This is a genomic window from Streptomyces sp. NPDC085944, assembly GCF_040686295.1.
GTDB classification, from domain to species: Bacteria; Actinomycetota; Actinomycetes; order Streptomycetales; family Streptomycetaceae; genus Streptomyces; species Streptomyces salinarius.
In genome coordinates this window covers 55,744-111,360 of sequence record NZ_JBFBJX010000017.1, presented here as the reverse complement: position 1 = coordinate 111,360, position 55,617 = coordinate 55,744, and the positions used below count along the sequence as shown (strand labels likewise).

Annotated in this window: 54 protein-coding genes and 2 pseudogenes (2 of these 56 cut by a window edge); 28 read left to right on the top strand and 28 right to left on the bottom strand. The window is 72.5% G+C overall.

The genetic code is table 11. From position 1 onward, the window contains the following. Positions 1–221: the 3' portion of an NAD(P)-binding domain-containing protein gene (locus AB0P07_RS29220; RefSeq protein ID WP_365555790.1), read on the top strand. Its footprint begins 1,078 nt before the window's first position; only the last 221 of its 1,299 coding nucleotides appear in the window; its start codon lies off the left edge, out of view; the stop codon is at positions 219–221. 104 nt (positions 222–325) lie between these two features. Here the strand turns inward: AB0P07_RS29220 and AB0P07_RS29215 are convergent, their stop codons facing one another. From AB0P07_RS29215 to AB0P07_RS29190, 6 genes are all read right to left on the bottom strand, one after another. Beyond that, complete coding sequence (locus AB0P07_RS29215) at positions 326–1,453, bottom strand: tryptophan dimethylallyltransferase family protein (RefSeq protein WP_365555788.1); 1,128 nt, start codon at positions 1,451–1,453, stop codon at positions 326–328. A gap of 207 nt (positions 1,454–1,660) precedes the next feature. Further along, complete coding sequence (locus AB0P07_RS29210) at positions 1,661–3,010, bottom strand: cytochrome P450 (RefSeq protein WP_365555786.1); 1,350 nt, start codon at positions 3,008–3,010, stop codon at positions 1,661–1,663. A gap of 15 nt (positions 3,011–3,025) precedes the next feature. Next, positions 3,026–3,619: an ATP/GTP-binding protein gene (locus tag AB0P07_RS29205; RefSeq protein ID WP_061446450.1), complete on the bottom strand. Its 594-nt coding sequence runs from the start codon at positions 3,617–3,619 to the stop codon at positions 3,026–3,028. Next, the gene (locus AB0P07_RS29200) at positions 3,594–3,971 is read right to left on the bottom strand and encodes a DUF742 domain-containing protein (protein WP_365555784.1); all 378 of its coding nucleotides are present in this window, start codon (positions 3,969–3,971) and stop codon (positions 3,594–3,596) included. The genes AB0P07_RS29205 and AB0P07_RS29200 overlap by 26 nt, the downstream gene beginning before the upstream one ends. After that, positions 3,968–4,369, bottom strand: a complete 402-nt coding sequence (locus tag AB0P07_RS29195; protein WP_102929688.1) for a roadblock/LC7 domain-containing protein — start codon at positions 4,367–4,369, stop codon at positions 3,968–3,970. Before AB0P07_RS29195 ends, AB0P07_RS29200 begins: the two co-directional genes overlap by 4 nt. Continuing rightward, the gene (locus AB0P07_RS29190; protein ID WP_365555782.1) at positions 4,366–5,553 is read right to left on the bottom strand and encodes an ATP-binding protein; all 1,188 of its coding nucleotides are present in this window, start codon (positions 5,551–5,553) and stop codon (positions 4,366–4,368) included. Before AB0P07_RS29190 ends, AB0P07_RS29195 begins: the two co-directional genes overlap by 4 nt. 333 nt (positions 5,554–5,886) lie before the next feature. On the opposite strand from AB0P07_RS29190, the gene AB0P07_RS29185 reads away from it, so the two are divergent. Next, positions 5,887–6,639: a sulfite exporter TauE/SafE family protein gene (locus tag AB0P07_RS29185; RefSeq protein ID WP_365555780.1), complete on the top strand. Its 753-nt coding sequence runs from the start codon at positions 5,887–5,889 to the stop codon at positions 6,637–6,639. A gap of 157 nt (positions 6,640–6,796) precedes the next feature. Further along, positions 6,797–7,525, top strand: coding sequence for a trypsin-like serine protease (locus AB0P07_RS29180; protein ID WP_365555778.1), 729 nt, complete (start codon positions 6,797–6,799; stop codon positions 7,523–7,525). A 424-nt stretch (positions 7,526–7,949) separates the two neighbouring features. Here the strand turns inward: AB0P07_RS29180 and AB0P07_RS29175 are convergent, their stop codons facing one another. Then, positions 7,950–8,315, bottom strand: coding sequence for a transglycosylase family protein (locus tag AB0P07_RS29175; protein WP_365555776.1), 366 nt, complete (start codon positions 8,313–8,315; stop codon positions 7,950–7,952). A gap of 224 nt (positions 8,316–8,539) precedes the next feature. Between AB0P07_RS29175 and AB0P07_RS29170 the strand changes: the two genes are divergently transcribed. Then, on the top strand, positions 8,540–9,031 hold the full coding sequence (locus tag AB0P07_RS29170; RefSeq protein ID WP_365555774.1) for a DUF5949 family protein: 492 nt from the start codon (positions 8,540–8,542) through the stop codon (positions 9,029–9,031). 41 nt (positions 9,032–9,072) lie between these two features. On the opposite strand, the gene AB0P07_RS29165 is transcribed toward AB0P07_RS29170, so the two are convergent. Then, on the bottom strand, positions 9,073–9,609 hold the full coding sequence (locus AB0P07_RS29165; RefSeq protein WP_365555772.1) for an isochorismatase family cysteine hydrolase: 537 nt from the start codon (positions 9,607–9,609) through the stop codon (positions 9,073–9,075). 74 nt (positions 9,610–9,683) lie between these two features. Further along, positions 9,684–10,478, bottom strand: a complete 795-nt coding sequence (locus AB0P07_RS29160; RefSeq protein ID WP_365555770.1) for a restriction endonuclease — start codon at positions 10,476–10,478, stop codon at positions 9,684–9,686. Between the two features lie 144 nt (positions 10,479–10,622). Here AB0P07_RS29160 and AB0P07_RS29155 point away from each other — a divergent pair, with 144 nt between their 5' ends. After that, positions 10,623–11,693 (top strand): right-handed parallel beta-helix repeat-containing protein, encoded by a 1,071-nt coding sequence (locus tag AB0P07_RS29155; RefSeq protein ID WP_365555768.1) that lies wholly within the window; start codon positions 10,623–10,625, stop codon positions 11,691–11,693. 64 nt (positions 11,694–11,757) lie between these two features. Further along, positions 11,758–12,786: a methyltransferase gene (locus tag AB0P07_RS29150; protein ID WP_365555766.1), complete on the top strand. Its 1,029-nt coding sequence runs from the start codon at positions 11,758–11,760 to the stop codon at positions 12,784–12,786. A 78-nt stretch (positions 12,787–12,864) separates the two neighbouring features. Here AB0P07_RS29150 and AB0P07_RS29145 read toward each other — a convergent pair whose 3' ends face one another. The 4 genes from AB0P07_RS29145 to AB0P07_RS29130 all read right to left on the bottom strand — a co-directional run bounded on the left by AB0P07_RS29145 (position 12,865) and on the right by AB0P07_RS29130 (position 17,721). Continuing rightward, entirely contained in the window at positions 12,865–14,046 is a 1,182-nt protein-coding gene (locus AB0P07_RS29145; protein ID WP_365555764.1) for a SchA/CurD-like domain-containing protein, read from the bottom strand. 177 nt (positions 14,047–14,223) lie between these two features. Continuing rightward, the gene (locus tag AB0P07_RS29140; protein ID WP_365555762.1) at positions 14,224–14,904 is read right to left on the bottom strand and encodes a class F sortase; all 681 of its coding nucleotides are present in this window, start codon (positions 14,902–14,904) and stop codon (positions 14,224–14,226) included. 112 nt (positions 14,905–15,016) lie between these two features. Next, entirely contained in the window at positions 15,017–15,571 is a 555-nt protein-coding gene (locus AB0P07_RS29135) for a hypothetical protein (protein WP_365555760.1), read from the bottom strand. Positions 15,572–15,816: 245 nt separating this feature from the next. Further along, complete coding sequence (locus tag AB0P07_RS29130) at positions 15,817–17,721, bottom strand: SpoIIE family protein phosphatase (RefSeq protein WP_365555758.1); 1,905 nt, start codon at positions 17,719–17,721, stop codon at positions 15,817–15,819. Between the two features lie 143 nt (positions 17,722–17,864). Here AB0P07_RS29130 and AB0P07_RS29125 point away from each other — a divergent pair, with 143 nt between their 5' ends. Next, positions 17,865–18,416: a GNAT family N-acetyltransferase gene (locus tag AB0P07_RS29125; protein WP_365555756.1), complete on the top strand. Its 552-nt coding sequence runs from the start codon at positions 17,865–17,867 to the stop codon at positions 18,414–18,416. A gap of 425 nt (positions 18,417–18,841) precedes the next feature. On the opposite strand, the gene AB0P07_RS29120 is transcribed toward AB0P07_RS29125, so the two are convergent. Further along, on the bottom strand, positions 18,842–19,315 hold the full coding sequence (locus tag AB0P07_RS29120; RefSeq protein ID WP_365555754.1) for an ATP-binding protein: 474 nt from the start codon (positions 19,313–19,315) through the stop codon (positions 18,842–18,844). A 104-nt stretch (positions 19,316–19,419) separates the two neighbouring features. Beyond that, on the bottom strand, positions 19,420–20,157 hold the full coding sequence (locus AB0P07_RS29115; protein ID WP_365555752.1) for a class I SAM-dependent methyltransferase: 738 nt from the start codon (positions 20,155–20,157) through the stop codon (positions 19,420–19,422). A gap of 174 nt (positions 20,158–20,331) precedes the next feature. On the opposite strand from AB0P07_RS29115, the gene AB0P07_RS29110 reads away from it, so the two are divergent. Beyond that, positions 20,332–21,528 carry a cytochrome P450 gene (locus AB0P07_RS29110; RefSeq protein WP_365555750.1) on the top strand — a complete coding sequence of 399 codons (1,197 nt, stop codon included), beginning with the start codon at positions 20,332–20,334 and terminating at the stop codon, positions 21,526–21,528. Positions 21,529–21,567: 39 nt separating this feature from the next. Here the strand turns inward: AB0P07_RS29110 and pgm are convergent, their stop codons facing one another. The 4 genes and pseudogenes from pgm to AB0P07_RS29090 all read right to left on the bottom strand — a co-directional run bounded on the left by pgm (position 21,568) and on the right by AB0P07_RS29090 (position 25,526). Beyond that, positions 21,568–23,208, bottom strand: a complete 1,641-nt coding sequence (gene pgm / locus AB0P07_RS29105) for a phosphoglucomutase (alpha-D-glucose-1,6-bisphosphate-dependent) (RefSeq protein ID WP_365555748.1) — start codon at positions 23,206–23,208, stop codon at positions 21,568–21,570. Between the two features lie 100 nt (positions 23,209–23,308). After that, positions 23,309–23,743 (bottom strand): hypothetical protein, encoded by a 435-nt coding sequence (locus AB0P07_RS29100; protein ID WP_365555746.1) that lies wholly within the window; start codon positions 23,741–23,743, stop codon positions 23,309–23,311. A gap of 102 nt (positions 23,744–23,845) precedes the next feature. Beyond that, positions 23,846–24,517: pseudogene (locus AB0P07_RS29095) on the bottom strand (peptidase E). Positions 24,518–24,590: 73 nt separating this feature from the next. Next, positions 24,591–25,526 carry a LysR family transcriptional regulator gene (locus AB0P07_RS29090; protein WP_365555744.1) on the bottom strand — a complete coding sequence of 312 codons (936 nt, stop codon included), beginning with the start codon at positions 25,524–25,526 and terminating at the stop codon, positions 24,591–24,593. A 94-nt stretch (positions 25,527–25,620) separates the two neighbouring features. Here AB0P07_RS29090 and mdlC point away from each other — a divergent pair, with 94 nt between their 5' ends. The 3 genes from mdlC to AB0P07_RS29075 all read left to right on the top strand — a co-directional run bounded on the left by mdlC (position 25,621) and on the right by AB0P07_RS29075 (position 30,070). Then, the gene (gene mdlC / locus AB0P07_RS29085) at positions 25,621–27,201 is read left to right on the top strand and encodes a benzoylformate decarboxylase (RefSeq protein ID WP_365555743.1); all 1,581 of its coding nucleotides are present in this window, start codon (positions 25,621–25,623) and stop codon (positions 27,199–27,201) included. Between the two features lie 55 nt (positions 27,202–27,256). Further along, positions 27,257–28,711, top strand: coding sequence for a benzaldehyde dehydrogenase (locus AB0P07_RS29080; protein ID WP_365555742.1), 1,455 nt, complete (start codon positions 27,257–27,259; stop codon positions 28,709–28,711). A 90-nt stretch (positions 28,712–28,801) separates the two neighbouring features. Then, positions 28,802–30,070 (top strand): aromatic acid/H+ symport family MFS transporter, encoded by a 1,269-nt coding sequence (locus tag AB0P07_RS29075; protein ID WP_365555740.1) that lies wholly within the window; start codon positions 28,802–28,804, stop codon positions 30,068–30,070. An 85-nt stretch (positions 30,071–30,155) separates the two neighbouring features. Here the strand turns inward: AB0P07_RS29075 and AB0P07_RS29070 are convergent, their stop codons facing one another. Further along, on the bottom strand, positions 30,156–30,923 hold the full coding sequence (locus AB0P07_RS29070) for a PepSY domain-containing protein (protein WP_365555738.1): 768 nt from the start codon (positions 30,921–30,923) through the stop codon (positions 30,156–30,158). Positions 30,924–31,027: 104 nt separating this feature from the next. Then, entirely contained in the window at positions 31,028–32,014 is a 987-nt protein-coding gene (locus AB0P07_RS29065) for a LysR family transcriptional regulator (protein ID WP_365555735.1), read from the bottom strand. A 215-nt stretch (positions 32,015–32,229) separates the two neighbouring features. Between AB0P07_RS29065 and snpA the strand changes: the two genes are divergently transcribed. Further along, a complete protein-coding gene (gene snpA, locus AB0P07_RS29060) occupies positions 32,230–32,928 on the top strand; it encodes a snapalysin (RefSeq protein ID WP_365555733.1) in 699 nt (232 codons plus the stop codon). Between the two features lie 78 nt (positions 32,929–33,006). Here snpA and AB0P07_RS29055 read toward each other — a convergent pair whose 3' ends face one another. After that, on the bottom strand, positions 33,007–33,699 hold the full coding sequence (locus tag AB0P07_RS29055) for an adenosylcobinamide amidohydrolase (RefSeq protein ID WP_365555731.1): 693 nt from the start codon (positions 33,697–33,699) through the stop codon (positions 33,007–33,009). 175 nt (positions 33,700–33,874) lie between these two features. Here AB0P07_RS29055 and AB0P07_RS29050 point away from each other — a divergent pair, with 175 nt between their 5' ends. After that, on the top strand, positions 33,875–34,225 hold the full coding sequence (locus tag AB0P07_RS29050) for a hypothetical protein (protein WP_365555729.1): 351 nt from the start codon (positions 33,875–33,877) through the stop codon (positions 34,223–34,225). Between the two features lie 64 nt (positions 34,226–34,289). On the opposite strand, the gene AB0P07_RS29045 is transcribed toward AB0P07_RS29050, so the two are convergent. Further along, on the bottom strand, positions 34,290–35,486 hold the full coding sequence (locus AB0P07_RS29045) for a globin domain-containing protein (protein ID WP_365555727.1): 1,197 nt from the start codon (positions 35,484–35,486) through the stop codon (positions 34,290–34,292). A 73-nt stretch (positions 35,487–35,559) separates the two neighbouring features. Then, positions 35,560–36,006 (bottom strand): nitric oxide-sensing transcriptional repressor NsrR, encoded by a 447-nt coding sequence (nsrR, locus tag AB0P07_RS29040; RefSeq protein ID WP_365555725.1) that lies wholly within the window; start codon positions 36,004–36,006, stop codon positions 35,560–35,562. Between the two features lie 148 nt (positions 36,007–36,154). Here nsrR and AB0P07_RS29035 point away from each other — a divergent pair, with 148 nt between their 5' ends. The 4 genes and pseudogenes from AB0P07_RS29035 to AB0P07_RS29020 all read left to right on the top strand — a co-directional run bounded on the left by AB0P07_RS29035 (position 36,155) and on the right by AB0P07_RS29020 (position 38,631). Continuing rightward, positions 36,155–36,592, top strand: coding sequence for a hypothetical protein (locus AB0P07_RS29035; RefSeq protein WP_365555723.1), 438 nt, complete (start codon positions 36,155–36,157; stop codon positions 36,590–36,592). A gap of 123 nt (positions 36,593–36,715) precedes the next feature. Further along, positions 36,716–37,182, top strand: a pseudogene (locus tag AB0P07_RS29030) (GAF and ANTAR domain-containing protein); the annotation flags it as partial. 119 nt (positions 37,183–37,301) lie between these two features. Beyond that, on the top strand, positions 37,302–37,706 hold the full coding sequence (locus AB0P07_RS29025) for a hypothetical protein (RefSeq protein ID WP_165286633.1): 405 nt from the start codon (positions 37,302–37,304) through the stop codon (positions 37,704–37,706). 121 nt (positions 37,707–37,827) lie between these two features. Next, positions 37,828–38,631, top strand: a complete 804-nt coding sequence (locus AB0P07_RS29020) for a ribonuclease BN (RefSeq protein WP_365555720.1) — start codon at positions 37,828–37,830, stop codon at positions 38,629–38,631. Positions 38,632–38,738: 107 nt separating this feature from the next. On the opposite strand, the gene AB0P07_RS29015 is transcribed toward AB0P07_RS29020, so the two are convergent. From AB0P07_RS29015 to AB0P07_RS29005, 3 genes are all read right to left on the bottom strand, one after another. After that, positions 38,739–39,773 carry an SDR family oxidoreductase gene (locus AB0P07_RS29015; protein WP_365555718.1) on the bottom strand — a complete coding sequence of 345 codons (1,035 nt, stop codon included), beginning with the start codon at positions 39,771–39,773 and terminating at the stop codon, positions 38,739–38,741. Further along, positions 39,770–41,572 (bottom strand): thiamine pyrophosphate-requiring protein, encoded by a 1,803-nt coding sequence (locus AB0P07_RS29010; protein WP_365555716.1) that lies wholly within the window; start codon positions 41,570–41,572, stop codon positions 39,770–39,772. Before AB0P07_RS29010 ends, AB0P07_RS29015 begins: the two co-directional genes overlap by 4 nt. Before the next feature lie 113 nt (positions 41,573–41,685). Then, the gene (locus AB0P07_RS29005) at positions 41,686–42,672 is read right to left on the bottom strand and encodes a LacI family DNA-binding transcriptional regulator (RefSeq protein ID WP_365555863.1); all 987 of its coding nucleotides are present in this window, start codon (positions 42,670–42,672) and stop codon (positions 41,686–41,688) included. 292 nt (positions 42,673–42,964) lie between these two features. Between AB0P07_RS29005 and AB0P07_RS29000 the strand changes: the two genes are divergently transcribed. The 7 genes from AB0P07_RS29000 (at position 42,965) to AB0P07_RS28970 (ending at position 52,155) form a co-directional block, all read left to right on the top strand. Continuing rightward, positions 42,965–43,891, top strand: a complete 927-nt coding sequence (locus tag AB0P07_RS29000) for a sugar ABC transporter permease (RefSeq protein ID WP_365555713.1) — start codon at positions 42,965–42,967, stop codon at positions 43,889–43,891. Positions 43,892–43,898: 7 nt separating this feature from the next. Then, on the top strand, positions 43,899–44,849 hold the full coding sequence (locus AB0P07_RS28995; RefSeq protein ID WP_365555711.1) for a carbohydrate ABC transporter permease: 951 nt from the start codon (positions 43,899–43,901) through the stop codon (positions 44,847–44,849). Positions 44,850–44,940: 91 nt separating this feature from the next. Beyond that, the gene (locus AB0P07_RS28990) at positions 44,941–46,296 is read left to right on the top strand and encodes a sugar ABC transporter substrate-binding protein (protein WP_365555709.1); all 1,356 of its coding nucleotides are present in this window, start codon (positions 44,941–44,943) and stop codon (positions 46,294–46,296) included. 28 nt (positions 46,297–46,324) lie between these two features. Next, a complete protein-coding gene (locus tag AB0P07_RS28985) occupies positions 46,325–48,370 on the top strand; it encodes a beta-galactosidase (protein ID WP_365555707.1) in 2,046 nt (681 codons plus the stop codon). Positions 48,371–48,487: 117 nt separating this feature from the next. Further along, a complete protein-coding gene (locus AB0P07_RS28980) occupies positions 48,488–50,527 on the top strand; it encodes a glycoside hydrolase (RefSeq protein WP_365555705.1) in 2,040 nt (679 codons plus the stop codon). Positions 50,528–50,841: 314 nt separating this feature from the next. Next, positions 50,842–51,252 carry a DapH/DapD/GlmU-related protein gene (locus AB0P07_RS28975; RefSeq protein ID WP_365555703.1) on the top strand — a complete coding sequence of 137 codons (411 nt, stop codon included), beginning with the start codon at positions 50,842–50,844 and terminating at the stop codon, positions 51,250–51,252. A 111-nt stretch (positions 51,253–51,363) separates the two neighbouring features. Further along, the gene (locus tag AB0P07_RS28970; protein ID WP_365555701.1) at positions 51,364–52,155 is read left to right on the top strand and encodes an SAM-dependent methyltransferase; all 792 of its coding nucleotides are present in this window, start codon (positions 51,364–51,366) and stop codon (positions 52,153–52,155) included. Between the two features lie 28 nt (positions 52,156–52,183). Here AB0P07_RS28970 and AB0P07_RS28965 read toward each other — a convergent pair whose 3' ends face one another. Then, positions 52,184–52,369: a hypothetical protein gene (locus AB0P07_RS28965; RefSeq protein WP_102927844.1), complete on the bottom strand. Its 186-nt coding sequence runs from the start codon at positions 52,367–52,369 to the stop codon at positions 52,184–52,186. A gap of 158 nt (positions 52,370–52,527) precedes the next feature. On the opposite strand from AB0P07_RS28965, the gene AB0P07_RS28960 reads away from it, so the two are divergent. The 4 genes from AB0P07_RS28960 to cdtB form a co-directional block, all read left to right on the top strand. After that, positions 52,528–53,709, top strand: coding sequence for a spore photoproduct lyase family protein (locus AB0P07_RS28960; protein WP_365555699.1), 1,182 nt, complete (start codon positions 52,528–52,530; stop codon positions 53,707–53,709). A 75-nt stretch (positions 53,710–53,784) separates the two neighbouring features. After that, positions 53,785–54,333, top strand: coding sequence for an MSMEG_1061 family FMN-dependent PPOX-type flavoprotein (locus AB0P07_RS28955; RefSeq protein WP_365555697.1), 549 nt, complete (start codon positions 53,785–53,787; stop codon positions 54,331–54,333). A 115-nt stretch (positions 54,334–54,448) separates the two neighbouring features. Beyond that, on the top strand, positions 54,449–55,312 hold the full coding sequence (locus tag AB0P07_RS28950) for an ABC transporter ATP-binding protein (RefSeq protein WP_365555695.1): 864 nt from the start codon (positions 54,449–54,451) through the stop codon (positions 55,310–55,312). Next, positions 55,309–55,617 carry the 5' end (the start) of a siderophore ABC transporter substrate-binding protein CdtB gene (cdtB, locus tag AB0P07_RS28945; protein ID WP_365555693.1) on the top strand. It continues 675 nt past the right edge of the window, so 309 of the gene's 984 nt are visible here — the first part of the coding sequence; the start codon lies at positions 55,309–55,311; its stop codon lies beyond the right edge, outside the window. The genes AB0P07_RS28950 and cdtB overlap by 4 nt, the downstream gene beginning before the upstream one ends.

Sequence of the window (55,617 nt, the reverse complement as noted above, 5' to 3'; positions counted from 1 at the left end):
GGCCCGTGGGCGCGATCACCCGGCTGGTGGAGGCCCAGGCCGAGTGGGTGGCCCGCCTCGTCGACGGCGCCGCCGTCCTGCCCGCGGCCGAGGAGATGCGTGAGGAGATCGGCACGTACCTCACCGGCATCGTCCAGCGCTACGGCCGGACGCAGGGCGCCTCGATCCAGGTCGACGTGGGCCCGTACCTGGCCGAGTTCCGGGAGTCGCTGTCCGTGTGAGCGCCCCGCCGGGCGCCGGAGCACCCTCGCGGCACATCCGGCCGCGTCCGTGACGAGGGCCCCGCTGGATCGCACCGGGACCCTCGTCGTGTGCGGACGGCCGGTCAGGACACCGGCACCGGTTCGGGGGCGGTCTCCACGACCGGCGGCCGGACCGCGTACGCCTCCGAGGAGAGGTACGCCGTCACCCTCGGCGCCCGGTCCCGCTGGTGGGCCAGGGCCAGATAGGCGATCAGGCCCACCCCGTCCTCGGGCCGCCGCTCGGTGAGGGCCGCCAGGGCCCGGTCGAGCACGGAGGCGTCCATGCCGTGGTGGCGCAGCACCCGCGACGCCCGGGCCAGGGCCTCCCCGTCGTGCCGGACGTAGTCCCTGACGGGGATGTGCAGGGTGAAGCCGCTCGGCCGTGCGGTGCGGGTGTCGGTGAAGGAGTGGCAGGACAGTCCTGGCCTCCTGGCGAGACCCGTCGCGTCCGGGCCGAGGCCCGCGGCCGCCCGGAAGAACCCCTCGACCGCAGCGGGCCCGGGGCCCGAGTCCATCCGGGACAGGCGCCCGGCCTGGCCGGCCGTGAGGTTGTCGTGCCGCACATAGACCTTCACCCGGGGCTCCGCCCAGTCCCCGAGGTCCAGGGCGAGGAACGGATGTCCGGCGCCCCGGGGCAGGCCGTCGTACGCCTGCCGGTGCCCGAGCCGGTGCAGGGCCTCGCGCACCGTCGCGGCGGAACGTTCCTCCCCTCGCGCCGCCGGGTTCAGATAGACCTTGACCCCGGGTGTGCCACCGGGCCGCAGCTCCAGCGCGCACCACAGGGCGAGGGGGCCCCGCGGGTCGGCCGGCAGGAACAGGTCCTGGAGTTCGTCGAGGACGTCGGTGGCGAAGTGCCAGCGCCGCGCCATGGTCCGGATCGCCTCGAGTCCGACGCGGCCGTTGTGAGCCAGGCTGTCTGCGCCGCAGCCGGGTTCGACGAGGACCCGCATGGAGGGTGCCGCGTCCGGTCGGAAGGAGAGGGAGAATTCCACCGGGGTGTGGTCGTCGGACAGGAAGGTGCGGGTGGGCGGCGGCAGGCTCAGCGGCCGCTCGGCCACCGGGCCCAGTGAGTCGGCCAGGACCCGTGCGTAGGTCTCGACGTCGCAGCGGGACAGACCGGCGACCACCCCGAGTCTTCGCAGCTGACCGCCCGTGAGGGAACCGAGCGTCGGTGTGCTCCGCGGGACCGTGCCCGTCGGTGCGGCGGTCACCGGCCCGTCTCCGGTCGGAGCCGCACAAAGCGATACCCGCCTCGGGGGGCGGGTATCAGGGGGTCCGGCGCCGGGAAAGCGGCGTTCGTGGATATGTGGTCCACGACACCTCCTTTGACTCGTAAGCAACTTGAGTACCGCGTTGCTCACTACCCGTGCCGTTCGGTCATCATGCGAATGGGGCGGGTTGGGGAGGTGTTGCGCAGATCACCGCGTGAGCCAGGTGAGGAACTGGCTCCACATTCCCTTGTGTTCGGCCGGGCGCGCGGCGTTCGCCGCCTGCTCCCGCTCGGCCGCCGCGGCGGCCTGTCCCGGTTCGGCACGCCGGACGGGGCGGACGGGGGTGAAACGGGCCGGCAGCGTGGCCAGCGCCCGGTTGAAGGGCCCCGGACGCCACGTCAGGCTGTCCTCGGGGACGGCGAGTTCGACGTCGGGCAGCTCGTTGAGCAGATGCTCGACGGCCGTCACCGTGATGTGCCGGGCCGGTTCCTTGGACGGGCAGGCGTGCGGGCCCGCGCTCCAGGCGAGGTGCGCCCGGTTGCTGCCCGCCTGGCGGGACGCCGTGAGGGCCGGGCCGGTGTTGGCCGCGGCGAAGCTGACCAGGACGAGGTCGCCCGCCTGCAGCTGGTGTCCGGCCAGTTCGGTGTCGGTGGCCGGGTAGTGCGGGGCGTAGTTGGCCATGGGCGGGTTCTCCCACAGCGTGTCGTCCAGCGCCTCGTCGATCAGGCCGCCCTCTCGGGCGTACCGCTCGTGGGTGAGCAGCCGGTGCAGGGTGTTGCCGAGGAGGTTGCGCAGCGGCTCGGCGCCGGCCCCGAGGAGCAGGGCGATCTGGTGGACCATCTCCTCGTCGTCCAGGCCTGCCTCGTGCCGCATCAGCCAGGAGGTGACGTCGTCGCCCGGCTTGCGCCGCTTGAGCGCGACGAGCTCCCCGGCCGCCTGGAAGAGCACCGCGGTGGCCTTCTCGGCGTTGACGCCGTCGAACATCCCGGAGATGCCGAACAGCACCCGGTCGCCGATGTCGGCGGGGCAGCCGAAGAGTTCGTTGAACACGAACAGCGGCAACTGCTTGGCGTAGTCCCCGAGCAGGTCGGCCGAGCCGCGGGCGGCGAACTGGGAGATGAGGTAGCCCGAGATCTGCTCGGTGCTGCGGCTCAGGCGCCGGGTGTCCACCCGCGCCATGCTGTCGGTGACCGCCTGGCGCAGCCTGAGGTGGTCGGCTCCGTCGGCGAACATGCAGTTGGGCCGGTAGGCCAGGAGGGGCGCGACCGGGCTGTCCGGGCTGATCTTGCCCTCGTTGAACGCCCGCCAGCGGCGCGCGTCCTTGCGGAAGGTCCCGGAGTCCTGCAGCAGTTGGAGCGCCGCCGCGTAGTCCGTGACCAGGGTCGCCTCCACCCCCGGGGCCAGTTCGACGGGGGCCGCGGCCCCGTAGTGGCGCAGGTACTCGTAGTACGCCTGCGGATCGGCGGCGAACTCCGGCCCGTGCAGCGGCACCCGGGCGCCGGAGCCGTGGGCCGGGCAGCCGGGCGGCGGCACCGGTGCGGTGTCGTGGGGGTTCATGTCTGCTCCCAGCTCCTAGCGGGTGCGGTCCAGCAAGTAGCGGACGAGGGTGGTCAGTGCGGCGGCCGACGACTTCTCGTCGCGGGCGTCGCAGGTGACGACGGGGGTGTCGTCGAGCAGGTCGAGTGCCTCGCGCAGCGCCCGCTCGTCGCGCAGGGGCGTGCCGTCGAAGTGGTTGACGGCGATGGCGTAGTCGAGCCCGTAGTGCTCGATGAGGTCGATCACGGGGAACGAGTCGGCCAGGCGCTCGGGGTCGACCAGCACCAGGGCGCCGAGCGCGCCGCGGGCCATGTCCTCCCACATCTGCACGAAGCGCTGCTGGCCGGGGGTGCCGAAGAGGTAGAGCACGACGCGGTCGCTGATGGTCAGGCGGCCGAAGTCCATGGCGACCGTGGTGGTGGTCTTGCCCTGGACGCCCTTGAGGTCGTCGACCGGCTCGGCGGCCTGCGTCATCGTCTCCTCGGTGGACAGCGGCTCGATCTCGGAGATGGAGCCGATGAGGGTGGTCTTGCCCACCGCGAAGTGCCCGACGACGAGGATCTTGACCGCCGTCTGGGTCGCTCCCTCGCGTACGTAGTCCCGCTCACCCAAACTTGGCGCGGAGCCCATGGAGCACCTCCTCCAGGATCTCTCGGTCCGCGAGGCGGGCGCGGGCCACCGGCGGGCGGGTCGTGAGGTGTCCGCCCTCCATCAGGGAGGCCAGCAGGATCCGTACGACGCCCAGCGGGAAGTGGGAGTGTCCGGCGATCTCGGCGACCGAGAGATAGCCGGCGGAGCAGAGCTCGAGCAGACTCTGCTCCTCGGGGGACAGCCGGGCCGGCCGCTGCTGCTGTTCGGCGGAGGCCGTGACCAGGGTGATGAGGGAGAGGTCGCCGTCGTCGGGCAGGCCGCGTCCCTTGGTGATGACGTACGGCCGTACTAATTCGGGCGCCTCGGGCTGCCAGCCGTCCTGGCCGGTCACGAGCGGGTGCCCAGGTTCTCGCGCGGCGGTGTCGTCAGCCGCTTGCCCAGCTGGGCGACGAGTTGCTGCATCCGGAAGGTGATGTCCGCCATGTCGACCTCGGGGGAGGCGGACACACCGAGGTAGGCGCCCTCGCCGGCGGAGATCAGGAAGACCCAGCCGCCGTCGAACTCGACCAGGGTCTGCCGCCAGGACTGGCTGGGGTCCTCACAGAAGAAGGCGAGGGTGCGGCTGAGCGACTGCACGCCGCTCATCGCCGCGGCGACCCGGTCGGCGTCGTCCTTGTCGAAGTCCTGCGTCCGGGCCATCAGCAGGCCGTCGGCGGATATCAGGACCGCGTGCAGGGCACCTGGAATCTCCAGGGCGCTGTCGAGCATCCATGACAGATCGTCGTTCACGAGACCTCATGTCCTTCGCTGCTTGCACCAGGTGTTTCGCTCGTCCGTCCGGCATGGTCCGGGCTGTCCGGTTCGGTGACCCGGCCGGACTGCGTTCCGCGCTGGAAGGCGCCCATGACCTGTGCCTGGTCGGAGTCCGAGCGGCCCGTCGCGCGGGGGGTGGACGCGCTGCCGGGCACGATGGCCATCGGCCGCTTGCGGCGGCGCCGGGGCAGGCCGTCGCCGGTCTGGGAGGAGGTGACCGCGGCCTCCGGTCCGCCGTCGGGGGCCGGCCGGGCCGTGCCGCGGGTGGCGGGGGCGGGGGCGGGGGCTTTCTTTTCAGGCATCGCGGTGAGCAGTTCGTGCGGCAACAGGACCACCGCCCGTACACCTCCGTAGGGGGAGGAGGAGTCCACCGACACCTCGAAACCGAATCGTTCGCACAGCAGGCCGATGACGGCGAAGCCGAACTGCGGCGGGTTTCCGAGCCCCGCCACGCCCGAGGCGCGCTCGGTGGCGAGCAGCTTGTCGGCGCGGGTCCGCTCCTCGTCGCTCATGCCGACACCGGCGTCGTCGACCACGATGCAGATGCCCTTGGGCACGGTCCGGATGTTGATCTCGACGACCGTGTCCGGGCTGGAGTAGCTGGTGGCGTTGTCGAGGAGCTCGGCGAGGGCCAAGGCGACGGGCTCGACGGCCCGGCTGGTGATGCCGAAGTCGACCTGGGAGAGGATGTCCACCCGGCGGAAGTGCCGGATGCGGCCCTGGGCGCTGCGCACCACGTCGTACACCGAGGCGGTGTCGCGCCGCCCGCCGAGCCAGCCGTCGCAGAGCACGGCGATGGACTGGGCGCGCCGGCCGAACTGCGAGTTGGTGTGGTCGATCTCCAGCAGGTCCTGGAGGAGGGCCGAGTCGCCGTACTTGTTCTGCAGCCGGGAGAGCACCAGCTGCTGTTCGGCCGCGAGGCCCTGAAGGGTCCGCATGGCGGACTTCAGCACCGTCTTCGTCTCGTCCTCGGCCCGCTCCTGGGCGGCCTGCACGGACTTCCCGTAATCGCTCTCCAGCTCGGTGTAGTGATCCCTGAGCCCCTGGATCTGCTGCCGCAACGCCCGGGCCGCCCTGCGCTGGCGGCTGATGAGCACGGCGGCGGCGACGAGGGCGACGAGGGCCACCCAGAGCAAGGGGTTCCCTGTGTATTCCGTCATAAGACTCTCTTCAGGCGACTGGCAGCCGGCTTGCTGAAATTCCCGTCCGTGCGGGCGGTCCGGTGGACTGCCCGCACCGGGGGTAGCTGCCCGGGCTGCCCCTTACGTCGAGGATGCCGTCTTTCACCCATCCGCCCGCTCCGCAAACGCGGTGATCGTATCACCGCATGATCAGGTGAATTCACGTCAAGAAGCGCCTGAACGCGACCGGTTGAGACCGGCAAACACGCCACTCGGACCCGTGGGTACAGTCGGCCCCGTGAAAGATGCACAAGACACCTTCCGGCCGAGCGGGGGCCGGGTGCGAGGCGGCACGGGGTGACGCCCGAGGCCATGACCGCGGTGTTCGCGGCCGGAGTCGGGGCCGGCGCCATCAACAGCGTCGTCGGCTCAGGCACCCTGATCACCTTTCCCGTGCTGCTGGCCACGGGGCTGGCGCCGGTCACCGCCACCGTGTCCAACGCGCTGGGCCTGATCCCCGGCTCGATCAGCGGGGCCGTGGGCTACCGCGAGGAGCTGCGCGGCCAGGGCCGGCGCGTCCTGAAGTTCGGTTGTGGAGCACTGCTGGGCGGCCTGTCGGGCGCCACCCTCCTGCTGATGCTGCCCGCCGACGCCTTCGAGACGATCGTGCCGGTCCTGGTGGGCCTCGCCCTGCTGCTGGTGGCGTTCCAGCCGCAGATCGGCCGGCTGGTCCGGCGCCACCGGGCCCGCACCGGCGCCTCGCCCCGCCGGGACGGCGGCCCGCTGCTCCTCGTCGGCCTGACCCTGGCCAGCGTCTACGGCGGCTACTTCACCGCCGCCCAGGGGATCATCTACCTGTCCCTGATGGGCATGCTCCTGGACGAACCCCTGCAACGTCTCAACGGCGTCAAGAACGTCCTCTCCGCCCTGGTCAACACGGTCGCCGCGGTCTTCTTCCTGTTCGCCGCGGACTTCGAGTGGACGGCCGTCGGGCTCCTCGCGGCCGGCTCGGGCCTCGGCGGCTGGGCCGGTGCCCGGGTGGGCCGCCGCTTCAGCCCCACGGTGCTGCGGATACTGGTCGTGACGGTCGGCACGGTCGCCCTCGTGCAACTGCTGCTCCGCTAGGCCGTGTCCAGCCGGTTCCAACCGCCGCCCGGTCCCCGGCATAACACCGCGTTATGCGAGGCCGGGATTGTTCGGACGGCGGCCGGGCCCGACATGCTGTGGGCGCCCCCACACATCAGCACGCGCCCGGCGCGCGTGTCGTCGGAATCGAGGAGCCTTGCGAACAACGAGACTCGTCCCCGCCCTGCCGGCCGCCCTCGTGGCCGCGCTGCTGTCCGCCCTGACGCTCGCCCCGACCGCGTCGGCGGTCGAGCCCCGGCCCGGTGACGGCGGCCCCCGGCCGATCATCGGCGGCGGCTACGCGCAGAACGCCCCCTGGGCGGCACGTCTGTTCTCCAACGGCCGGCAGACCTGCACCTCGACCATCATCTCCCCCACCTGGATCCTCACCGCCAAGCACTGCGTCAGCGGCGGCAACCTCGCCTTCCGCATCGGCAGCCTCGACCAGGGCTCCGGCGGCACGGTGGCCAACGGCGTCCAGACCGTCACCAGTCCCTCGGCGGACCTCGCACTGGTCCGGCTCGACCGCTCCGTCTCCGCCACCTACGCCCGGCTCGGTCAGCCGGGCACGGTGCGGGTCGGCCAGACCGTACAGGTCTACGGGTGGGGCGCGACCTCCCGGTGCGGCTCGGAGATCAACTGCCAGTCCCAGTACCTCAAGGTCGCAGGCGTGAGCGTCACCCGCGGCTGTTACGACGCCTACTACGGCCAGGCGATATGCGCCCGTCCCGTCGACGGCATCACCGCGGGCGGCGACTCCGGCGGCCCGATGACGGCCGGCGGCGTCCAGGTGGGTGTCGCCTCGACCAGCGACCGGCAGACCACCACGGCGTACACCAACGTGACCGCCTACCGTTCCTGGATCCAGTCGGTGGCGGGCGTCTGACTCCCCCGCCGCCCGGGTCCTGCGCCCGCCCCCGTCACGCGGGAGGCAGGCGCAGGACGCCGTGCTCGTCCCGGATGTCCGTGAGCACCCGCACGACCTCGGCGTCCCGGCCCCGGGGTCCGAGGTCACCAGGGCGGCCAGGTCCCCGAGGCACCGCTTGCCGTCGGCGGGCGGCCGCCCGCGGGCCGCTCACCGCCCGCCGTCCGCCCTCCGCCGTCCAGGAAGCGGACGGCCCGGCAGGCGTGTGGTGAGCACATCTACTGTGCGAGGCGACCGACCGAGGGTGTCCCGCGCGCGAAGGAGCCACCGCATGACCGGCCGGGACCTGCCCATCCACCGCGCGGGGGAAACGGGGGCGGCGGTGACCGGCCCCCAGTGCACGCCCACGGGTCGGCCGGCCAACCCCGCGCGGACGGCGCCGTTGTCAGGCGCAGCCCCAGGCACCCATCCCCTGCATGCGGGCCAGGCGTTCCGCCACGGCGATCTGCTCGGCGCGGCTGGCGAGGTCAGCGCGCGGGGCGTACGCGAGGCCGCCGGCCGCGACCCAGCTCGACGGCGCGAACTGCAGTCCGCCGTAGTAGCCGTTGCCGGTGTTCGCCTGCCAGTTGCCGCTGGACTCGCACGCGGCGATGGCGTCCCAGTCGGTGCGCAGGGGCGTCGACGGCGCGGCCACCGCCCGGCCGGTGGCGCCGAGGGCGGTGGCCGCGACCAGTGCCGCCGCGGCGGTGCCGATCCTGCGGCCACGCGAACCGCGCACGTCGCTCTGACGATCATTTCGTCTACAGATCATAAGATGACTGTTACCTCAGGCGATCGGCCATCGCCGCCCAGACTCACCCGTCTTGGGCCGGTCGGAGCACGAACTCGACGCCGCACGGCCGACGACCGGCCCGGGTTGTGACCGACGCCGGCTCGGCGCCGAGCACCCCTCGTTCGTGTGAAGAACCGCGATGGTGTCGTCCGGTCGGGTGACGGCCGGGCAGATGCGTCGCCGCGCGCGCTTACGGTTTCGCGGTGACTTCGATCTCCACTGACCCGCGCCCCCTGCGAACCGCCGACCTCGGCACGCTCGTCATCATGTGCTGGAGCCGTGAGACGCCCGACGGCGACGTCCCCTTCCTTCTCGCCTGCTCCCTCGGCGACGGGGAGGGCGGCCCCGAGGCGACCCCGGCCGCCGTGGAGGGGCTGCTGAGCCGTTCCGGGCTCGCGGTGGGCGGCGACACGGTGCTCGACGGCACCGTCCTGCCCGACCTTCCGATCGGCCTGCTCGTCGTACCGGGCGCGGCCGCCCTCACCATGCCGGGCGTCAACGCCCAGTTCGTTCCCACCCCGCAGTGGCGGGCGGCGGCGGACGCACGGGGGTTCGCCTGCCTCATCTTCGCCACCCGCCCCTGGTCCGGGGGCGAGACCGGCGACGGCGCGGCCGTCGCCGCCTTCGCCAACGACAAGGAGACACTGGCCACGGCGGCGCAGGTCGTCCTGCCCGTGCGCAGCCTGCGAACCTGACGCCGGCGCCGGCCCCGCTCACCACGCGACGGCGTGTCGTCTCACGTCCACAACTCGCCGCTGTCGCACACCCGGGCGCCCATGTTCCGCTCCATCATCCGCAGTGCCGCGTCCGCCAGATCGGCGTGGATGTGGGCGACCGCGTCGCGCGGCACGATCACCTGCAGATGGCGGATGTGGGCGTCCAGCGCCGAGTAGAGCACGCACTGCTCGGTCACCTGCCCGCACAGCACGAGCCGGTCGATTCCCTGCTGGTGGAGCAGATAGGTCAGCGGGGTCTCGAAGAAGACGGAGTGGCGTGCCTTGAGCACGAAGAGAGAGGACTCGTCGGGCTTCAGCGGCTCGACGAGCCGGGAGTGCGGCCCCGAGAGAGCCTTGTCGAGGATCTCGCCGTGGTGCGAGCGCCACTCCCCGAAGTTGTCGTTGACGTAGATCACCGGGACGCCCTGCCGCCGCGCCCGCTCCAGCAGGCCGGTGACCTGCGGCAGTACGGATTCCACGGCGGGGATCAGGAACTCGGCGTCCTGGTGGTCGTAGGTGTTGATCATGTCGATGACGATCAGCGCGGTCTTGCCCATGCCGCCCAGGTTGCCACCGCGCGACGCGGAATCCCTGCTCCCCCCGCCGACCGCGGGCGGACGGGCCGGCCGGCTCACCACGCCGCCCGGTCGTCGAGTTCCACCCCGTCCTCGCCGGGCGGGGGCAGTTCCCAGGGCGCCGGTCCGCCCCCCTGACACCAGTCGCGCAGCCGCTCCTCGTTCACGCAGACTATGCCGCACCGCTCGGCGTAGTCGACGGCCGGTGCGGTGAACTCCGTGCTGGCGACCAGGACCGCCACGTCGGCCCCGTGGACCGTGAAGCAGGTGCCGCCGAAGCGCTGGAGGTCCTGGGAGCCGACCTTGTGGTCCTCGCTGTAGCGCTTGCACTGGATGACGATCCGCCGCCCGTCGGGCGTCACCGCCAGCACGTCGGCACCGAGGTCGCCCGCCCCGCCCACGACCTCGACGTCCAGACAGCCGTCCCGCCGGCACAGGTCCGCTATCGCCTCCTCGAACTCGTCGGGGCCGAGTTCCTCGTACTCGGTGGTGAGAACCACGGTGGTCTCCTCGCCGCTCGCGCACCGCGCCGGCGCCGCCTCGTGGTCCTCCGCCAGCGCGTCCAGCGTCATCGCCGTGGCCGCCGCCAGGGCGTCCGTCGTGCGCAGGGCCGTTCGCGCGGCGGTGCGCCGGCCCCGCGCCCGCCGGCCCAGGAGGACGGCCGTGATCGCGCCGAGCGCCAGGACGAACACCCAGACCGGTCGCCGCTGCGCCGCGTCGTACACCATGCGCACGACCCATCCCGCCAGGACCAGGCCGATGGCGGCGAGGCCGAACGTCACGGTGGTCGCCCGGAGGTCGAAGCGACGCCTGGCGCGTCCGTCTCGGACAGGGCGTTCAGGCACGGTCACGGTGGTCGTCCCTCCCCGGATGGCGTACATGAAGATCACGTACGCCTTGTGCCCACGAACCACCGTTTCAGCGCCGGTTCATGACACGCCGTCGGATGGCGCATCCCTGCCGCGGGAGAATATTTCAGGCATACATTACGGAATATGAAGAAATGCCATGTCGTGTACCTCGTGTGCACCGCAGCGATGATCGGAACGGGGCTCGGTGCGGCCCCGGCGTCCTCCGTCCCCATGACCCATGTGGTCCACCCCGGGCAGTCGATCCAGAAGGCGGTGGACGCCGCCGGCTCGGGCGACACCGTCCTGGTCACTCCCGGCGTCTACCACGAGAGCGTCAAGGTGAGCACACCCGGGCTGACCCTGCGGGGCATGGGCCGCAGTACGGTCGTCAAGCCCAGCACGAAGAAGGCGGCCGACAACACCTGTGCCGAGGGCGGCAACGGCATCTGCGTGATCGGCACGAAGGACGAGAACGTCAAGGGCATCACCGTCGCCGACCTGACGGTGACCGGGTTCACCCGTACCGGTGTGTTCTCCATGGCCACCGACGGGCTGACGGTCCGGAACGTGAACGCGGTGAAGAACGGTGTCTGGGGCATCGCCCAGGAGCGCTCGGTCCACGGCATCTTCCGCGGCAACACCGCCCGCGACAACGGCGACGCGGGCATCTTCCTCGCCAACAACATCAAAGCCGAGGAGGGGGCCGCCGACACCGAGGGCACGCTCGTCGCGCACAACAGGCTCGAGGGCAACCGCATCGGCGTCACCGTCCGGCGTCTGCGCAACCTCGCCGTCGCGGACAACCACATCGCCGGCAACTGCGCGGGCGTCTTCGTCGTCGGCGACGAGAACACGCCCAAGGCCGGCGACCTGGTCGTGCGCGACAACCACGTCGTGCGCAACAACAAGTCGTGCCCGAAGACCGACCGCCTGGAGGCGCTCCAGGGTTCCGGCATCGTCCTGACCGGTGTGGAGAAGGTGCTGGTCGCCGACAACACGGTCGAGGGCAACGCGGGCAAGTCGTCGATGTCGGGTGGCATCGTCCTGGCCGCGAGCATGGTGGGCACCGCCAACTCGAAGAACGAGGTCAACGGCAACCGGCTGAGCGACAACTCCCCCGCCGACCTGGTCGACGCCGGGACCGGTGACACCGCCAAGAGCAACACCTTCAGCAGCAACACCTGCGGCGCCTCCAAGCCCGCGGGCCTGTGCTGAGCCGGCCGTAACGACCCGTGGTCCGAGGAGGGCTCATGGACCGAAGAAGGAAGGAAAGCGGCACATGACGACCGCACAGACTGCCCCACCCCCGCCGATGCGGCTGAGGGAGCTCGTGTTCGGGGCGGCATGTGCCGCCGCCCTCCGCGCGGCCGCACGACTCGGCGTCGCCGACGCACTCGGTGACGAACCGACGGCCGTGGAGGACCTCGCCGCCGCGGTGAAGACCGAACCCAAGCCGCTGCGCCGCCTGCTGCGGGCCCTGACGTGCTACGGCGTCTTCACCGAGCACGGGAACGGGACGTTCGCGCACACCGACATGTCCCGCCTGCTGCGCGAGGACGACCCGCACAGCCTGCGCAACATCACCCTGTGGTGCACCGAACCGTGGACCTGGGACGCCTGGCCCCTGCTGGACGAGGCGGTGCGCACAGGATCCAACGTCGTCGAGGGCCTGTACGGCAAGGAGTTCTTCACCTACCTCAACGAGGACGCACCCCAGTCCGCCGAGGTCTTCAACCGGGCCATGACGACGTCCAGCCGGCAGTCGGCCCAGGATGTCGCCGCGCTCCTCGACCTGTCGGCGAGCGGCTCGGTCGCCGACATCGGCGGCGGCCAGGGCCATGTGGTGGCGAGCCTGCTGGAGAAGTACCCGGCCATGCAGGGCACCCTGCTCGACCTGCCGCGAGTGGTGGAGAACGCCGACCCCCGGCTGCGCGAGGGCGGTTCGCTCGCGGACCGGGTCCGCATCGTGCCGGGCGACTGCCGCGAGGCCATCCCGGTGCGGGCCGACGTGTACGTCATCAAGAACATCCTGGAGTGGGACGACGACAGCACCGCCCGCGCCCTGCGCAACGTCATGGCGGCGGGCGGCCCGGGTGCCCGGGTCGTCGTCATCGAGAACCTCGTCGACGACTCCCCGTCGATGCGGTTCAGCACCGCCATGGACCTGCTGCTGCTCCTCAACGTCGGCGGTGCCAAGCACACCACCGACAGCATGGTCGGCCGGCTGACCGACGCGGGCCTCGTCATCGACGACATCCGCCCGGTCAACCCGTACCTGCACGCCTTCGACTGCACAGTGCCGAAGTGAGCTGACCACCGGACGCACACGCGTCGGCCGCCGGACCGCCCGGAAGCGGTGCGGCGGCCGACGCGTGGGGGCGGCCGTTCAGGCGTCCGGTGCCCGCCGGTCGGTGACCAGCTCCATCCGGGCCCCCTCGAGCGCGCGGACGAGTCCGCCGCCCGTCGGGGAACCGGCGTCCGTGAAGCCGTCCAGGAGCGTGGTCAGCTCGGACACCCGGCCGGGGTCCGGCAGGCCGAGCGTCACGGTGGGATCGCCGTCGTGGAGGTCGCCCCGCACGTCGACCAGCCGCACGACGACGTCGTCGCGCTGGAAGATGGTGCTGCACAGGACGGGGCTGCGCGGGTCCTTCGCCGCCGCCTCGTCGCGCTCGGCGAGCAGCTGGGCCAGCCGCATGCCGCAGCCCGGCCGCGCCGGGTACGACAGCGCGTGCCGCTGCGCCGCGCCGCTCGCCTCGCCCGCGGTCACGTGGTGGACGGCGGGCAGCGCCGCCCGTGTGTAGAACACCCGGGCCGACTCCGGGTCGGCGAGATCCCGGTCCTGCTCCAGGTACGGGTTGATGGCCTCCTCGACGGCCCGCACCTCCGGCTGCTCCGCGACGTGCCGCAGGGCCGCGAGCAGGTCGCCGCGCACCTCGATGGCCCGCACCACCCGGTTGCCGTGCAGGAACAGGGACGTACGGCACAGTCGCGTGGTGTCGTCGACCCGCGGCTCGGGCGAGGCGTAGTCGGCGAGGATCTTGCCGACCGCTTCCTCGCTGCCCGGCTTCACCGTGAAGGTGAGCGCGTGCCGGATGACACCGTCGCCGACGCGGGGCGCGGCCTGCAACTGGCCACGGGCCGGTTCGGCGCCGTCCTGCGGGCGGCCGGTCTCGCGGACCACGTGGAAACGGAGCGACCTGGTGTCCCGTACGCAGCTGTGCAGCGGCTTGACCATCCGCACGTGCTCCTCGCTGCTCACCCAGTTCAGGAACGGCGGCGCGCTCTCCCACTCGCTGGTGATGAGCCACTGGGAGGGGTTCTCGATGGACTGGCACAGCTGCTCGCCGATGTGCCCGGGGACGGACTCGACGTGGCTGCGCAGGTTCTCGTAGGTCTCGAGGAACTGCTGCTGGGCCCCGTCGTAGACCTCCACCAGGAGGACGACCCGCAGCCGGGAGCCGTCGAACACGGACTGGGAGACCTGGTGCGACAGCTGACGCGTCAGCGATTCGGAGGCGGGCTGTTCGGAGGCAAGCTGTTCGGAAGCAGGGGTGGGCGTGGTGGTCATCCTGCGCACATCTCCTTCGCGGGGGCGGTTCGGGACGTCGGCCGCGGTGATGCGACGCCGGCTTGCCTCGATCCTGTGGCCGGCTCCGGCGGCGCGCGACTCGTGTGCGGTGCGCGGGTGACCGGCGCCGCGGACGGCCGGCGGGCGCGGCACCCGGGGCGCCTCGGGCGGGGTGTCTCAGGTGAGGTGTGCGAAGACGACCAGGTTGTCGGTGTAGTCCTTGACCTTGTGGTCGTAGTCGCCCGCACAGGTGATGAGGCGCACCTCCGGCCGGTCGGCGTCGCCGTAGACGCGATCGCTGGGGAACTCGTCCTTGGCGTAGGTCTCCAGGCTGTCCACGACGAAGGTCGCCTCGCTCCCGTCCGCGCGCTCGACCTGGAACTTGTCGCCCTTGTCGAGCTGGTCGAGGCGGGCGAAGACCGCGGCGGACGTCTTGGTGTCCACGTGCCCGGCGATGATCGAGGTTCCCTTCTCGCCGGGGGAGACGCCCTTGGCGTACCAGCCGACGAGGTTGGTGTTGCCGGCCGGCGGCGGTTCGAGCTGCCCCTTGTCGCCGATGGCGAGGTCGGTGAAGGGGGCGTCGACGGAGATTTCCGGGATGAGCAGGCGCACGGGCTTCGACCGGGGCAGGGCCGGCTCGTCCTCGTCGGCCTCATGGGGGGCGGACGAGGCCGTCGTTCCGGGCTGTGCGGGCAGCGGGGGGCGGGAGGAGTCGGCGGACGTGTCGTTGCCGCCGACCAGGCTCACCGCGAGGATCAGCAGGGCCACGCCGCACAGCACCATCAGGCCGGAGCGGGAGCCCTGGCCGGTCGTCGTGTCGTCGTCGGCGGGGAGGGGGGTGGAAGGGGGGACTGGCATCGGGGACGACCTCACTGGGGCACGGCGGCAGGGCGGACGGGTGAGCGCGGGCGAGCCGGGCCGCCCCGTGATTCCTGGGTGGCGGCCCGGCTGCTATCGCGCCCGGCACGGCTTACGCCACTCCGTGAGCCGACTTCTTGCGTCGGACGGCGTACAGGCCGGTCGCGGCGACGGCCAGGACGGCCAGCCCGCCCGCGGTCGTGGTCGGCGTGGCCAGTGCGCCGCCGCCGGTGTGCATCCCGCCGCGCGGCTTCTCGTGGTCGCCGCCGCCCCGGGAGCTCCCGCCCTCGTCCTGCTGGTAGGTCTGCGAGCCGCCTTCCTTGGACTCACGGCCGCCGCCGTCCCAGTTGCCCTCGTTCACGGCGGCCAGCGCACCGCCGCCGGTGTGCATGCCGCCGTGCGGCTTCTCGTGCTTGCTCCCGTTGTCCCGCTTCTCGCCGGAGTCGTCGTGGTTCCAGTCGCCCTCGGTCACCGCGGCCAGCGCGCCACCGCCGGTGTGCATCCCGCCGCGCGGCTCGTCGTGCTTGCTTCCGTTGTCGTGCTCCTTGCTGTAGGAAGAGTCGTCGTGGTCCCAGTCACCACCGACGGCCGCGTAGGCGCCGGGCGTGCCGAGGACGAAGACGGCCGAGGCCGCCGCCGTGGTCAGGAGCATGCGAGCAGAACGCATCTGAGGTTCCTTCCGTCACGGCCGGGCAGCTGGTGCTTCGTCAGCTGAGGTGACCCGGCCCCGACGTGAATTACCGTCAGCCCGCCGTCGTCGTCGCACCACTCAAGCCGATCAGCCGGGTGAACACCCCGCCCGTTCGGGTGCCGGGACAGCCGTGCGGCGAGGGGGTCAACAGATCCCATCGGTGCCGGAGTTGGGCCGGCCGGACGGCCTGTCGCGCGGGCCGGCCCGTCTTCCGGGAGCCGCTACTCCTGCGGGTCCAGGTGGGTGGGGTCCTGCACCTCGGCCTCCTGGCGGCGGGAGCCCGGAGCGGCTCGGTCCGCGGTGGCCTCGCTGTGTCCGGACTGGGGCGGCGGGGGCGGTTCGGTGTCGCCGGGGGCGCCCATGCCGGCGGCGGGCAGGCGCAGGGCGAGCAGGGCGACGTCGTCACCGCGGGGCGCGATCCGTGCGAGCAGTTCGTCGCAGAAGCCGTCGACGTTCCACCGGTCCAGCCGCCGGACCAGGGCGGCGGCGTGGTGGCGGAGCTTGTTCATGCCCACGTCGATCGGACGGTCGCGGCTCTCCACCAGACCGTCGGTGTAGAGCAGGAGGATGCTCTCGGGCGGGAGGTCCTCGCGGGTGTCGGGCCAGTCCAGGCCGAGGCGCAGGGTGGCGCTCATGCCGATCAGCGGTCCGTGGCCGCCCTCCAGGAAGCGGGTCCCGCCGTCCGGTGTGATCAGCAGGGGCGGAGGGTGACCCGCGTTGACCCAGTGCAGCCGCCAGGGGCCGCCCTCGGCGCCTTCGACGCGGGCGAAGACGAGGGTGGCCATGGGCGCGTCGCTGGTGTTGGTCACGGCCTCGTCCAGGCGCCGCATGATCACGCTGGGCGGCTCCTGGTGGTCCCAGGCGAGGGCGCGCAGCATGTTGCGGACCTCGGCCATGTGGGCGGCGGCCTGCAGGTCGTGCCCGACGACGTCCCCGATGACCAGGGCCATGACGCCGTCACCGAGGAGGAAGGCGTCGTACCAGTCGCCGCCGACCTCCATGGCGCTCTCGGCGGGCCGGTAGCGGGCGGCCATCCGGAGGTGGTCGACCTGCGGGAGCGGGGTGAGGAGCTGGCGCTGCATGGTCTCGGCGACGTTCTGCTGCTCGTGGTAGAGCCGTGCGTTGTCCAGGACCAGGCCGACGCGGCGGCCGATGTCCGCCAGCAGGGCGATCTCGGCCTCGGTGTGTGCGGGGTGCTCCCCCGTGCGGGCCACGGTGAGGATGCCGTAGGACCGCTGCCGGGTGCGCAGCGGGATGGCGACGGCCGCGTGGCCGCCGAGCCGTTCGAACAGGACGCGGTGGGTCGCGGCGAGCGGGTGCTCGGGGTCCCGGCACAGCTCCCCGGCCTCCAGCGGGACGGGCCGGTCGCCCTTGACGAGCAGGGTCAGCGCGGCTCGGGCCTGGTCCGGCAGCGAGGTCATCGGCCCGCGCAGTGGCCGGGCGCGCTCCGGCCGGGTGCTGCTGCGGACGGCCACCCGTTCCAGTACGTCCGACTGGCCCTGGTACACGTCGACCGCGGCCCACTGGCCCAGTTCCGGCACCAGCAGCCGGACGAGTCGGCGCAGGGTGGTGGAGGGCCGCTCGGTCGGCACCAGCACGGTGGAGATCTCGGCGACCAGGTGCAGCTGGGCGGTGAGGGCCTCCAGGGCGGTGGTCCGCGCCGCGGTCTCCTCGGCGGCGCTGCGGTGGAGGCTGAAGTCGTGGAAGACGAGGACCAGCCCCTCCTGGCGTCCGTCGCGGACCAGGGGGGTGGTCGCCCAGATGATGGGGACCGTGGTGCCGTCGGCCCGCTGGAAGTACTCTTCGCTCCCCTCCTCGGCGGGCACGCCGTGCAGGGGGCTGCGCAGGGCGCACCGCTCGCGCGGCACGGGGCTGCCGTCGGCGTGCCGGTGCAGGAGGTCGTGCGCGTCGTGCCCGAGCATCTCCTGCTCGGTGCGTCCCAGCAGGTGCTCGGCCCAGGGATTCACCGAGGTGATCCGGGCGGTGGGACCGAGGGTGAGGACGCCGGCGCCGAGGGCGCGCAGGACCGCGCGGGGGAAGTCGGACCCGGCGGGCTCCGGTGCGCGGTCCGCCTCGCCGTGCCCTGGTTCCTCGCCGTCCCGGTGGCCCGCCCAGCGTGACGTCACGACCCTCACAGCCTTCCGATGCCGTCCACCTCGCCAGGTTCCCCCGGCGGGCGCCGGCGAACCGCTCCACGCGGCCGAAGGGGGGGAGGGTCCGGGCGCGTAAACGGGTCGCTCCGTCCGGCCGGTTCCCGTACGTTCAGCCGATGTCCGTACTTCGAACCGATCGGCTCGTGCTCCGCGACTGGCAGGCGTCCGACCTGGACCCTTGGGCGGCCATGAACGCCGACCCGGTGGTCCGCGCGTACTTCCCGGAGGTGCTCACGCGCGAGCAGAGCGCGGCGTCCGTGGCCGGTTTTCAGGCCGACCTGGACCGGAGGGGCTGGGGCTGGTGGGCGGTGGAGGTCGCCGCCTCCGGCGAGTTCGCCGGGTTCGCCGGGCTGGATCCCGTGGACGAGGGCATGCCGTTCACCGGCGTGGAGGCGGGCTGGCGTCTGGCCCGGCCGGCCTGGGGGCACGGCTATGCCACCGAGGCCGCGCGGACGGTGATGTCGTACGCCTTCGAGAGGCTGGGGCTGGCGGAGGTGCTCGCCGTGACCGCGGCGGGCAATCTGCGCTCACGGGCGGTGATGGACCGCCTCGGCATGACCCACGACCCGGCCGACGACTTCGATGACCCGGAGGTCCCCGAGGGCCCGCTGCGCCGCTCCGTCGTGTACCGCCTCCGGGCCGGGGGTCACCGGCCCGGGGGGCGGTAGGCGCGGGGTTCGACACCGTCGGCCGGGGTGGGTGACGGCTCTGCGGCCGGGACGGGCACGGTGGAGCGAATCGCAGGATCGGCAGCCTCTGTCGGTCGTCCCTTCACGCCTCGGCTTCCGGATGGCGAGCGCGTACGGGAAGCGGTGCCGACCGGCACGTACGGCGAGGCACGCGGCACCCCGGCCGACCGGCGACCGGGCCTTCCGAGTGCCCGGCCGGCGCGGGACGGCTGTGGCGTCCGGTTACGGCGTGGGCGGACGCAGGGCAACGGCTCGGCGGAGGGGCGACGACGCCCCGGTACCTGACGCCGCGCGCAGGGGACCCGCCCTCGCGGGCCTCGGCGAAGGGCCTCGGTGCGGGCTCGGTCGTCACGGGGGCCGTTCTCGTCGGGCTGCGGACCGGGACGGCAAAGGCCCGACCGGGGTCAGGCCGTGCGGTCGAGGGTGGCCGTGGTCCGCGGGTCGTCGGCGAGCCCGACCGCGGCCTTCATACGCTTGCCGACCGGTTCCCTGTGCACCTCGAAGCTCTGGCAGACGGCCATGACTATCTCCAGCCCGTGCCGGCCGATGCGGTCGGGGTCGGGGGTGCCGGGTACCGGCAGCACGGGCTGGCTGTCCCACACCGTGACCTCCACCCGGTCCTCGGCGAGTTCGAGATCCACCGTCGAGGGGCCGGGCGCGTACTTGCAGGCGTTCGTCAGCAGCTCGCTGACCACCAGTTGCACCACTTCCACCGCGCGGTCGGACACCCGGGCCTCCCGCGCCGCCCGCACGCCTGCCAGAAATCCCCGGGCCAGCTCCCTGCCCCGGGCGATGTCGCCGGGAATGCCCTCGTACTGTGCCGAAACCCTGACCCGCTCGTCTCTCCGCCGGTCCCCGATGCGGGCAGCCCCGTCCATCCGATCCGCCCTCTTCCTGAGCCTTGACCGTTTACGCCAGCCCGTCTACCCCCGAATCCGGCAAACATCACCCGTCCCGGCACACGCCCCGAGTGCCGCCGGCGTCAGGCGTCGGTCGGGCGCAGGACCAGGCAGAGGAAGCCGAAGGAGTCCCGGTAGCCCCGCAGCCACCCGTCGCGGTGGGCGGTGGCCGCCTCGAGTGCCTGCGCGCGGTCCGGTTCGGCGGGGTGGTCCAGGGACCACGCGGCCAGCGTCCCGGTCCAGGACCATTCGTAGGCGTCGAGTTCCCGGCGCGTGCTGATGTGGCCGCCCACGGGTGTCCAGCCGTCCGCGGCCACCCGGTCGAGGGTGGTCGGCAGGTCGGAGAGGTCACCGAGCATCTCGACGGCCTCGGGGGACGGCTCGCGTTCCCAGAATCCGTCGCCGACCAGGACGCGTCCGCCGGGTGCCAGGTGTGCGCGCGCGGCGGCGAGGGTGGCGGTCAGCCCGCCGAAGGCGTGCGTGGCGCCCACGCAGAGGACCAGGTCGAAGCGGTGCGGGGCGGAGAAGCGGGCCGCTTCCCGAGCGTGCAGGGTCAGCCGGTCCCCCACCCCGAGCCGGGCCGCCGACGCACGGGCATGGTCGAGCGCGCGCTCGGAGATGTCGACGCCCTCGGCCGTGAGGCGCGGATACTCGGCGAGGGCGCGCAGGAGCCATTCCCCGCCGCCGCAGCCGAGATCGAGGACCCGGGCCGTGTCGTCGGGTATCGCGCGGGCCAGGAGCCGTCCCACGGACTCGTCGTCGAGCGGGGCCGCGATCGGGTGGTCGGCATGGGCGAGTCGGGAGATCTGTTCACGTTCCACCGGCGGAGCCTCGCACGGCGGGGCCCGGCCGCGCACCCGGTTTCCGGGCCGCCGACGCGGACGACTCGGCGGTTTCGGGTCTGGTCGGCGCCGGGCATGTGGCCGATCCTGTTGACCACGTCGTGGAGCCGGGTGGCCACCGGGGCCGCGCGGCCGAGTTGGGGGGGTGCCCGGGTGACGCAGGACGAGCGGGTCTCCGCACGGAAGGCGGACCGGGGGTGGCCCCGGCCGGCGTGCCCGGTCGACCGGGCGGCGGACGGGACCTGGCAGGTGCGCGATTTCGCCGTCGCGCGGGCGCTGCTGCGCGCCCCGGGCACCGTGCAGGCGGGTCTCGGCGTCGAGACGGTGGAGAAGCTGCCGCCGCGCGTGCGCCGGCCCGTGCTCTACCGGGACGGCCCCGAGCACCGGGAGCACCGCAGGCAGACCGCCCGCCACTTCACGCCCCGCCGGGTGGACGAGCACTACCGCGAGCCGATGGTCCGGATCGCGCAGGAGCAGTTGGACACCCTGCGCTCGGCCGGTGAGGCGCCGCTCTCCGACCTCGCCTTCGGTCTGGCCGTCGGCGTGGTGAGCGAGGTCGTCGGGCTGCGGTACGGCAGGCCCGGCATCCGCCGCAGGCTGGAGAGGTTCTTCCCGGAGGAGTTCGGCGAACCGGGACTGACCAGTGTCCGGGGCCTGTACTGGCTGGTGCGGCAGAACACCAACTGGCTCCGCATCCATCTGGCCGACGTGCGCCCGGCGATCCGCGCGCACCGCCGCCGCGCGCACGACGACCTGATCTCCCACCTGCTCGCGGAGGGCTGCTCGGACGTCGAGATCCTCGGTGAGTGCCTGACGTTCGCGGCGGCCGGCATGGTCACCACGCGGGAGTTCGTGTGCCTGGCCGCCTGGCACCTGTTCTCGGACGCCGAGTTGCTCCACCGCTACCGGACGGCACACGAGGCGGGGCGCCTCGCCGTCCTCCGGGAGCTGCTGCGGCTGGAACCCGTCATCGGGCGATTGCGCAGGCGTGTCGTCGAGTCCGTGGAGCTGTCCGGCCCCGACGGTCCGGTGACGGTGTGCCCCGGCGAGTACGTCGAGGTCCACCTGGACGACGCGAACGCGGACCCGGAGGCCGTGGGCGAGGACCCGCTGCTCGTCCGTCCGGACCGCGCCGAGGCGGTCGGTGCGGGGCTCTCCTTCGGCGACGGGCCGCACCGGTGCCCCGGGGCGCACATCGCACTGCTGGAGACCGATGTGTTCCTCAGTCGCCTGTTCGCCCTCGACGGCGTCCGGATGAGCGGGGAGCCGCGCGTCGCCTTCCAGGAGGCCATCGACGGCTACGAGATCCGGGACCTGACCGTGGTGCTCCCCCGGGCCGGCCGTTGCTGACCGGCCCGGGGACCGGCGTACGGCGCCGGCGGTGGGGCGTCAGCCGCCGAGGGCGGCGAGGACGACCTCCTTCGCCTCGTCCTGCACCTGCCGGAGGTGGTCCGCGCCGCGGAACGACTCTCCGTAGATCTTGTAGACGTCCTCGGTGCCGGAGGGGCGGGCCGCGAACCAGGCGTTCTCGGTGGTCACCTTGATGCCGCCGATGGGGGCGCCGTTGCCCGGTGCCTCGGTGAGGACGCCGGTGACCGGTTCCCCGGCGAGGGTGTCGGCGGTGACCTGGGCCGGGGACAGCTTGGCCAGGCGGGCCTTCTCCTCGCGGGTGGCGGGGGCGTCGATGCGGGCGTAGGCGGGTTCGCCGAAGCGGGCGGTGAGCGCGGCGTAGTGCTCGGAGGGCGTCTTGCCGGTGGCGGCGGTGATCTCGGAGGCGAGCAGGGCGAGGATGATGCCGTCCTTGTCGGTGGTCCACACGGAGCCGTCCCGGCGCAGGAAGGAGGCGCCGGCCGACTCCTCGCCGCCGAAGCCCAGGGAGCCGTCGACCAGCCCGTCCACGAACCACTTGAAGCCCACGGGGACTTCGACCAGCCGGCGGCCGAGGTCGGCGGCGACCCGGTCGATCATGCCGGAGGACACCAGCGTCTTGCCGACGCCCGCGTCGGCCGGCCAGTCGGTGCGGTGGGCGTAGAGGTGGGCGATGGCGGTGGCGAGGTAGTGGTTGGGGTTCATCAGGCCGCCGTCGGGGGTGACGATGCCGTGGCGGTCGGCGTCGGCGTCGTTGCCCGTGGCGATGGTGAAGCGGTCGCGCTGCTCGATGAGGGAGGCCATGGCGTGCGGCGACGAGCAGTCCATGCGGATCCTGCCGTCCCAGTCCAGCGTCATGAACCGCCAGGTCGGGTCGGCGAGCGGGTTGACCACCGTCAGGTCGAGGCGGTGCTGTTCGGCGATCCGGCCCCAGTAGGCGACGGAGGCGCCGCCCAGCGGGTCCGCGCCGATGCGCACGCCGGCCGAGCGGACGGCGTCGAGGTCGAGGACGCTCGGCAGGTCGCGGACGTAGGCGTCGAGGAAGTCGTACCGGCCGGTCCCGGGCGCGGCGAGTGCCCGCGCCCAGGGGATGCGGCGTACGTCCTTCAGTCCCGCCGTGATGATCTCGTTGGCCCGGTCCTGGATCCAGGAGGTGGCGTCCGAGCCCGCGGGGCCGCCGTGCGGCGGGTTGTACTTGAAGCCGCCGTCGGCGGGCGGGTTGTGCGAGGGGGTGACGACCACGCCGTCGGCGAGGCCCGAGGTGCGGCCCCGGTTGTGGGTGAGGATGGCGTGGGAGACCGCAGGCGTGGGGGTGTAGCCGTCCGCGCCGTCGATGAGGACGGTCACGTCGTTGGCGGCGAACACCTCCAGCGCGGTGACCCTCGCGGGCTCCGAGAGGGCATGGGTGTCGGCACCCAGGAAGAGCGGGCCGTCGGTGCCCTGTGCGGTGCGGTACTCGCAGATCGCCTGGCTGGTGGCGGCGATGTGGTCCTCGTTGAACGCCGCCGCCAGGGACGAGCCCCGGTGCCCGGATGTTCCGAAGGCCACGCGCTGCCCCGGCTCGGCCGGGTCCGGGTGCAGGGCGTAGTACGCCGTCACCAGCCGGGCGACGTCGATCAGGTCCTCGGGGCCGGCCGGCTTTCCGGCTCGGTCGTGCTGCATGCGCCCACTCCTCCGCATCGGTCGGGACTTCGCTCGCGGGTCCCATCTTCCCCCGTCCCGGCAGCGGCGGCGGCAGTGGCACGGTGCCTTCCGGCCGGTGTCAGATCCGGCCGCCGGTGAGACGGGTGAGGGGCCCCTGCGTGTGCCGTCCGGCGCGGCGGCCCACGGCGTAGGAAGCGGCGCTCACGGCGGTGAGGCCGGCGCCGACGCCGGCGGCGACGAGTTTGCGGTGGGCGAGCGCGGTCCACGCCGTCTTCGCCGTGGCCGCGACGTGGCCGGAGGTGGTGGCGACGGCCTGGCGGCCGGCCGCGACGCCCTTGGCCGCGGACTGCACGGCCCCGTTCGCGGCGTCGGCGGAACGCCGGGCACCGGCCTTGGCGGCCGACGCCGCGTCACCCGCCTTGCCCGCCGCGGCCTGTCCCGCCCGAGCGGCGGGCGCGGTCGCCTTCTGCGCGGTGCCCCGCGCCGTGGCCTCGGCGGTCCGCGTGCCGGTGTGCTTCTTGCTCGTGTCCTTGTTCGGATCGCTCATGGACATCGGTTTGCCCCTCACCGCGTCGGCAAACACGGACGTCCCGCACGAGTGGGCGACGGTCGACCGGGCGCTCAACGGGACTGGGCAGTCCGGCAGTTGTTCCGTTCACCGACGCGGACCCGGCAACGCGCGGTTCGATCCTCTCCTCCACCGCGGTGTCACCGTCGCGTACGACCACACAGGCTCCCTTGCCCGGGCTCCGTGACGGCTTCGGCCAGTTCGGTGCCGCGGTAGACGAGGCCGACGCCGTCGTCCGTGCAGTGGGCCGTCGGGAGGGTGCCGTCGGCGACGAGGCGGTGGGTCAGGGGACGGCGGCCCGGGTCGACGTCGTAATGGACGCCGTTGCCGTAGGGCAGGAAGTCCAACGCGTCGGTGAGCGGGCGCAGTTCGGGCCCGAAGGAGTCGGTTGCCCCGCCCCGGGACCAGCACAGGGAACCGGCGCTCACGCCGCTGAGTACGACGCCCGCCTCCCATGCCCTGCGCATGATCCGGTCCAGACCGTGCACGCGCCACACGGCCGGCAGGTTGGCCACCGATCCGCCCATGACCCAGACGACGTCCTGGGCGAGCAGGGTCCCCTCGACGTCCTCGACGTTGGGCATGGGGAACAGGTGCAGGGGTGTCAGGTCGAACCCGGCGAGGCGCGGCCTCCGCCGTGCGGGCGGTGAAGTGCTCGGCGTCACCTGTGGCGGTGTCCACGTACAGGACCCGGGGGCGCCGGCCGTGCGCGCCCGAGAGGTCCACCGCGTGGTGGACCAGGGAGTCGAAGGACACCATGGTCCGGCCGCCCGCGCGGTGGCCGCCCGACGTGGCGAGGATGGTGCGTTCCGGTGCCGTCGTGGCGGTGATCCTAACGACGGCTCGAGGGCGGCAGTTGGGCCACGCTCACCTGCTCGCCCAGCACCTCGGACAGGAATTGCACCAGCCAGCGCTGCGCCGGGCTGCGCGAGGACTCGTGCCGTGCGTACAGGGCGATCTCGATGGGCTCGGTCTCGAACGGCAGCCGCACCAGCCGTACCCGGTGGGAGGCGGTGAAGACCTCGCCCACGTACTCGGGGACGATGGCCACCAGGTCGGTCTGTTCCAGCAGGTAGGGCAGCATCGAGAAGCGGGTGGCGTCCACGGCCACCCGCTCCAGGAGTCCGTGGGCGCCCAGCAGGGCCCTGGGCGTGACGTGTCCGCTGGGGCCGAACACCGTGGCGTGGTGCTCCGCCGCGAGGTCCGCCGCCGTGACCTCGTCGCCCCGCACCCGCGGATGGTCCGCGGCGACCATCAGGACGTAGCGCTCGCGGAAGAGCGGGATGCGCACGGTCAGGTGCGAGGTGATCACCGGCGTGGCCACGAACGCGTCGAGGTCGCCGCGGCGCAGCTGCCCCTCGGCGTCGTCCACGTCGAAGGGGCGGACGGTGAACGACACCCCGGGCGCCCGCTCGCGTGCCGCCGCCACGAGCCTCGGCAGCAGCGTCGCCTCGCCGAGGTCGGACAGGGCGATGGTGAAGCGGCCCGACATCGTCCCGGCGTCGAAGACGTCACCCTGGCGGACCGTCCCGTCGATCTCGGCCAGCGCGCGCTGGAGCGGCAGGTACAGGCGCCGGGCGCCGGCGGTGGGGGTCAGCCCGCGTCCGGTGCGGCGGAACAGCTCGTCGTCGAAGTGCCGCCGCAGCTTGCCCAGGCTGTAGCTGACGGTGGGCTGCGTGACGTGGAGCGTCTCGGCGGTGGCCGTGACGCTGCCGGTCTCGTAGAGCAGCACGAAGACGCGGGCCAGGTTGAGATCGAAGGTCCCCATATCGAAGGACTCTATATCGGAGTGGCGAAACATCTATTGGTGCCCATGTCGCGGGGTGCCTAGCGTGTGCCGCGTCACTTCGAAAGGACTGTCCGTGCCATCCGTGCGTCGTGTCTCCCACGATTTCCTGGAGCGCCAGGGACTCACCACCGTCTTCGGCAATCCGGGCTCCAACGAGCTGCCCTTCCTCGCCGACCTGCCCGACGGTTTCCGTTACGTCCTCGGTCTGCACGAGGGCGCCGTCGTCGGCATGGCCGACGGGTACGCCCAGGCGACCGGCCGCCCGGTGCTGGTCAACCTGCACGCCGCCTCCGGTTCCGGCAACGCGATGGGCGCGCTGACGAACGCCGTCGCCTCCCGTACGCCGCTCGTGGTGGTGGCCGGGCAGCAGGTGCGCCCCGCCATCGGTCCCGAGGCCAACCTGGCCAGCGTCGACGCCCCGGCCCTGATGAAGCCGCTGGTCGGCTGGGCGGCGGAGCCCGCGTGCGCCGGGGACGTGCCGCGGGCGCTCGCCCAGGCCGTCTTCGAGGCGCGGCTCCAGCGCCGGCCGACGTACCTGTCCGTGCCGTACGACGACTGGTCGGCGGACGCGGACGACAACGCCCTGGCCGTGCTCGACCGGCAGGTGCTGCGGGCCTCGGCGCCCGGAGCGGAGCAACGCCGGTGGCTCGTGGAGCGGGTCGCCTCGGCCGAGCGCCCCGCGCTGGTGCTGGGCGGCGACATCGACTCCGCCGGCCACTTCGACGACGCCGTGCGGCTGGCCGAGCGGCTCGGCGGGCCGGTGTGGGCGGCGCCCTCGCAGTTCCGGCTGCCGTTCCCGAACCGGCATCCGCAGTTCCGGGGCGTGCTGCCCGCCGGGATCGCGCCGGTCTCCGAGGCATTCGAGGGCCATGACCTGGTGCTCGTGCTGGGCGCGCCGGTCTTCCGCTACCACGAGCACCTGCCCGGCCGGTACCTGCCCGAGGGCACCCGGCTCATCCAGGTGACCGGGGACGCCTCCGCCGCGGCGCGGGCGCCGATGGGCGAGGCGCTGGTCGCGGACCCGGGCGCGGTCATCGACGTACTCCTGGAGTCGCTCGACGCGGCCGGCAGGCCCGCGGACCCCTACCGTCCCGTGCCCGTGCCGCTGACCGCAAAGGGGCCGGGCCTGCATCCCGAGCAGGTCTTCGCCGCGCTGCGCGACGAGATGCCCGAGGACACCGCGTACGTCGTCGAGTCGACCTCGACCAACGCGGCGTGGTGGCGCCAGATGGACCTGCGCCGCCCGGGTTCCTACTACTTCCCGGCGGCGGGCGGGCTCGGTTTCGGTCTGCCCGGCGCGGTCGGCGTGGCGATGGCACAGCCCGGCCGCCCGGTGGTCGGCGTGATCGGCGACGGCTCGGCCAACTACGGCATCACCGCGCTGTGGACGGCCGCGCAGCACCGCGTGCCCCTGACCGTCGTGCTGCTGCGCAACGGCACGTACGGGGCGCTGCGCTGGTTCGGCGGGCTGCTCGGCGTGCCGGACGCGCCCGGCCTCGACATCCCCGGCCTCGACTTCACCCGTATCGCGGAGGGTTACGGCGTGCGGTCCCAGCACGTGGGCGGGGCCGCGGAGTTGCGTGCCGCACTCACCGAGCGGCCGGAGGGTCCCCGGCTGATCCAGGTGGACACGGCGCTCACCACGCCCTCCTGAACCGACTCGCGCTCGACCGGAAGACCGACCGAAGATCCCGACGAGAGGGAAGACGATGACACTCCTGGACAGCGACGTCTGGGGCGGGAAGTTCCACAGCGACGGCTGGCAGCACTCCCCCGCCGAGCAGCCGGTGACCGAGCCCGCCACCGGCGGCCGGCTCGGCACGGTGGGCCTGGCCACGGCCGAGGACGTGAACCGCGCCGCCGCCCGGGCCGCCGAGGCCCAGCGCGAGTGGGCGGCGACCTCGCCGCAGCGGCGGGCCGCGGTGCTGCGGCGCGCGGGCGAGCTGTTCACCGAGCACGCCACCGAGATCGAGGACTGGCTGGTGCGCGAGGCCGGCTCGGTGCGCTCCAAGGCCGCCTTCGAGGCGGGGCTGGCGATCGGCGAGTGCTTCGAGTGCGCCGGGCTCCCCACGCATCCGCAGGGCGAGGTGCTCACCTCGCAGGACGCCCGCTGGTCGCTAGCGCGGCGCCGCCCGGCCGGTGTCGTCAGTGTGATCGCGCCCTTCAACTTCCCGCTCGTCCTCGGCCTGCGGTCCGTGGCCCCGGCGCTGGCGCTCGGCAACGCGGTGCTGCTGAAGCCGGACCCGCGCACCGCGGTGAGCGGGGGCGTCGTCATCGCCCGGATCTTCGAGGAGGCCGGGCTTCCCGCCGGGGTCCTGCACCTGCTGCCGGGCGACGGTTCGGTGGGCCGGGCGGTGGTCGAGGCAAGCGAGGTGCGGGTGATCTCGTTCACCGGTTCCACGCCGGTCGGGCGGGCGATCGGCGAGCAGGCCGGGCGGCTGCTGAAGCGGGCGCACCTGGAGCTGGGCGGCAACAACGCGCTGGTCGTGCTGCCGGGCGCGGACGTGGCGAAGGCGGCCTCTGCGGGCGCGTTCGGCTCGTATCTGCACCAGGGGCAGATATGCATGACGACCGGCCGGCACATCGTGCACGAGTCGCTGGTCGAGGAGTACACCGCCGCGCTCGCCACGAAGGCCGAGGCGCTGCCGGTGGGCGACCCGGCCCGCGAGGACGTGGCGCTGGGCCCGATCATCGACCGCCGGCAGCTGGAGCGGGTGCACGGCATCGTCGCCGACAGCGTCGCGGCGGGCGCCAAGGTCGCCGCGGGCGGCGCGATCGACGGTGCCGGCTACCGCGCCACCGTGCTGACCGGCGTGACCACGGACATGCCGGCCTGGCGCGAGGAGATCTTCGGCCCGGTGGCGCCCGTCGTCTCCTTCTCCACGACGGAGGAGGCCGCACGGATCGTCAACGACTGCGAGTACGGGCTGTCGGTCGGCATCCTCGGCGACGTCGGTACGGCGATGAAGCTCGCCGACCGGATCGACTCCGGCAAGGTGCACATCAACGAGCAGACGGTCAGCGACGAGCCCAACGCCCCCTTCGGCGGGGTCAAGGCCTCCGGGACCGGCTCCCGGTTCGGCGGCGCCGCCGCCAACGTCGAAGCGTTCACCGAGACCCAGTGGCTCACGGTCCGCCCGGACATCGCCGACTACCCGTTCTGATCCCTCCGGTCACCCGTACCGGTCCCACCCGGCCGCCCCGGCCGGTCCGGCTCCGCTCACTCACACCCGTCCCCCGGGGGGAGAGTCATCATGGCTTCCACCACCACGTCCGGCGCGCCCGCGCAGACCGGCCGCGCCGTCAGTGGCACCTGGACGGTGGTCCTGTGCTGGATCACCGTCCTGCTCGAGGGCTACGACCTCGTCGTCCTCGGCGCCATCATCCCCACCCTGCTCAAGACCCACCATCTCGGCATGACCGCGGGCGACGCGACCACCATCGCGACGCTCTCGCTCGTCGGCGTCGCCATCGGCGCGGTCTGCGTCGGGCCGCTGGCCGACCGGCTGGGCCGGCGTCGCCTGCTCATCGGCTCGGTCGTGCTCTTCTCGGTCCTGACCGTCGTGGTGCCGCTGGCGAACTCCGTCGCGATGTTCGCCGCGCTGCGTCTGCTCGCCGGTCTGGGCCTGGGCGCCTGCATGCCGGTCTCGCTCACGATGATGGCCGAGCACATGCCGGCCGGCCGCCGGGCGCGGGCCAGCACGCTCACCATGACCGGGTACCACACCGGTGCGGTCATCACCTCGCTGCTGGCCCTCCAGGTGACCGACAACTGGGAGATCCTCTTCTACCTGCTCGGCGTCGTCGGTCTCGTGATCGCCGCGGTCCAGTGGTTCAAGCTGCCGGAGTCGGAGGCCTTCGAGCGGGCCAAGCGGGACGGGGCGCAGCGGGTGCCGTTCACCGAGCTGCTCAAGCCGGCCTACCTGCGCGCGGGCATCGGCATCTGGGTCGCCTCCTTCATGGGCCTGCTGCTGGTCTACGGCCTCAACACCTGGCTGCCGAAGCTGATGAACGACGCCGGCTACCCCGTGCCGACGGCCGTGACCCAGCTCCTGGTGCTCAACATCGGCGGCGTCGTCGGCCTGGTCCTGGGCGGGTTCGTCGCCGACCGGCGGGGCATCAAGGGCACCACCATGGTGTGGTTCGCGGTCTCGGTGCTCATGCTGGGGTGCCTGAGCATCAAGATGGACAGCGACCTGCTGCTCAACGTCGTCGTCTTCTTCACCGGCGTCTTCGTCTTCTCGGCCATGGTGCTCGTCTACGCCTACGTGACGCACTACTACCCGGCGTCCGTGCGGAGCACCGCGCTCGGTTCGGCGTCCGGGATCGGCCGGATCGGCTCGATCGTCGGCCCGTCGATCACCGGCGCGCTGGTCGCCTCGGGGGTCGGTCACCCGTGGGGTTTCTACTTCTTCGCAGCGGTGGCGGTGCTCGGATTCCTGGCCGTGGCGACACTGCCGCGCGGCGGTGGGAACGAGCCGGCCCAGGCCGTGCCCGCGGCGCCCGCCGCACCGGCCGGATGACGCCCTGACCTCACCCACCACGAGGAACGGGAGCAGTGGGCCGCCGTGGCCCGCTGCTCCCGTCGGTGTCCGGGGGGGTGGACTCTCAGTCCTTGTCGACCTTCTGGCTCAGCACCTTGCCGTTGGCCGCGTCGACGACGACGGAGGTCTTGTCCCAGTTCTTCTTGTCGACCACGTCGACGCCCCAGACGACCTGCTGGTCGTCGTTGTCGCCGAGCTCGACTTGGGTGACGGTGCCCTTGGCCTTCGCAGTGGCCGCCTTGACCGCCTGCTGGGGCGTCTGCTTGGCCTTGTCCAGCCACTCGGTGATCTGCGTCTTGTCCTCGGGATCCTGGTCCGGGTCGACCATGGTGCGGAAGACCTTGCCGCTCACCGCGTCGATGTCGATGCGGTGCAGGGTACCGTCCGACTGGGCGACCTTGGCCTCCCACTCCGGGGCGCCCTCACTGGGGGCGGGGTTCGGAGTGCTGAGACCCGGCGAGCCGGTCGGCGAGGCCGTCGGCGACGCGGTGGCATCGGCCTGCGTGCGCTTGAGTTCGAGGTCCACGAGCTTGCCCTCGGGGACCTCCTTCACGGCGGTGTCGGCGGCCTTGTCCCAGGTGATCTTCGCCTTCGAGACGAGGTCCTTGCGCTCGGTCTTGTCCTCGTTCATCGAGGCCGTCGGCGAGCCGGTGGAGGACGGGGACTGGGTATCGGTGGCGGTCGGGGAGGGCGACTCGGTCTGAGCCGCCTCCGCGACGCTGGAACGGGTCGTATCGGCGTTGGTGCAGGCCGTCAGCAGCAGGGCGGAGGCGCCCAGGGCACCGGCGACGGCCAGCGAACGCACGGGGGGAAGTCGTCGTACAGAGCTCATGATGCTGTCCGTAACCGCTGCGTCACGCAGACACACCGGGCCGGTATGAAAATCACTCTATTGGCCGGAGGGTGCGGTGCCCCTGGTCGCGCGCCGTGGCGGCCTCAGCGGGCCCGCACGAACTCCACCCGGCCGCCTCCCCCGGCGGCCACCGGGCACCGGGAAGCGTCCGGACCCCACCCCCCTTCCAGCCAGTCCCGGTACGCCGTGGACTGGCGGGCGACCTCCCAGTACGCGTCCTCCAGCGCCGGGAAGACGGCGTCCAGCTCGGCCCGGGTGCGGGCGGCCATCAGCAGGCGTACGCCGAGGGGGTCGCCGTACAGGCGTCGTACGGCCGTTTCGGGGCGGGACTGGGAGCTGGGCTGGCAGACGGTGACGACCTCGCCGGTGGCGACGAGGGAGGCGGCGGTGTGGTAGTCGCCGTGCAGCACACGGGGGTTGAGGCCGACGGCGCGGAGCATGCGGTGCACGCCGTCCCATTCGCCGTCGACGGTGGGGTCTATCATCCACCGGTCATCGGCGAGATCGGCGAGGCGGACGACGGGCCGGGCGGCCGCGGGGTGGTCGGCGGGCAGCATGACGAACTGCGGTTCGCGCTCCACCAGGACGCGCACCCGCAGGCCCTCGGGGACGTGCAGGGGGCTCCCCTCGACCTCGTGCACGAAGGCCACGTCGAGCTGCCCCTCGGCGACGCGGCGGAGCAGCGCGTTGGCGGAGACGTCCATCTGCAGGGTGGGCTCCAGGCCCGGCCGTCTGAGCCGGCGCAGCCAGCCCGCCAGGGCGCGACTGGCCGTGGAGCCGACCCGCAGTCTGCTGTCGCCGCCGGCCGCGGCCGCACGGGCCTCGCGGACCAGGGTGCTCATGTCGGCCAGCAGCGGACGGGCCCGGCCGAGGACCGTCCGGCCGAGCGGGGTGGGACGGCAGCCGGTGCGTTCCCGGACGAACAGCGGGCCGCCCAGGGCCTGTTCGATGCGGGCCAGCTGGGTGCTCAACGTGGGCTGGGCGACGCCCAGTTGGCGTGCCGCCCGGTGCAGGCTGCCGGCGTCGGCGATGGCGCACAGCGCGCGTAGGTGCCTCACCTCGAGCTCCATGCAGGGAGCGTAGGGCGGAACAGTTGGTTGCGCCAGGTGAACAAAAGGCGGCGGAACAGGGCGAGTTCTGCACTCTGGTCAAACTCGCAACGAGTGGCCGGGCGGTGGGTGATAGCCCCGCCCTATCACCTCTTGCCATCATCACAGCGGGCTTCCGGGCGCCCCACACTCACCGGTGACGACTTCTCCCCACTCCCCCACTCAAGGAGTCATCGATGCGTATCAGCCTGCCCCTGCTGTCCACCGCGGTCGGTCTCGGCCTGACGGCCGCCGTGCTCGGCACCGGCCCCGCCGCGACGGCCGCGGCGCCCCAGGAGCCGGTCCGGGCGGCCCAGGCGGCCCAGGTCGGCTACCTGCCCTCGGCCGGCTCGGGCGAGGACGCGGCCGCCAACCGCGCGTTCTTCGAGGCGGTCGTCAAGTCCGTCGCCAAGAAGCGCGCCGCCGGTGCGTCGCCCTCGGCCGCCGCGGCCGTCACCGTCTACTACAGCGCCGCCAACGCGCCGAGCTTCCGTAGCCAGATATCCCGCTCGGCGCAGATCTGGAACAGCTCGGTGTCCAACGTGCGGCTCGCCGAGTCGAGTTCGGGCGCGGACTTCGCGTACTACGAGGGCAACGACTCGCGCGGTTCGTACGCCTCCACGGACGGGCACGGCAGAGGCTACATCTTCCTGGACTACCGGCAGAACCAGCAGTACGACTCGACCCGGGTGACCGCCCACGAGACCGGGCACGTGCTCGGCCTGCCCGACCACTACTCCGGGCCGTGCAGCGAGCTGATGTCGGGCGGCGGCCCCGGCCCGTCCTGCACCAACCCCTACCCCAACTCCAACGAGCGCAGCCGGGTGAACCAGCTGTGGGCCTACGGCTTCCAGGCCGCCCTCGACAAGGCGCTGGAGAAGACCTCCCAGCGCTGACATCGCGGTGAACGACCGTGCGGGCGGCCCGGCCGGGCCGCCCGCACGCGTGTGTCCGCGCCGGCACGAAAGCGCCGCTCAGGGGTGCCCGGCCGCGGGCAGCGCCGCGCGCACGGCCCGGTGGACGGCGCGGGCGAGGCGGGCGCCCCACTCGGAGCGGGGGCCGGCGAAGGCGTGGACGTCGCCGCCGTCGCCCGGGGTCCTGGCGGCGACGCACACCGCGTCGGTCGGGGTGCCGGAGCAGTCGAGCCCGGCGTCGAGCAGTGCCTGCACCTTGGCCTCCGTCGCCGTCATCACCGCATTGACGAGGGCGGCGTCACCGAGCGCGACGGGCAGCGCGGCGACGATGTTGATCGTTCCGGGCGGTGCGGCCCCGCCGATGCCCTCCTCGGGCACGGCCGCCCAGCCGCGTACCGAGATGCCGGCCGTGGCCACCGCCTCGACCCCGCCGTCCCGCGCGCGGCCGTGTGCGGTCACGTCGGCCGCCGTCATCAGGCCCACCCCGCGCCCGCCGGCCCCGGCGGCCCGGGCCAGTTCGGCGAGGTGCCGTGCGGGGTCGGTGCGCCGGTAGCCGTGGGCGACCTGGGCGTTGAGCACCCAGACGCGCTCCGCGATCCCGCCGCCCAGTACGGCGCTGCTGGCCATCCGCCACCCCGGCCCCGGGCGCCACAGCAGGGCGTGCAGCCGTTCCCCGTCCTCCACCCGGGTCAGGTGTTCCAGGTCCAGCAGGCAGGCGCCCCCGGCGCGGGGTGGAGGCAGGAGGGCGGGCACGTTCCAGGGCTCCCAGCGTCGATCGGCGGAGGGCGGAGGCGGACCGGACGATGGTACTCACCCCCCGTGTCACGGCGGCCGGCCGCCCGGCCGGCCGCGGGGCGCATTGCGGACCCGGGCCCGGGCACCTTCACTGAACACAACTTCGCCACGAGGCGACGGATCGGAGGCCGCGATGCTGTCCCACACCCTGGAGCATGGGGTCCTGGTCATCACGGTGGACCAGGACCCGGGAATCGCCGGGCGGGCCGCCCTGACCACGCAGATCACCAACCTGGTCGACGCCCATCAGCCGGCGCCCGTCGTCATCGTCCTGACCGAGCGGGCCGACGGCCATGCCGCGGTCAGTGCGGTGCTCCGGGCACATCAGTGGTGCGGGCGGCTCGACGTCCTGATGTCCGTCGTGACCCACAGCGCGCCGACCCGGCGGCTGCTGGAGAACAACGCCGACTCCTCGGGTCCGCGTCTGGTGGTGCACGCCCGCGTCGACACCGCGATCAGCACCGCGTTCACCGCGGCGGTCTAACGCCCCCGCGGGAGTTCGGCGACGGCCGGGCGCCCCCGCACCCGGCCGCGTCGAGCCACAGCTGTTACTGCTGTCCGAGCCAGAGGTCGGGGCCGAAGACCTCGTAGTGGACGGCCTCGGCGGGCACCCCGCGGCGCAGCAGGTCGCCGCGGACCGCGCGCATGAAGGGCACCGGTCCGCACAAGTAGGCCGTGACGCCCTCGGGCAGGTCGAGGCCGGTGAGGTCGGCGCGGCCGGTGGACGCCTCCGGCGCCCGGTCGCCGGGCTCCTCGTACCACAGGTGGAGCCGGGCGTCGGGCAGCGCGCTCATCAGGTCGAGTTGCTCCTGGCGGTGGGCGTGGTCGTCGGGGGTGCGGTCGGCGTGGACGACGATCACCTGGCGGGTCGAGCCGGTGGCGGCCAGGTGGTCGAGCATCGCCAGCACGGGCGTGACGCCGATGCCGGCGGAGGCCAGCAGCAGCGGGCCGTCGTGCTCCGCCAGGGCCAGGTCGCCGAACGGGGCGGACGTGGTCAGCACGTCGCCCTTGCGGGCGTTCGCGTGCAGCCAGGAGGAGACCTCGCCGTCGGGCCGCCCGTCGCCCTGGACGCGCTTGACGGTGATGCGCAGGTCGGGCCGGCCTGGCGCGGCGGACAGGCTGTACTGGCGGATCTGGCGGGCGCCGTCGGGCAGTTCGACCTGGACGCTGACGTACTGGCCGGGGCGGAAGGACACCGGGGCGCTGTCGTCCGCGGGGCGCAGGGCGAGGGAGACGGCGTCGGCGCTCTCCTCGATCCGGTCGACGATCTCCATGGACCGCCAGACGTCTCCGGCCTCGACACCCGTCTGCGCGTAGAGCCGGGCCTCGAGGGCGATGAGCGCGTTGGCCATCAGCCAGTAGACCTCGTCCCAGGCGCGGGCGACCTCGGGGGTGACGGCGTCGCCGAGCACGTCGACGACGGCGGCCATGATGTTCTCGTGGACGACCTTGTACTGGTCGGGGGTGATGCCGAGCGAGGCGTGCTTGTGCGAGATGCGCGAGAGCATCACGTCGGCGCGCTGGTCCGGGTTCTCCAGCAGCATGCCGGCGAACGCGGCGATGGAGCCCGCCAGGGCCCGCTGCTGCTCTCCGTTGGCCTGGTTCCCGCGGTTGAACAGGTCCCGCAGCAGTTCGGGGTGGGCGTCGAACAGCTTGCGGTAGAAAACGTCGGCGATGTCACCGATGGCCGCCCCGACGGCGGGAAGAGTGGCTCGGACCACGGGAACGGACTGTTCGGAGAGCACAGCGACTCCTTAATTGGTAGATGAGATTCAAGTTTTGGGTCATGGGTCGGCACCCCTTCGGGTGTGCCGCGCGTCATCCCGGACGACGCTCCGTCAGGCCGATCAGAACCGGTCCGGTCGGCGAGACCACCAGGTCGGTCACGGTCAGCGGGTCGAGCGCCGCGTAGAAGGCCTCCTGGGCGTCACGCAGCGCACCGCGCAGCCGGCAGGCCCCGCGCAACGGGCACGGGTTGTCGCCCTCGCAGTCGACCACCTCGGCGTCCCCCTCGAGCTCGCGCACCAGCCAACCCACCGAGGCGTGCCGCCCCAGGCCGGTCAGCGTCAGCCCCCCGCCGCGGCCCCGCCGTGCCTCCACCACACCGAGGTGCCGCAGGCGGGTAATGGCCTTCGCGGCATGCGTGTACGGCACACCGACGGCCTCGGCCACCTCTCGGGTGGTCATCGGTTCGTCACCGTCCCGCACGACGGCCAGGCGCATGACGGAACGCAGCGCCAGGTCGGTGAACTTCGTCAGCCGCATGCCGGAAAGCTATCAAATACACATGCTAGATTCGTCTTTATCCGGGGCACGGCCCTGTGCAGTGCGTCACGGGACCGGCCGCCCCGGAGCGGACCGCCCAGGAGGGCGGCGCACCGGCACGGTTGGGCACAGGGATCGGCGGCATCTGATGGCAGTGGAAGACGGTGGCTCCTCCCGAACGGCGGCGGACGCACCCCTCCCCCGGGCGCTGTGCGACACGACGGAGCTCGTGTCCCTGGGCGGCGACGCGCCGGGCGGCGCCCTGTGGAAGCTGTCGGAACCGGGACGACAGCTCGACGCCAACGTCGTCCGCCTGCCCGCCGGGGGACGGGTGGACACCCACACCGAGCCCGACCTCGACGTCCTGCTTCTCGTCCTCGACGGTGCGGCCCGCCTGGACTCCGCCGACGGCGGGCACCCCCTGCGCGCGGGCGTCCTGACCTGGCTGCCGCACGGTTCGACCCGGGCCGTGCTCGCCGGGCCGGACGGGGTGACGTACCTGACCGTGCACCGCCGGCGTCCCGGCATGCGCATCCAGCCCCCGGAAGCCGCCGACCGGCTGAGGCGGTCGCACGACGGCGGCTGACCTGGGGTGGGCGGCGTTCACCGCGTCTCGGCGCGCAGCTCCGTGAGGGACCCGGCCGTCAGGGGGCAGGGCTCCTCACCGGGGTCGACGAGGACCACGGCGCAGGCGGCGGCGTGGGTGAGGGGTCCGCGCTTCGACGGCGCCCGCAGCTCCACGGGTGAGCGGCAGTTCCGGATCGTCGACTTCACGGACCAGGCCCGGCGCTGGCCCAAGTACGTTCCCGAGGCACGCAAGCTGAACCTCGGCAGCATGATGGCTTCCTGCTGTGCACCGAGGACGAGGACCTCGGTGCACTGAACATGTACTCCTACCGGCCCGGTGCGTTCACCGACGCCGACGAGACGGCCGGCCGGCCGGCTGCCGGCCTCCCACGCGGCGGTCGCCTTCTCCAGCGCCCGTACGCACGCCCAGCTGCAGCAAGCCCTCGGACCCGGCACACCATCGGCGAGGCCATGGGCATCCTCATGGGCGGGCACCGCCTCGACGAGGACCAGGCCTTCGCCGCGCTGCGCCGGTACGCGCAGGACCGCAACGTCACACTGCGGGACGTGGCGGCGCAGGTCTGCGAACGGGGCGGCCTGCCCGAGTGAGCGGGCGGCCCGCCCCGAGCGATGGGGCGGGAAGATGAACGACTCTCGCACGCGGAGGCGTTTGCTTCCCGCCCCTCGGGTAACTCCGGCATTCCGGACGCCGACCCCCGGGAGTCGCCATGTGGAAGCGCAAGGGCAGAAAGGGCCGTCGGACCGCCAGGCCAGTCCCCATGGAGCTGTGCGACCTGTGCGCCAGGGTCTTCCCCGAGGACGAGGCAGTGAGCGGCTACGTGCCGGACTCCTCGGCGGTGCACGCCACCAACGAGTGGTTCGACGGGCTCCGGCTCATCACCGCGTGCTCGGACGAGCACTTCGACGAGGTCAAGGCGGGATACACCGACCGCCCCTTCGTGGACGAGGAGCTGTGGGCGGCGAAGCTGACCCGGGCCCTGACCACCGGCCCGCCGGCCCTCTCCATGGACCAGCTCGGCTGCCGTACGGGACTCCAGGAGCCCCAGATACGCGCGGCCATCGCCTGGCACAACGAGCGCATGCGGGAAGCCCAGCAGCGCACCGACCCCTGAGGCCGGGGCCGCGGCCGGACTCCGTCCGGGTGCACCGACGTTTGTCCGGGCGCCGGGCGGGTCACTCAGTTCCCCGTCGCGAGCCGTCGAAAGGACGCCCGAGGAGCACCGAGGAGCCCGTGTGAACCGGTTGTGGCGACCGTTCCACCGTGCGTGGGACTGGTTGGCCGCGTCCGCCCTGGTCCGGCGTGGCCGGGACCTGGAGCTGATGCACCGGGCCATGGGCTTCGCCACGCTCGCCCTGGTCACGCTGGCGCCGCTGCTGATCGTGGTGGCGGCGGCCGACCCGCTGGAGCGCGGTGGCTTCGCCTCCTGGCTGGCCGACGGGATGGGGCTGTCCGGACGGTCGGCCCGCGTACTGACCGACATCATCAGCCCACCGCCCAAGGTCGTCGGCACGACGAGCGTGTGGGGCGGAATCCTGCTCGGAGTGTTCGGCGTGTCCTTCGCGGCGAGCGTCCAGAACGGTTACGAGCGCATCTGGGAGCTGCCCTCCGGCCCGTGGCACCGCATCTGGCGCCAGATGACGTGGATGATCCTGCTGACCGCCTACCTGTACCAGGAGGTGCAGACGCGGACCGCGCTGCACGGTTCGGCGCGGATCGCGCTGTCGACCGCCAGCGGCATGCTGTTCTTCTGGTGGGGTCAGCACTTCCTGCTGGGCGGCCAGGTCCGCTGGCGCGACCTGCTGCCGGGTGCCCTCGCCACGATGGTGGGGCTGATCGGGCTGCGCGGCTTCTCGTACCTCTTCTTCACTCCGCTCATCCTCGACAACGCGTTCAGCTACGGCGCGGTCGGCATCGTGCTGGTGGTGGAGTCCTGGCTGATCGGGGTCGGGTTCGTCGTCTTCGGCGGCGCGATGGTCGGGCACTGGTTCTGCGAGCACCACTGGTGGGCGCGGAACATCGACCGCAGACCGGACTGACCCGGCGGGGACCCACCGCCACGGGAGCGGCCGACCGGGCACCGGGCACGGCCACGGGAGCGGTCGAGCTGGCACCGGGCACGATCGGGTGCGGTCGGCCGCCTTGGTCAGCAGCCGGCGCGCCCCCGCAGGGCACCCGCGAGTGCCGCGGCGGCCGCTCCGGTCACGGCGGTGGCCAGGGCCAGCGGCCTGCGGTGGCGGGAGATCCAGAACTGGATGCTGCGCGGATGGGACTCGTCGTCGAAGATGCCGCGTGCGCCGTAGTCGTCCGGGGCGGTGTCGTCCGGCGGCTTCCACAGGTTGACCGGTCGTGACGGATCGACGGGCCGGTCGGTCTGCTGCCCGTCGTAGCCGGTGCGGGCCAGATAGCGGTCCAGCAGTCCGGGGGCGAGCTTCTGGCCGAGGAGGGTGGCGACGGTGGAACCGCCGACCCAGTACATGCGCCGCCGGGGGTGGTCGGCGGCGTACAACACGGCTTCGGCGGCCACCTCGGGCTGGTAGACGGGGGCCACCGGGCGCGGGTGCCGGGGCAGGCGGGTGAGGACCCAGCTGAACTGGGGCGTGTTGAGCCCGGGCATCTGGACCATGGTCACCCGCACCCCGCTGCGGTCGTGCAGCAGTTCGCAGCGCAGCGACTCGGTGAACCCCTGGATGGCGTGCTTGGCCCCGCAGTAGACGGCCTGGAGCGGGACACTGCGTTCGGCCAGGGCGGATCCGACCTGGACGATGGTGCCGCGATCGCGTGGCGTCATGCGCCTGAGGGCGGCCTGGGTGCCGTGCACGAAGCCGAAATACGTCACCTCGGTGGCCCGTTTCAGCTCCTCGGGCCGGATCTCCGGCACGGGCGCGAAGACGGTCGAGAACGCGGCGTTCACCCATACGTCGATGGGGCCGAGCTCTTCCTCGATCCGGCCGGCCGCCGCGTCCACGGCCTCCGCGTCGGCGACATCCACCACCAGGGGCAGTGCCTGCCCGCCGGCCTCTCGGATCTCCTCGGCCGCACGCTCCAGCGCGTACTCGCCCCGCGCGAGCAGGGCCACCGCTGCCCCCCGGGCGCCGAAGGCCCGGGCGGTGGCCCGGCCGACGCCACCGGTGGCACCGGTGACGACGACGACCTGGCCGCGGCGGTGCGCGCCGCTCACTTCTTGCCCCGGCCGGGGAGGTGCTCGGCGTACTCGGTGAGCTTCTGGCGTACGCCCTTGGTGGCGATCCCGGTGGCCTGCGGGTCGTGCAGCGCGGCCTTGACGGCCTTCTTGCCCTGTTCCTTCATGATGTGCGGCGGGATCGGCGCGATCTCCGCGTCCACCTTGAACTCCAGGACCACGGGGCGACCGGCGGCGAGCGCCTCGTCCCAGGCGGCGCCGACCTTCTTCGGGTCGTCGCAGACGATGCCCTTGAGACCGAGCAGTTCGGCGTAGGCGGCGTAGGGCACGTCGGGGATGTCCTGGGAGCCCGGGTACTTCGGGTCGCCGGCCATGGCGCGCTGTTCCCAGGTGACCTGGTTGAGGTCCTGGTTGTTGAAGATGCAGAAGACGAACGGCGCGGGGCCGGACAGGCGGTCCAGGTACCGCTTGATGGTGATCATCTCGTTCATGCCGTTCATCTGGAACGCGCCGTCCCCGACGAAGGCGATCACCGGCCGGTCCGGGTAGGCGAACCGCGCCGCGATGGCGTACGGCGTCCCCGGGCCCATGGTGGCGAGCGTGCCGGACAGCGAGGCTTGCATGCCGTCGCGGAGCTTGAGGTGGCGGGCCCACCAGTTGGTGCCGGAACCGGAGTCGGCCGACAGGATCGCCCCGTCCGGCAGCCTGGACGAGAGTTCGGCGGCCACCGACTGGGGGTTGATGGTCTTGCCGAAGTGCTCACCGGCCCAGCGGTCGCACAGGTCGTTCCACTCCCGGACGTCCTTTTCGATCTTCTCCCGCCAGCCGCGGTCCTTCTTGCGTTCGAGCAGCGGGATCAGCGCCTTCAGCGTCTCCTTGGAGTCGCCGACCAGGTGGGCGTCCATCGGGTAGCGGATGCCGATCATGCGCCCGTCGATGTCGATCTCGACGCCCTTGGCCTGGCCCTCCTCCGGCAGCCACTCCGAGTACGGGAAGCTGCTGCCGATCATCAGCAGGGCGTCGCAGCCCTGGATCATGTTGTCGCTGGCCTTGCTGCCGAGCAGCCCGATCGGGCCGGTCACGAACGGCACGTCGTCGGGCAGGACCTCACGGCCGAGCAGAGCCTTGGCGACGCCGGCGCCGAGCAGTTCGGCGACCTCCACGACCTCGCTCTCCGCCTTGGCCGCGCCCTGGCCGACCAGGATGGCGACCTTCTCGCCCGCGTTGAGGACGTCGGCCGCCCTGCGCAGCTCGTCCGGGTCGGGCAGGACGCGGGGCCGGCTCCAGCCGACGCTGGAGAAGACCGAGCCGTGCTCCCTCGGCGGGGACGGCATCGCCTCCTCCTCCTGGATGTCGTTCGGGATGACGATCGTGGCCACGCCCCGGGTCGTCAGCGCGGTCTTGAAGGCCCGGTCGATCACGTGCCGGGCCTGCCCCGGGTGCACGATCATCTGGCAGAACTCGGACACGTCCGAGAACAGTTGGTCGAGGGCGATCTCCTGCTGGTAGTGGGTGCCGAGCGAGAGCCGCTTCTGCTGGCCCACCACCGCGACCACGGGCTGGTGGTCGAGCTTCGCGTCGTACAGGCCGTTCAGCAGGTGCACCGCACCGGGACCCGACGTGGCGACGCAGCAGCCCACCTCGCCGGTGAACTTGGCGTGCGCGCAGGCCATGAACGCGGCCATCTCCTCGTGCCGCGCCTGGATGAACTCCGGGTCCCCGTCCGCCCGGTCGAAGGCACCGAGCAGTCCGTTGATGCCGTCACCCGGATAGCCGTACACCCGCTTGACGCCCCACTCGGTCAGGCGCTGGAGGACGAAGTCGGCGACTTGGGTCATGGGGCTCTCCCGGACGTGTGGGGACAACGGTCGGGTTGTGGGGTTACCCTCCAGGCCGCCCCTAAACGGTCCGGTCCGTCCCCCCGCGGCCGCTCCCCCGCCCCGCCCGTCGGCTACGCGAGCGGCGGCGCCGTACTCGCCCGGGTCACCAGCCGGGTCGGCACCAGGGTCGTGCCCCGCTCCTGGCCGGTCTCGCGCATCTTGCGCAGCACCGCCGCCACACACAGCCGGCCGACCTCGGCGAAGTCCTGGTGCACGGTGGTCAGCGGCGGCAGGAAGGAGCCGGCCTCGGGGATGTCGTCGAAGCCGATGACGCTGACGTCCTCGGGCACGCGCCGGCCGCGTGCGTGCAGGGCGCGCAGCAGGCCGAGGGCCATCTGGTCGTTGGCCGCGAAGACGGCGGTGCACTCCTCGCGGGCGGCGAGTTCGAGACCGGCCCGATAGCCGGACTCGGCCGACCAGTCGCCCCGGACGAGGGGCGGCGGGGTGCGGCCGGCCTCGGTGAGCGTGCGCCGCCAGGCGTCGGTGCGGCGCTGGGCGGCGAAGGAGCCCTCGGGGCCCGCCAGGTGCCACACGGTGTCGTGGCCGAGGTCCAGCAGATGGCGCACGGCGGCGCGGGAGCCGCCGGCCTGGTCGGTGTCGACGACCGTGTAGTGGTCGCCGGCGTCGGAGTCGACCACGACGACCTGGACGTGGGGCGGCAGGGTGAGGGAGGCCGCGTCCAGGAGGTGGACCTCCATGATCACGATGACCGCGTCGACGGCCAGCTCCTCCAGCCGCGAGAACGCGCCGCGCACCTCGTCCTGGGTGGGGACGGCGACCGGCAGCAGCGTCACGGCGTACCCCTCGCTCGCCGCGGAGGTCGCGATGGCCTCCAGGGTGCGGACGTTGCCCGTGGTGGCCAGCGAGAAGGTGATGACGCCGATGGTGCGGAACTCACCGCGCTTGAGGGCCCGGGCAGCGCTGTTGGGCCGGTAGCCGAGTTCCTTCATGGCCGCCAGCACCTGCCGCCGGGTCTCCTCGGTCACGCCCGCGTAGCCGTTCGAGACGCGGGAGACGGTCTGCGAGGAGACTCCGGCCAGCCGGGCCACGTCCGCCATGGAAGCCGTGCGCTCCCGGCCGCGCCGGGCTCGCGCGGGCACGCTCGTCGGGACTTCCTCAGCCGTGCTCACTCGCCGTCAGCCGCCTCTCCGTCGCTGTCGGGCCCAGCCGCGCAAGGACCCTTGACCGTCGTCCTCGGGGCAGTGTAGACATGCCGCCATCAAATGTTTACGTAAACATAACAGCCCTTCCGCAGACCTCGACGGTCCCGTCCGGCGGGTGATGTTTACGCAAACATGACGGGCCCCACCAGGCTCCGCAAGCTCCAGGACGTGACGAGCGAGGAACGACATGACGACGCTGCAACCGCCGGCCGCCGCCGAGCCGCGGCCTGCCCCGCCCCCGGTGCGGCGAGACCGCCGCTCCTGGACGGGGTGGGGCTTCCTCGGCCCCTTCGTGGCCGTGTTCGCCCTGGTGTTCCTCGCGCCGATCGTGTACTCGGTCTACCTCAGCCTCTTCCGGGACCAGCTCATCGGCGGGACCACCTTCGTCGGACTGGACAACTACGCCGAGGCGCTGGAGGACGAGCGGTTCTGGGCCTCGTTGGCCCGGGTCTCGCTCTTCCTCGCCGTACAGGTGCCGATCATGCTCGGCATCGCGCTCCTGGTGGCCCTGGCGCTCGACAGCGGGCGCCTGTACGGGCGGGACTTCTTCCGCATCTCCATCTTCCTGCCGTACGCCGTCCCCGCCGTGGTGGCCACCCTGATGTGGGGCTTCATGTACGGCACCCGCTTCGGCCTGGTCGGTGACATCAACGACGCGCTGGGCGTCTCGCTGCCCGACCCGCTCTCCCCCGACCTGGTGCTGGCCTCGATCGGCAACATCGTCACCTGGGAGTTCGTCGGCTACAACATGCTGATCTTCTACTCGGCGCTGCGCGTCGTCCCGCACTCGCTGTACGAGGCGGCCCAGATCGACGGCGCCGGCCAGATCCGGGTGATCTGCGCGATCAAACTCCCCGCCATCCGCGGGGCCCTGGTGATCGCCACGATCTTCTCGATCATCGGCAGCTTCCAGCTCTTCAACGAACCCAGCATCCTGCAGCCCCTGGCGCGCAACGCCATCACCACCGACTACACCCCGAACTACTACACGTACGCGTTGTCCTTCAACGGGCAGCAGCACAACTACTCCGCGACCGTCGCCATCGTCATGGGGCTGATCACCATGGTCATCGCCTACGTCGTGCAGCTGCGCGGCATGCGCAAGGGAGTGTGAGGCAGCGATGACCGGTCCCGTCGCCACCGTCCCCGACCGTCGCTCGGCCAAGCCGTCCGACACGCCGGGCCCCGTGCCCCGGCTGCGCGCGTCCCGGCGCCGGCACTCCGCCGACAAGCCCCGGCGCAGCGTGCTGCTGACCGTGCTCACCTCACTCGTGCTGCTGTACAGCCTGGTGCCGCTTGTCTGGCTGGCCGTCAGCGCCACCAAGACGCAGGAGGGGCTGTCCCGTTCCGCCGGTCTCTGGTTCGACGGCGACTTCGCGCTGTGGGACAACATCGCCGAAACGTTCACCTACGACGACGGCGTCTTCACCCGCTGGCTGCTCAACACCCTGCTGTACGTGGGGCTCGGCGCGGGCGGTGCCACCTTCCTCGCGGTGCTCGGCGGCTACGCGCTCGCCAAGTTCGACTTCCCCGGCCGGCGGGCCGTCTTCGCCGTCGTCATCGGCGCGGTGGCCGTGCCCGGTACGGCGCTGGCGGTGCCGACCTTCCTGATGTTCAGCAACATGGGGCTCACCAACACGCCCTGGGCGGTGATCATCCCGTCCCTGATCTCGCCGTTCGGCCTCTACCTGATGTGGGTGTTCGCCACCGAGGCCATCCCGACCGAGCTGATGGAGGCGGCCCGTATCGACGGGGCGGGCGAGGTACGCACCTTCTTCCGGGTCGCCCTGCCGCTGCTGGCGCCCGGCATCGTCACCGTCCTGCTGTTCACCATGGTCGCCACCTGGAACAACTACTTCCTGCCGCTGGTCATGCTCAAGGACCCCGACTGGTATCCGCTGACCCTGGGCCTCAACAGCTGGAACCAGCAGGCGGCGACCGCGGGCGGCGAGGCCGTCTTCAACCTCGTCGTCACCGGGTCGCTGATCACCATCCTGCCGCTCGTCGCCGCGTTCCTGCTGCTCCAGAAGTACTGGCAGTCCGGTCTCGCCGCCGGAAGCGTCAAGGAGTAGCCCCTCCCCCGCCCTGCCCCGTCCCTCACCGACAACCCCTCCCACCCTCAACCGGTGCCGGTTCCGGCCACGAAGAAGTGGAAGCACGCCCATGCCCACACACCTGACCAAGCACTCGCGCCGCCTGCTGCGCGGCACGGCCCTCGTCTGCGCGCTCGCCCTGGGCGCGGCCGCCTGCGGCGGCTCCGACGACGGCGGAGCGAGCGACAAGGCCGTCTCCGAGGCGGACATACAGGCGGCCCTCAAGGAGGGCGGCACCATCACGGTCTGGGCGTGGGAGCCCACCCTCGAGCAGGTGGCCGCCGACTTCGAGAAGGCCCACCCGGGCGTCAAGGTCGACCTCGTCAACGCCGGCACCAACAAGGACGAGTACACGGCGCTGCAGAACGCCATCTCGGCGAAGAAGGGCGTACCGGACGTCGCCCAGATCGAGTACTACGCGATGGGCCAGTACGCCCTGACCGAGCAGCTCACCGACCTCAAGGCCTTCGGCGCCGACAAGCTCTCCGCCAAGTTCTCCCCCGGTCCCTGGAACGGGGTGAAGGCCGGTTCGGACGGCATCTACGCGCTGCCGATGGACTCGGGCCCGATGGCGCTGTTCTACAACAAGAAGGTCTTCGACAAGTACGACATCAAGGTGCCCACCACGTGGGCCGAGTACCTGGACGCCGCACGCGACCTGCACAGGGCCGACCCCAAGGCCTACATCACCGCCGACAACGGCGACGCCGGGTTCACCACCAGCATGCTCTGGCAGGCCGGTTCGCGTCCCTACACGGTCGACGGCACCAAGGTGAAGATCGACTTCTCCGACCAGGGTGCCAAGACGTTCACCGGCACCTGGCAGAAGCTCATCGACGAGAAGCTGCTCGCCTCGGTCCCCGCCTGGACCGACGAGTGGTACAAGGGCCTCGCCGACGGCAGCATCGCGACGCTGGCGACCGGTGCCTGGATGCCGGCCAACCTCGAGTCCGGCGCCAAGGCTGCGTCCGGCGACTGGCGTGTCGCCCCGCTGCCCCAGTGGACCGCCGGCGGCAAGGTCAGCGCCGAGAACGGCGGCAGCGCGCTCGCACTCCCCGAACTCGGCAAGAACGAGGCGCTGGCGTACGCCTTCGTCGAGTACGCGAACGCCGGGGACGGTGTGCAGACCCGCCTGAAGAACGGCGCGTTCCCGGCCACCACGGCGGATCTGCAGTCCACGAAGTTCCAGGACACCGCGTTCCCGTACTTCGGCGGTCAGAAGGCCAACAAGATCTTCGCCGAGTCGGCCACGAACGTCCCGGACGACTGGTCGTACCTGCCCTACCAGGTGTACGCGAACTCGGTCTTCAACGACACCGTCGGCAAGGCCTACGTCTCCGGCACCACGCTCGCCGAGGGCCTCAAGGCCTGGCAGGAGGCCTCGGTCAAGTACGGCGAGGAGCAGGGCTTCACCGTCGAGAAGTAGCGCACGCCCCCACCCCGGAAGGACCGCCATGATCTCCACCCTCCACTCCCGCATGCACCGCGGGACGGACGGTGCCCCCGCCCCCCGTCTCGCCTACGGCGCCGACTACAACCCCGAGCAGTGGCCCCGGGAGGTGTGGGAGGAGGACGTACGGCTGATGCGCGAGGCCGGCGTGAACATCGTGTCGCTCGGCATCTTCTCCTGGGCCCGCATCCAGCCGGGCCCGGACACCTGGGACTTCGCCTGGCTCGACGAGGTGATGGACCTGCTGCACGAGCACGGGGTCGGCGTCGACCTGGCGACCGCCACCGCGTCCCCGCCGCCCTGGCTGACCACGGCCCACCCCGAGATCCTCCCGGTCACCGAGCGGGGCGAGACGCTGTGGCCGGGAGCCCGCCAGCACTGGCGCCCGACCTCGCCCGTCTTTCGCGAGCACGCCCTGCGCCTGGTGCGGAAGCTGGCGACCCGCTACGCCGAGCACCCGGCCCTGGTCGCCTGGCACGTCAACAACGAGCTGGGCTGCCACAACGTCTACGACTACTCCGACGACGCCGCCCGCGCCTTCCGTGCCTGGCTGCGCGCCCGGTACGGCTCCACGGACGCTCTCAACCACGCCTGGGGCACGGCGTTCTGGTCGCAGCGGTACGGCGACTGGGAGGAGATTCTGCCGCCCCGGCTGGCGGCCTCGCACCCGAACCCGACCCAGCAGCTGGACTTCAAGCGGTTCTCCTCGGACGCGCTCAAGGACCACCTGCGCGCGGAGCGCGACCTGTTGCGCGAGCTGACCCCCGACGTCCCCGTCACCACCAACTTCATGGTGATGCCCGGTACCAAGGGCATGAACTACGCGGACTGGGCCGGCGAGGTGGACTTCGTCGCCAACGACCACTACGTGGTGCCGCACCCGCAGGCCCGCGACGAGCTGTCGTTCTCGGCGAACCTCACCAGCGGCATCGCGGGCGGCAAGCCCTGGTTCCTGATGGAGCACTCCACGAGCGCGGTGAACTGGCAGCCCGTCAACCTGGCCAAGCGGCCCGGCGACATGGCCCGGGACTCGCTGACGCACGTGGCGCACGGCGCCGACGCGGTCTGCTTCTTCCAGTGGCGCCAGTCGGCGGCCGGCGCCGAGAAGTACCACTCGGCGATGGTCCCGCACGCCGGTGCGGACAGCGACCTGTTCCGTTCGGTCACGGCGCTCGGCGACACGCTGAAGACCCTCGCGCCGGTCGCCGGGAGCGAGCGGGAGCCCGCCGAGGTCGGCATCCTCTTCGACTGGGAGTCGCGGTGGGCGAGCGAGCAGGACTCGCACCCCACCTCGCTGCTCGACTACCACCAGGAGGCGCTCGACTGGTACTCGGCGCTGCTCTCCCTGGGCATCCGCGCGGACGTCGTCACCACCGGCGCCGATCTGAGCCGTCACCGGGTGCTGATCGCGCCGGTGCTGCACCTGGTCCCGGCCGCGCTGGCCAAGGACCTGACGCGCTGGGCCGAGCAGGGCGGGCACCTGGTCACCACGTACTTCTCCGGCATCGTCGACGAGAACGACCACGTGTGGCTCGGCGGCTACCCGGGCGCGCTGCGGGACCTGCTCGGCATCCGCGTCGAGGAGTTCGGCCCGCTGCCCGCCGGGCAGAGCGTGGAGCTGGACGACGACGGCACCGGCGGCCTGTGGACCGACCACGTCACCGTCACCGCCCCCGGGACCGAGGTCCTCGTCCGCTACCGCACCGGTGCGCACGCGGGCCGTCCCGCGGTCACCCGGCGTGGCGCGGGCAGCGGTTCGGCCGCCTACGTCTCCACCCGGCTCGGCGCCGACGGGCTCGCCGCGCTGCTGCCGAGGCTGCTGGAGCCGGCCGGGGTGACGAGCGAGCTGCCGGCCCAGGCCCGGGGGCGGGTCGAGGCCACCGTGCGCCGGGGCCCGGGCGGACGCTTCCTGTTCCTGGTCAACCGCACCGACGAGACCGTGACGGTCCCCGGGCTCGCCGGGGAGGTCCTGGTGGGCACCACCGGCGACGACAGGGCCGTAGTCCTGGCGGGGCGGGCGGTCGCCGTCCTGCGCACGCCCACCGACTGATCCCCCACCCCTGACTCCCCGGAGCGGCACGCACCCGCTCCGGGGCCGTCCCCTCCTGCCCCGCGCCGGGTGGAGGGGGCCACCGCAGCGACCACACCTTTCCGTTGGGAGCACACGATGGCACGCCGTACCCGCAGCAGACGCCTCCTCGGGGCCGCTGTTCTGACCTCCCTGGCCACCGGGGCCGCCCTGCTCGGCGTTCCCGCCCAGGCCGCCCCGGACGCGGCCGCCGCCTCCGTCACGGTGCGGCCGGACCCGTCGTACCGGCAGGAGGCGTTCGAGGGCTGGGGCACCAGCCTGGTCTGGTTCGCCAACGCCACCGGCGCCTACCCGCCCGAGATCCGCGAGAAGCTGGCCCGGCTGCTGTTCGGCGACGACGGGCTGGGCCTGAACATCGCCCGGTACAACATCGGCGGCGGCAACGCGCCGGACGTCGAGGACTACCTGCGCGCCGGTGGCGCCGTCGAGGGCTGGTGGAAGGCGCCCGCGGGCACCACGCGCGAGGACACCGGCTGGTGGAGCGCCGACGACCCGGCCGACTGGAACGAGGACGCCGACGCCACCCAGCGCTGGTGGGTCGAGCGCATCAAGGACGACATCGACCACTGGGAGACCTTCAGCAACTCCCCGCCCTGGTTCATGACCGTCAGCGGCTACGTCTCCGGCGGCTTCGACTCCTCCGCCGACCAGCTCAGGCCCGAGTCGGTCGACGAGTTCGCCGCCTATCTCGCGGGCGCGACCAGGCGGCTGGAGAAGGCCGAGGGCATCGAGGTCGACACCGTCGACCCGTTCAACGAGCCCAACACTGCGTACTGGGGTACGCAGCTCGGCGCCGACGGCGAGCCGGTCGGCGGCCGGCAGGAAGGGGCCCACATGGGTCCCGAGCTGCAACGCGAGGTGCTCCGGGCCCTCGCACCGGCGCTGCGGAAGGCGAAGGTCAAGGCGGACATCTCGGCGATGGACGAGACCAACCCGGGGACCTTCGCGAAGAACTGGAGCGCCTACTTCGAGGCCGACCGCGCCCTGGTCGGGCAGATGAACGTCCACACCTACGGAACGGGGCAGCGCACCACCGTGCGGGACCTCGCCAAGGCCGCGGACAAACCACTGTGGATGAGCGAGGTGGGCGGCGACTGGGGCGACGGCCAGGACTTCGAGGACATGCGGCCGGGTCTCGGCCTCGCCCAGCAGATCGTGGACGACCTGCGTGAACTGGAGCCCCGCGCCTGGGTGTTCTGGCAGCCCGTCGAGGACTACGACAACATGAAGCCGGGCGGCGAGTCCGCGAAGGGCGGCAACTGGGGCAGCATCCAGATCCCGTTCGACTGCGCCGCCGGGGACACCCTGGAGACCTGTCCGATCCGGACCAACACCAAGTTCGACACCGCCCGCAACTTCACCCACTTCATCAAGCCCGGCGACCGGCTGATCAAGACGGACGACACCTCCAGCGCCGCCGCCGTCACCCGCGACGGCAAGGGCGCCTCCCTCGTCCACGTCAACCGCACCGCCGAGGCCCGCACGGTCACCATCGACCTGTCGAAGTTCCGTGACGTGAGCCGCCGGGCCACCGTCACCCCGGTCGTGACGAGCGCCGACGGCAAGCTGGAGCGGCAGGCCCCGATCCGGGTGAGCGACCGCACGGCCACCTTCACCGTGCCCGCCCAGTCCGTCACCTCCTTCTCGATCGAAGGGGTCTCGGGCGTCGCGAAGGACGCCGCCGAGCTGCGCAAGGGCCACACCTACACGCTGACCGGCGTACAGAGCGGCAGGGCCGTCGCCGTGGCCGGGGACGGCACGAACCTGGTCCTGGGCACCGGCGCCGACGCGAGCGCCGAGCAGTGGCGACTGAGCGCGGTGCGCCAGGACAACGGAGTCCGCGACCGCTACGTCTTCACCCGGCCCGGGGACGGGACACGACTGGCCGTACGGGACGACGTCCCGGTGGCCGAGCCGGACACCGGCGGGCGCGACCGGGCCGCCGAGTGGATCGCGTCGAGCACCGGCGACGGCACCTGGACCCTGGTCAACGCGGCCACCGGACGGCTGCTCGAAGTCGGGGGCCAGGCGACCCACGCGGGCGCGGCCGTCACGACCTGGCCGCCCAACTCCGGCGCCAACCAGCGCTGGACGCTGACGGACGTGTCCGCTGGCTGACTCACCCCTGACGGCGGCTCCGTCCACGGCCGCGCGCGGGCGCGGAGGGAGCCACGGTCCATCGGTACGGACACGAGGAGACCGTACGACCACCGACCCCCGTGAGCGCGAGGTCCACCGCCGGATGACGGCCCGGGAGCTCTGCTCGGACGGCGCCCCGGTCCTGGAGGGCCTGGCGGAGGAGCGGCTGCGCGGCAAGGAGCCGGCCGACGCCTACCACCGGACCGGCGCGCGGGACCAGGAGGAGCGCCGGGCACTCCTCGAGGAGACGTTCGCCTCGGTGGTCACGGGGGTGGATCGAGCCGCCGCTGCACGTGGCCTACGGCAACCGCGCGCACCTGGGCGACGACGTGTACGCCGGCTTCGGCCTCACCCTCGTCGACGACGTCGAGGTCTTCGTCGGGAACCGGGTGATGTTCGCCCCGCACGTCACGATCAGCACGACCGGCCGTCCCGTCCACCCGGACCCGCACGGGGACGGCACCCAGTTCTCCGCACCGGTGCGCATCGAGGACGACGTGTGGATCGGGGCCGGCGCGCTGATCATGCCGGGGGTGACCGTCGGCCGGGGCTCGGTGGTCGGCGCGGGCAGCGTGGCGACGGCACACGTGCCGCCGATGACGGTCGCCGCCGCGACCCCGGCCCGGATGCTGCGCGAGATCGTCGACGCCGACCGCGAGTGGTCCCACCGTCCGCCGCGCAGCCTGCGCCGCGCGGCCCGATGAGCCGAGGAGGCGCCAACCTCCCCCGTCCGCGGGGCACATGGCACGGTGCCACGGCAGTACGATGATCGAAAACTGCGGCGGAGCGTCACCTCCCTGACCACGGAGCCTGCCATGACGACGGACCATTCCCAGCCTCCCCACATCGACACCGGCCGGGCCCACCCCGCGCGTGTCTACGACTGGCTGCTGGGCGGCAAGGACAACTACCCGGTCGACGAGGCGGTGGGCGAGACGCTGCCGCCCGAGGCGCGGGACGCGGCGCGGCAGAACCGCGCGTTCATGAACCGCGCGGTGGCGCACCTCGCCGCGCGGGGCATCGACCAGTTCCTGGACATCGGCACGGGCATCCCGACCGAGCCCAACCTGCACCAGATCGTCCAGCGGACGGTGCCGACGGCCCGGGTCGTCTACGCCGACAACGACCCGATCGTGCTGCGGCACGCGGAGGCGCTGCTGGTGAGCAGCCCCGAGGGGGCCACGGACTACATCCAGGCCGACGTCCGCGAGCCGGACGAGATCGTGCGGCACGCCCGCGGGCTCCTGGACTTCGACCGGCCGATCGCGCTCTCGCTGATCGCCCTCATGCACTTCGTTCCGGACGACCAGGACGCCCACGGCATCGTCCGGGGGCTGGTGGAGACGCTTCCGTCCGGCAGCCACCTGGTCCTGTCGCACGCCGCGATCGACCTCTTCCCCGAGCTGGCGGAGCAGGTGATCGCCCAGTACGCCAAGGGCGGCATCCGGCTGGGCTTTCGCACCCGGGCGGAGGTCGCCCGCTTCTTCGACGGCCTCGACCTGGTGCCGCCCGGCCTGGTCACGGCCACCGAGTGGTCCGGCGAGGGCGTCCGGCCGCCCGCGCCGGAGGAGAGCGGTATCTACGCGGGCGTGGCCCGCATTCCCTGACCGGCGCCGCTCCGGTCGGCCGGCGGGTTCAGCGGCGGCGCCCGCGCGTCGCCCAGCCGCTGCCGATTCCGGCGACGTGCAGGGCCAGCAGGGCGAGGCCGACGAGCATGACGTTGGTGGAGGTGAAGACGTCGTTGGTCGACACCTCCGCCGCGTTGATCAGCCAGGCGAGGAGGAACAGAACGGCCGCGACGATGGCGAGCACGGTGCACATCCCTTCGGATCGGCGGCACCGGGGCGGTGCCGTGCGGCACGTATGCCCCCAAAGGGCCGCGTGACACGGCCTGGAGGTGCCGGGCGCTTCGTACAGTGGAGGGAACGGACCGCGGCGGAGCCGCCCGGTCACTGCCGCGTCCTCGTCACGGAGCCCTCATGCACGACCCGTCCACCGCGCCGGACGACGGCTCCGGCGCCCTGTTCGGCCTCGACGCCCTGGTGTCCGGTCCGCCGGCCGCCGTAGCCGCGGCCGGACCGTGCTTCCGGGACTCGGCCGCCGCCCGCAGGCTGCTGCCGGTGCGCGAGATCCACGCCGAGCCGGCGGCGGCCGCCTCCCCGCGCGGCCGGCAGATCCTCGCCCGGTTCCCCGGGGCCCGCGTGGTCGAGGTGGACTCCCACTGGGGCATCCCCGGCCTGCACGGCAACGAGGGCAACGTCGAGCGCTGGGTCCGGGTCAAGGGCGAGACGCTCGTCCTGGGCGAGCGCAAGACGCTGACCACACGCCCCAACGGCCGCTCCGCGGACTGGATCGCGCCGGGCGCCTCCAACGGCTGCGCGCTGGCCTGCGCCTACTGCTACGTGCCGCGCCGCAAGGGCTACGCCAATCCGATCACGGTCTTCACCAACGTCGACCGGATCGTCGCCCACCTCGGCCGGCACACCGCCCGCCTGGGGCCCAAGCGCGAGCCGAACCAGTGCGACGCCGAGGCCTGGGTCTACGACGTCGGCGAGAACGGCGACTGCTCGGTGGACGCCCTGATCTGCGACAACACCGCGGACCTGGTGCGCGCCTTCCGGCAGTGGCCGACGGCCAAGGCGTCCTTCGCGACCAAGTTCGTCAACCCGGATCTGCTGGCCCTCGACCCGCGCGGCCGGACCCGGGTCCGCTTCTCGCTGATGCCGCCGGACGACTCCCGGCTGCTGGACGTGCGCACCTCGCCGGTCGCCGAGCGGATCGCCGCGGCCGGCGACTTCCTGGACGCGGGCTACGAGGTGCACTTCAACCTCTCCCCCGTGGTGGTGCGGCCGGGCTGGGAGGAGGCGTGGGCGGAGTTGCTGCGGCACCTCGACGACGTCCTGCCGGACCGCGTCAAGCGGCAGGCCGCCGCCGAGGTGATCATGCTGACGCACAACCGGGAGCTGCACGAGGTCAATCTGGGCTGGCATCCGCGCGCCGAGGAGATGCTGTGGCGGCCGGAGATCCAAGAGGCCAAGCGTTCCGAGAACGGCGCGCTCAACGTGCGGTACCGCGTGGACGTCAAGACCGAGGCGGTCGGCCGGCTCCGTGCGCTGGTCGCCGCGCACGCGCCCTGGCTGCGGATCCGTTACGCCTTCTGAGAGCGGTTCCCCCGGGTTTCCGGGGGCGACGCCCGATGTTAGGTAAGGCGTACCTAAGATCAGAGCATGTTTAGTGTGCAACAATCACCGGAAGCGGACGCCGCCGCCGGCGCCACCAGCGAGGAGGGCTGGGTCGAGCTCGGCTCGCGCGAACGACTGCGCGAACTGCTGGGCGAGCCCTGGCCCGTCGTCATCGACAAGGTCCACGACCGTCTCACCGACGATGACCGGGCCATCCTGACCCGCTCCCCCTTCTGCCTCCTGGCCACCTCCGACGCGGGCGGCAACTGCGACGTGTCACCCCGCGGCGACGGCCCCGGCTTCACCCACGTCCTCGACTCCCGGACTCTCGCCCTGCCCGACCGGCCCGGCAACCGGCGCGGGGACAGCTTCCACAACATCCTCGACAATCCGCACGCCGGCCTCCTCTACCTGATCCCCGGCGGCAAGGAGGTGCTGCGGGTCAACGGCCGGGCCCGCATCCTCACCGACGCCCCCTTCTTCGACGCGATGACGCGGGACGGCAGGCGCCCGGACCTCGCGCTGCTCCTGGAGATCGACGAGATCTACCTCCACTGCCCGATGTCCCTGAACCGGGCCGGCCTGTGGAAACCCCGGTCCTGAAAGGCGAGTCGAGCCGTTCGGCCCGGCGAGGGACGAGGGGGCGCAACGACCGCCGCGGGCTCCGTGCGAGCCCCGTCCCTGTCGGCAGTTTTTAGGTTAGGCTAACCTTTGTCGCGTGAGATCAGCTGAAGACGCAGCCGGTACCCCGCGCCTGCGCGGTCATGAGTTGTCGGCGACGGGCGTGAGCGTCGCGTACGACGGCGTGGACGTCGTGCACGACGCGGGAGTCAGGCTCGAGCCCGGCCGAGTGACCGTCCTGGTGGGCCCCAACGGCAGTGGGAAGTCGACGCTGCTGCGGACCGTCGCCCGGCTGCAGCGGGCCCGCAGCGCCAGGATCGACATCGACGGCGGCACCGACGCCCTGGCGCTGACGTCCCGTGAGTTCTCGCGGTACGTCGCCCTGCTGACGCAGGGACGGCCGACGCCGGGCGGGCTGACCGTGCGGGACGTCGTCGAGTTCGGCCGCTATCCGTACCGGGGCCGCTGGGGGCGGCCCGATCCCGAGGGCCCGGCCGCCGTCGACCGGGCGCTCGCGCTCACCGGCGTCGCCGACCTCGCCGACCGCGGCGCCGACCACCTCTCCGGCGGTCAGTTGCAGCGGGTGTGGCTGGCGAGCTGTCTCGCCCAGGAGACCGGCGTCCTGCTCCTGGACGAACCCACGACCTACCTCGACCTGCGCTACCAGGTCGAACTGCTCGACCTGATCCGCGACCTGGCGGACGACCACGGCATCGCCGTCGGGGTCGTCCTGCACGACCTCGACCAGGCGGCGGCCGTCGCCGACCGGATCACGCTTCTCGAAGCGGGCCGGATCGTCGCCGACGGCCCTCCCGAGGACGTGCTGACGCCAAAGCGGCTGACCGCCGTCTACGGCATCCGCATCGACGTCGACACCGATCCCCTCACCGGCCGGCTGCGCACCCGCCCGATCGGCCGCCACCACATACGAACCCCCGAAAGGCTCGGCACCACCTCATGAGACGCCTCCTGCTCACCGCGGCCGCCACCACCGCCGCGGCGCTCACCCTCGCCGCCTGCGGCACCACCGAACCCGCCGCCGACAAGACGGAGAAGAAGGCCTCCGAGGCGATCACGCTCAAGGACGGCAAGGGCACCGAGGTGAAGCTCGACGGGCCGGCCAAGAAGGTCGTCGCCACCGAGTGGAACGTCGTCGAGAGCCTCGTCTCGCTCGGCGTCGACCCGGTCGGCGTGGCGGACGTCAAGGGCTACAAGACCTGGGACAGCGCCGTTGCGCTGAAGAACGAGCCGAAGGACATCGGTACC

What these genes read in the sequence shown, in the direction of transcription:
- AB0P07_RS29210 (WP_365555786.1), bottom strand. Translation starts at nt 3,010, where the DNA reads ATGAACCCCCACGACACCGCACCGGTGCCGCCGCCCGGCTGCCCGGCC.
- AB0P07_RS29205 (WP_061446450.1), bottom strand. Translation starts at nt 3,619, where the DNA reads ATGGGCTCCGCGCCAAGTTTGGGTGAGCGGGACTACGTACGCGAGGGA.
- AB0P07_RS29190 (WP_365555782.1), bottom strand. Translation starts at nt 5,553, where the DNA reads ATGACGGAATACACAGGGAACCCCTTGCTCTGGGTGGCCCTCGTCGCC.
- AB0P07_RS29185 (WP_365555780.1), top strand. Translation starts at nt 5,887, where the DNA reads ATGACCGCGGTGTTCGCGGCCGGAGTCGGGGCCGGCGCCATCAACAGC.
- AB0P07_RS29175 (WP_365555776.1), bottom strand. Translation starts at nt 8,315, where the DNA reads ATGATCTGTAGACGAAATGATCGTCAGAGCGACGTGCGCGGTTCGCGT.
- AB0P07_RS29165 (WP_365555772.1), bottom strand. Translation starts at nt 9,609, where the DNA reads ATGGGCAAGACCGCGCTGATCGTCATCGACATGATCAACACCTACGAC.
- AB0P07_RS29155 (WP_365555768.1), top strand. Translation starts at nt 10,623, where the DNA reads ATGAAGAAATGCCATGTCGTGTACCTCGTGTGCACCGCAGCGATGATC.
- AB0P07_RS29150 (WP_365555766.1), top strand. Translation starts at nt 11,758, where the DNA reads ATGACGACCGCACAGACTGCCCCACCCCCGCCGATGCGGCTGAGGGAG.
- AB0P07_RS29145 (WP_365555764.1), bottom strand. Translation starts at nt 14,046, where the DNA reads ATGACCACCACGCCCACCCCTGCTTCCGAACAGCTTGCCTCCGAACAG.
- AB0P07_RS29140 (WP_365555762.1), bottom strand. Translation starts at nt 14,904, where the DNA reads ATGCCAGTCCCCCCTTCCACCCCCCTCCCCGCCGACGACGACACGACG.
- AB0P07_RS29135 (WP_365555760.1), bottom strand. Translation starts at nt 15,571, where the DNA reads ATGCGTTCTGCTCGCATGCTCCTGACCACGGCGGCGGCCTCGGCCGTC.
- AB0P07_RS29125 (WP_365555756.1), top strand. Translation starts at nt 17,865, where the DNA reads ATGTCCGTACTTCGAACCGATCGGCTCGTGCTCCGCGACTGGCAGGCG.
- AB0P07_RS29120 (WP_365555754.1), bottom strand. Translation starts at nt 19,315, where the DNA reads ATGGACGGGGCTGCCCGCATCGGGGACCGGCGGAGAGACGAGCGGGTC.
- pgm (WP_365555748.1), bottom strand. Translation starts at nt 23,208, where the DNA reads ATGCAGCACGACCGAGCCGGAAAGCCGGCCGGCCCCGAGGACCTGATC.
- AB0P07_RS29100 (WP_365555746.1), bottom strand. Translation starts at nt 23,743, where the DNA reads ATGTCCATGAGCGATCCGAACAAGGACACGAGCAAGAAGCACACCGGC.
- AB0P07_RS29090 (WP_365555744.1), bottom strand. Translation starts at nt 25,526, where the DNA reads ATGGGGACCTTCGATCTCAACCTGGCCCGCGTCTTCGTGCTGCTCTAC.
- AB0P07_RS29080 (WP_365555742.1), top strand. Translation starts at nt 27,257, where the DNA reads ATGACACTCCTGGACAGCGACGTCTGGGGCGGGAAGTTCCACAGCGAC.
- AB0P07_RS29075 (WP_365555740.1), top strand. Translation starts at nt 28,802, where the DNA reads ATGGCTTCCACCACCACGTCCGGCGCGCCCGCGCAGACCGGCCGCGCC.
- AB0P07_RS29070 (WP_365555738.1), bottom strand. Translation starts at nt 30,923, where the DNA reads ATGAGCTCTGTACGACGACTTCCCCCCGTGCGTTCGCTGGCCGTCGCC.
- AB0P07_RS29065 (WP_365555735.1), bottom strand. Translation starts at nt 32,014, where the DNA reads ATGGAGCTCGAGGTGAGGCACCTACGCGCGCTGTGCGCCATCGCCGAC.
- snpA (WP_365555733.1), top strand. Translation starts at nt 32,230, where the DNA reads ATGCGTATCAGCCTGCCCCTGCTGTCCACCGCGGTCGGTCTCGGCCTG.
- AB0P07_RS29050 (WP_365555729.1), top strand. Translation starts at nt 33,875, where the DNA reads ATGCTGTCCCACACCCTGGAGCATGGGGTCCTGGTCATCACGGTGGAC.
- nsrR (WP_365555725.1), bottom strand. Translation starts at nt 36,006, where the DNA reads ATGCGGCTGACGAAGTTCACCGACCTGGCGCTGCGTTCCGTCATGCGC.
- AB0P07_RS29035 (WP_365555723.1), top strand. Translation starts at nt 36,155, where the DNA reads ATGGCAGTGGAAGACGGTGGCTCCTCCCGAACGGCGGCGGACGCACCC.
- AB0P07_RS29025 (WP_165286633.1), top strand. Translation starts at nt 37,302, where the DNA reads ATGTGGAAGCGCAAGGGCAGAAAGGGCCGTCGGACCGCCAGGCCAGTC.
- AB0P07_RS29010 (WP_365555716.1), bottom strand. Translation starts at nt 41,572, where the DNA reads ATGACCCAAGTCGCCGACTTCGTCCTCCAGCGCCTGACCGAGTGGGGC.
- AB0P07_RS29005 (WP_365555863.1), bottom strand. Translation starts at nt 42,672, where the DNA reads ATGGCGGACGTGGCCCGGCTGGCCGGAGTCTCCTCGCAGACCGTCTCC.
- AB0P07_RS29000 (WP_365555713.1), top strand. Translation starts at nt 42,965, where the DNA reads ATGACGACGCTGCAACCGCCGGCCGCCGCCGAGCCGCGGCCTGCCCCG.
- AB0P07_RS28995 (WP_365555711.1), top strand. Translation starts at nt 43,899, where the DNA reads ATGACCGGTCCCGTCGCCACCGTCCCCGACCGTCGCTCGGCCAAGCCG.
- AB0P07_RS28990 (WP_365555709.1), top strand. Translation starts at nt 44,941, where the DNA reads ATGCCCACACACCTGACCAAGCACTCGCGCCGCCTGCTGCGCGGCACG.
- AB0P07_RS28985 (WP_365555707.1), top strand. Translation starts at nt 46,325, where the DNA reads ATGATCTCCACCCTCCACTCCCGCATGCACCGCGGGACGGACGGTGCC.
- AB0P07_RS28980 (WP_365555705.1), top strand. Translation starts at nt 48,488, where the DNA reads ATGGCACGCCGTACCCGCAGCAGACGCCTCCTCGGGGCCGCTGTTCTG.
- AB0P07_RS28970 (WP_365555701.1), top strand. Translation starts at nt 51,364, where the DNA reads ATGACGACGGACCATTCCCAGCCTCCCCACATCGACACCGGCCGGGCC.
- AB0P07_RS28965 (WP_102927844.1), bottom strand. Translation starts at nt 52,369, where the DNA reads ATGTGCACCGTGCTCGCCATCGTCGCGGCCGTTCTGTTCCTCCTCGCC.
- AB0P07_RS28960 (WP_365555699.1), top strand. Translation starts at nt 52,528, where the DNA reads ATGCACGACCCGTCCACCGCGCCGGACGACGGCTCCGGCGCCCTGTTC.